Source organism: Anaerobiospirillum sp. NML120449, from assembly GCF_023051105.1.
In the GTDB taxonomy this organism is placed as follows: Bacteria; Pseudomonadota; Gammaproteobacteria; order Enterobacterales; family Succinivibrionaceae; genus Anaerobiospirillum.
Genome location: NZ_JALKIL010000002.1, coordinates 173,014 through 230,684, shown reverse-complemented (window position 1 = coordinate 230,684; position 57,671 = coordinate 173,014). Strand labels below are relative to the sequence as shown.

The 57,671-nt window shown below is 53.3% G+C and carries 31 protein-coding genes and 1 pseudogene (2 of these 32 only partly in view); 25 read left to right on the top strand and 7 right to left on the bottom strand.

Going from position 1 to position 57,671, the window contains the following annotated elements:
• From MXE41_RS01505 to MXE41_RS01490, 4 genes are all read left to right on the top strand, one after another.
• A protein-coding gene (locus MXE41_RS01505) for a hypothetical protein (protein ID WP_247099107.1) crosses the window boundary here: on the top strand, positions 1-666 show its final stretch. It extends 1,455 nt beyond the left edge of the window; the window shows 666 of its 2,121 coding nt (coding positions 1,456-2,121); its start codon lies off the left edge, out of view; its stop codon occupies positions 664-666.
• Between the two features lie 67 nt (positions 667-733).
• Positions 734-3,148, top strand: coding sequence for a hypothetical protein (locus MXE41_RS01500; protein WP_247099106.1), 2,415 nt, complete (start codon positions 734-736; stop codon positions 3,146-3,148).
• A 153-nt stretch (positions 3,149-3,301) separates the two neighbouring features.
• Positions 3,302-5,719, top strand: coding sequence for a hypothetical protein (locus MXE41_RS01495; RefSeq protein ID WP_247099105.1), 2,418 nt, complete (start codon positions 3,302-3,304; stop codon positions 5,717-5,719).
• Between the two features lie 112 nt (positions 5,720-5,831).
• Positions 5,832-6,002: a hypothetical protein gene (locus tag MXE41_RS01490; RefSeq protein ID WP_247099104.1), complete on the top strand. Its 171-nt coding sequence runs from the start codon at positions 5,832-5,834 to the stop codon at positions 6,000-6,002.
• Positions 6,003-6,143: 141 nt separating this feature from the next.
• On the opposite strand, the gene MXE41_RS01485 is transcribed toward MXE41_RS01490, so the two are convergent.
• Positions 6,144-7,412 carry a topoisomerase DNA-binding C4 zinc finger domain-containing protein gene (locus MXE41_RS01485; protein ID WP_247099103.1) on the bottom strand — a complete coding sequence of 423 codons (1,269 nt, stop codon included), beginning with the start codon at positions 7,410-7,412 and terminating at the stop codon, positions 6,144-6,146.
• Between the two features lie 647 nt (positions 7,413-8,059).
• Here MXE41_RS01485 and def point away from each other — a divergent pair.
• The 5 genes from def (at position 8,060) to MXE41_RS01460 (ending at position 14,506) form a co-directional block, all read left to right on the top strand.
• Positions 8,060-8,602 (top strand): peptide deformylase, encoded by a 543-nt coding sequence (gene def / locus MXE41_RS01480; RefSeq protein ID WP_247099102.1) that lies wholly within the window; start codon positions 8,060-8,062, stop codon positions 8,600-8,602.
• Between the two features lie 234 nt (positions 8,603-8,836).
• Positions 8,837-9,805, top strand: coding sequence for a methionyl-tRNA formyltransferase (fmt, locus tag MXE41_RS01475; protein WP_247099101.1), 969 nt, complete (start codon positions 8,837-8,839; stop codon positions 9,803-9,805).
• Positions 9,798-11,147: a 16S rRNA (cytosine(967)-C(5))-methyltransferase RsmB gene (gene rsmB, locus MXE41_RS01470; RefSeq protein WP_247099100.1), complete on the top strand. Its 1,350-nt coding sequence runs from the start codon at positions 9,798-9,800 to the stop codon at positions 11,145-11,147. The genes fmt and rsmB overlap by 8 nt, the downstream gene beginning before the upstream one ends.
• A gap of 347 nt (positions 11,148-11,494) precedes the next feature.
• Positions 11,495-12,883, top strand: coding sequence for a Trk system potassium transporter TrkA (gene trkA, locus MXE41_RS01465; RefSeq protein WP_247099099.1), 1,389 nt, complete (start codon positions 11,495-11,497; stop codon positions 12,881-12,883).
• A gap of 165 nt (positions 12,884-13,048) precedes the next feature.
• The gene (locus MXE41_RS01460) at positions 13,049-14,506 is read left to right on the top strand and encodes a potassium transporter TrkG (protein ID WP_247099098.1); all 1,458 of its coding nucleotides are present in this window, start codon (positions 13,049-13,051) and stop codon (positions 14,504-14,506) included.
• 148 nt (positions 14,507-14,654) lie between these two features.
• Here the strand turns inward: MXE41_RS01460 and MXE41_RS01455 are convergent, their stop codons facing one another.
• Positions 14,655-16,685, bottom strand: a complete 2,031-nt coding sequence (locus MXE41_RS01455; protein ID WP_281503516.1) for an exoribonuclease II — start codon at positions 16,683-16,685, stop codon at positions 14,655-14,657.
• A 623-nt stretch (positions 16,686-17,308) separates the two neighbouring features.
• On the opposite strand from MXE41_RS01455, the gene menA reads away from it, so the two are divergent.
• Positions 17,309-18,247, top strand: a complete 939-nt coding sequence (gene menA / locus MXE41_RS01450; RefSeq protein ID WP_247073700.1) for a 1,4-dihydroxy-2-naphthoate octaprenyltransferase — start codon at positions 17,309-17,311, stop codon at positions 18,245-18,247.
• A 191-nt stretch (positions 18,248-18,438) separates the two neighbouring features.
• Here menA and prlC read toward each other — a convergent pair whose 3' ends face one another.
• A complete protein-coding gene (gene prlC / locus MXE41_RS01445; protein ID WP_247099096.1) occupies positions 18,439-20,508 on the bottom strand; it encodes an oligopeptidase A in 2,070 nt (689 codons plus the stop codon).
• A gap of 1,108 nt (positions 20,509-21,616) precedes the next feature.
• Between prlC and MXE41_RS01440 the strand changes: the two genes are divergently transcribed.
• From MXE41_RS01440 to MXE41_RS01430, 3 genes are all read left to right on the top strand, one after another.
• Positions 21,617-23,545, top strand: a complete 1,929-nt coding sequence (locus tag MXE41_RS01440; protein WP_247099095.1) for an aminopeptidase P family protein — start codon at positions 21,617-21,619, stop codon at positions 23,543-23,545.
• 339 nt (positions 23,546-23,884) lie between these two features.
• Positions 23,885-25,264: a CDP-diacylglycerol--serine O-phosphatidyltransferase gene (gene pssA, locus MXE41_RS01435; RefSeq protein ID WP_247099094.1), complete on the top strand. Its 1,380-nt coding sequence runs from the start codon at positions 23,885-23,887 to the stop codon at positions 25,262-25,264.
• Between the two features lie 910 nt (positions 25,265-26,174).
• Positions 26,175-27,602 carry an MFS transporter gene (locus MXE41_RS01430; protein ID WP_247099093.1) on the top strand — a complete coding sequence of 476 codons (1,428 nt, stop codon included), beginning with the start codon at positions 26,175-26,177 and terminating at the stop codon, positions 27,600-27,602.
• 931 nt (positions 27,603-28,533) lie between these two features.
• Here MXE41_RS01430 and MXE41_RS01425 read toward each other — a convergent pair.
• The gene (locus MXE41_RS01425; protein ID WP_247099092.1) at positions 28,534-29,823 is read right to left on the bottom strand and encodes an alpha/beta hydrolase-fold protein; all 1,290 of its coding nucleotides are present in this window, start codon (positions 29,821-29,823) and stop codon (positions 28,534-28,536) included.
• A gap of 920 nt (positions 29,824-30,743) precedes the next feature.
• On the opposite strand from MXE41_RS01425, the gene MXE41_RS01420 reads away from it, so the two are divergent.
• Both MXE41_RS01420 and MXE41_RS01415 read left to right on the top strand, forming a co-directional pair.
• Positions 30,744-32,918: an ATP-dependent DNA helicase RecG gene (locus MXE41_RS01420; RefSeq protein WP_247099091.1), complete on the top strand. Its 2,175-nt coding sequence runs from the start codon at positions 30,744-30,746 to the stop codon at positions 32,916-32,918.
• 405 nt (positions 32,919-33,323) lie between these two features.
• On the top strand, positions 33,324-37,523 hold the full coding sequence (locus MXE41_RS01415) for a hypothetical protein (RefSeq protein WP_247099090.1): 4,200 nt from the start codon (positions 33,324-33,326) through the stop codon (positions 37,521-37,523).
• 191 nt (positions 37,524-37,714) lie between these two features.
• Here MXE41_RS01415 and MXE41_RS01410 read toward each other — a convergent pair whose 3' ends face one another.
• Positions 37,715-38,665, bottom strand: a complete 951-nt coding sequence (locus MXE41_RS01410) for a YihY family inner membrane protein (protein ID WP_247099089.1) — start codon at positions 38,663-38,665, stop codon at positions 37,715-37,717.
• Positions 38,666-39,838: 1,173 nt separating this feature from the next.
• On the opposite strand from MXE41_RS01410, the gene typA reads away from it, so the two are divergent.
• From typA to gmk, 6 genes and pseudogenes are all read left to right on the top strand, one after another.
• Entirely contained in the window at positions 39,839-41,680 is a 1,842-nt protein-coding gene (gene typA, locus MXE41_RS01405) for a translational GTPase TypA (protein ID WP_246976198.1), read from the top strand.
• A gap of 1,033 nt (positions 41,681-42,713) precedes the next feature.
• The gene (gene glnL, locus MXE41_RS01400) at positions 42,714-43,877 is read left to right on the top strand and encodes a nitrogen regulation protein NR(II) (RefSeq protein ID WP_247099088.1); all 1,164 of its coding nucleotides are present in this window, start codon (positions 42,714-42,716) and stop codon (positions 43,875-43,877) included.
• 318 nt (positions 43,878-44,195) lie between these two features.
• Positions 44,196-45,623: a sigma 54-interacting transcriptional regulator gene (locus MXE41_RS01395; RefSeq protein ID WP_246976204.1), complete on the top strand. Its 1,428-nt coding sequence runs from the start codon at positions 44,196-44,198 to the stop codon at positions 45,621-45,623.
• Positions 45,624-46,809: 1,186 nt separating this feature from the next.
• Positions 46,810-47,427: a DUF3334 family protein gene (locus tag MXE41_RS01390; protein ID WP_246976207.1), complete on the top strand. Its 618-nt coding sequence runs from the start codon at positions 46,810-46,812 to the stop codon at positions 47,425-47,427.
• Between the two features lie 476 nt (positions 47,428-47,903).
• The gene (gene yihA, locus MXE41_RS01385; RefSeq protein WP_246976210.1) at positions 47,904-48,554 is read left to right on the top strand and encodes a ribosome biogenesis GTP-binding protein YihA/YsxC; all 651 of its coding nucleotides are present in this window, start codon (positions 47,904-47,906) and stop codon (positions 48,552-48,554) included.
• A gap of 274 nt (positions 48,555-48,828) precedes the next feature.
• Positions 48,829-49,398 (top strand): annotated as a pseudogene (gene gmk / locus MXE41_RS01380) (guanylate kinase); the annotation flags it as partial.
• Between the two features lie 420 nt (positions 49,399-49,818).
• On the opposite strand, the gene MXE41_RS01375 reads toward gmk, so the two are convergent.
• Positions 49,819-50,208 (bottom strand): hypothetical protein, encoded by a 390-nt coding sequence (locus MXE41_RS01375; RefSeq protein WP_247099087.1) that lies wholly within the window; start codon positions 50,206-50,208, stop codon positions 49,819-49,821.
• 27 nt (positions 50,209-50,235) lie between these two features.
• Here MXE41_RS01375 and rpoZ point away from each other — a divergent pair, with 27 nt between their 5' ends.
• The 4 genes from rpoZ to MXE41_RS01355 all read left to right on the top strand — a co-directional run bounded on the left by rpoZ (position 50,236) and on the right by MXE41_RS01355 (position 56,951).
• Positions 50,236-50,526, top strand: coding sequence for a DNA-directed RNA polymerase subunit omega (gene rpoZ / locus MXE41_RS01370; protein ID WP_246976219.1), 291 nt, complete (start codon positions 50,236-50,238; stop codon positions 50,524-50,526).
• Positions 50,527-51,484: 958 nt separating this feature from the next.
• Positions 51,485-53,593, top strand: a complete 2,109-nt coding sequence (gene spoT, locus MXE41_RS01365; protein ID WP_246976331.1) for a bifunctional GTP diphosphokinase/guanosine-3',5'-bis pyrophosphate 3'-pyrophosphohydrolase — start codon at positions 51,485-51,487, stop codon at positions 53,591-53,593.
• A gap of 387 nt (positions 53,594-53,980) precedes the next feature.
• Complete coding sequence (locus MXE41_RS01360; RefSeq protein ID WP_246976223.1) at positions 53,981-55,012, top strand: alpha/beta fold hydrolase; 1,032 nt, start codon at positions 53,981-53,983, stop codon at positions 55,010-55,012.
• A 736-nt stretch (positions 55,013-55,748) separates the two neighbouring features.
• Positions 55,749-56,951 carry a GTP-binding protein gene (locus tag MXE41_RS01355; protein ID WP_246976226.1) on the top strand — a complete coding sequence of 401 codons (1,203 nt, stop codon included), beginning with the start codon at positions 55,749-55,751 and terminating at the stop codon, positions 56,949-56,951.
• 629 nt (positions 56,952-57,580) lie between these two features.
• Here the strand turns inward: MXE41_RS01355 and MXE41_RS01350 are convergent.
• Positions 57,581-57,671, bottom strand: partial view of a PAS domain-containing protein gene (locus tag MXE41_RS01350; protein WP_247099086.1) — the end only. It continues 590 nt past the right edge of the window; only the last 91 of its 681 coding nucleotides appear in the window; the start codon falls outside the window, past its right edge; the stop codon is at positions 57,581-57,583.

Genomic DNA, 57,671 nt, shown 5'->3' with positions numbered 1-57,671 from the left:
ACGGACATTGAGCAGGTCAATCATGGCGATCCTTATCTCATGAGCATTGAGAACTTCGTTAATGCCCTGCACTACACATTCTTTGAGCCGCTAAGCTACAGCAAGAACTTTCCTTTTGTCCTGCCTTCAAGCAGCGCCGCTCAGTCCTTTGGCGTTGCAATCAGTGTTCATGAGCGCATCAGCATCATGGCCCTGCCTTTTGCCTGGCTGTCCCTTGCTCTCCTGCTGCGTGCTGTCAGAGCCAGGGCTGGAAAAGGTATCAGCCTCATGACTCTGGCCACCCTGGCTGCAGCCGCCCTCTATGCCTGGGGATCTTTCTATCTGTATGGCGTCGGTGCTGCACAGAGCGCCCCGGCCTCGTCCGCTGTAATGCTGGCCAGCGCCCTGACCGTCATGGCTCTGTTCTCCAGGGACAGCAGCACCACAGTTGCCGGGACTGACAGGCCTGCCCATGACAGTAAGACAGGCATATCAGAAACGGCAGACAGCAGCATGAATACTGTTGTTTTTGTGCTGACCATGTTCCTTGCTCTAAAGAGCATTGTCATCGGCATGATGCTGCCTTTTGCATGGGGTCCGGGCAGTATGGCTGGCCAGTTTTTAAGGTCGGCAAATCTTGATGCCATGCTCTACCTTGACCAGCTGTTTAACTCCATAAGCTTCTGACCTGCAGACATGTGCCTGCGTCAGCTTACTGCGGCACCATTAATACGCCCAAACCTGAGATAAGAACATGAACTCTGTAATCAAACTGTTTGAGAAAGGCCCGGCCGGGAATATTGCTGCCTGCTTTCTGCTGTTTGTAATTACTCTGGCAGCAGAGCTGCTGGTCTTTAACCATCACTTCTTCTTTGGCCGGGTCTCAGGCTCTGGATATGAGCAGAGAGCCTTTGAAATACCAGTAAGCAAAGAACATGGCGCCCGGGTTGTGGTCATGAGCTCTGAAAACAATGAACTGACCCTTAACTCGGTAAACAGCCGTCTTGCCAACATCATGCTCACTACTACCCTCAATGATGAAAGAGTCATTACTTTCACTTTTCAGGCCCGTGAGCAGAACGGTCAGTTCATTACTCTGGGCGCCACCAGAGTCAATCCCGGCCGCCAGGACCAGAGAACAGCTCTCATCCATCTCAATCATGCAGACTCTGAAAAGACTTTCTCTGCAGTCAGGATTACTGCATCCAGTCCCAATCCTTTCATCATTGGCATCACGAATATTGACTTTAATGCCCCTGAAAAGCTGCACTTTTCATGGATCAGAGTACTTGTGCTCTTTATGGCTGCCTCTGCCCTGTTCTTCATCAGAAGATACAAGGTATACCTGATTATTTTTGATGAGAGCAGGCGCGCTCACAGAGCCATGAACTATGTGGTCATTGCCTGTGCTGCATGCATATGCACCCTGTTTTTCATGGCAACCAGCCCTTATAACACCAGGGCCTGGGCCTTTGACTTCAATGGTGAGGGGCTTTATCCCTTTAACAATGAAGAGCGCACCATGCTTTATCCTCTGCCTCAGACAGTTGAGGAGAACAATCTTGCAGGCCCATACGAGCAGCTGCTGTCATCTCTGCTCAAAGGAAAAGTCAGCATTAACGTGTTTGTTGATCCCAAACTCGCCACCCTTGAAAACCCATGGGATCCGTCAGCACGCGATGCCGCCGGTACACGCTACACCTGGGATCGGCCTTACTACAATGGCCAGTACTTTGTCTACTTCGGTCCAGCTCCTCTCATCATGGTTTATGCCCCATGCTACGCCCTGACCGGCATGATCCCGTCTCCGGCCCTGTCTGTATATCTGCTTGCCATGATGGCTGTGCTTTCTGTTCTATGGGCATACAGAGTCCTGGTACGTACCCTGGTGCCATACCCCAACCTGCTCATGTATATGCTGGTACAGGCTGCAGCTCTCAGTGGAACACTGCTCTGGCTTATCCAGATTGGTCTTAGCTTCTACTACCTGCCATACCTGGCGGCCATGACCTGGATGTCACTTTATGTGGGCAGTCTGTACTCTCTTTTCAGACCGGTTTTATCCCCGGATGAACACCGCCCGCGCAGTCAGTTACAAACCAGAGCGCTGCTGCTTCTGGCCGGTATCAGCGTCCCCATGCTGGTGTGGTCACGACCTCTGGCCCTTGCAGCTCTTCTGGCACTGAGCATACCTGCCATCATCCTGCTGGTAAGAGAAAACTACAGCTTACGCAAAGACCAGTCAGCAACTGATCTTTCCCAGCCCCGCATCAACTACACAGCCGCGCTCAAAGACGCCATGTTTGCCCTGGTCCCTGTAATGGTCGGCGCCGCTGTGATTATGTACTACAACTATGTACGTTTTGATTCAGTGACAGAGTTTGGTCAGACCTACCAGTTCACAGGAGACGACGTGAAGTCAAAAGGACTTTTCTTCGGATGGGCGCATCTGCGCTCTGCTGTGTACTACTTCCTGTTTGAGCCCCTGGACTATATCAGGGAGTTTCCTTTCGTATTCGCCAATATCGACCACTATTACGATCATGGAAACCTGGTCATGGACTTTGACCGTGTTTCTCTATTCTCAATACCTGTCTTCTGGTCTCTGTTTCTGATGATGCGCTCAAGAAGGGCAATGCTTGAGTGCAGTATCCGTCATATCCGAATCTATAAACACCTCAATGACACACCGGGCTTTGATATTCAGCTCAAAGTCATGGAAAAGCGCATGAGCATGCTCAAAACCACAGCTTTTCTGACTGCATTTGCCATTGTTTTCCTTGTTTATCTGTCCTACTACAACGCAGCTGTGCTCAGTCGCTATCTGTGCGAGATGGCAACTGCAGGATCTTACCTGGCCGTAGTTCTGGTTCTTCTCAACACAGGATTCATGAGTTCTGGCACTGCCACTGTGCCGCATGTTGAGTCATCCTGCAGTAAGTCTGCTGTGGCCGGGTCGTTACCGCAGGCTTTAGCAGGCACCAGCTGGAGCTGCTCACTGATTTACGGTCTGACCGTCTTCCTGCTGCTCAAGTCCCTGCTGATTGGTTTGCTGCTGCCTTTTACCAGCACCTACGAGCTGCTGCTTGATCTGGGCACAGCCTTTAATGAGATGAATCCGGGACTGATGCTTGATATGTACAGGGTATTTACCCCATTTGGCCAGTAGCAGCAGACCTGCCACAGAGAGTTGAACATGTGCCGGCCGACTTGCGCGCTGAGCATGTAAACACCGGAAATGACTGTAACAGCACTCGAAAGACAGAGCTCTAATGCAATGAAATCAATCCATGACAACAGGCCCCTAATTGAGACAGTACCCATGAAAGCCTTTAACAAATTACTCTCAGGTGAACCTGCAGGAAGCCTCATTATCGGCGCACTGATACTGTTTCTGTCCCTTGCTGCCGAGCTGCTGGTATTCAACCATCACTTCTTTTATGGCAAGTCAGGTCATGACTCTTTTGCCCATCGTGCTTTTGAGCTGCCGGTTCATGAACAGTACAAGGTCCGTGCTCTGGTTATGAACGGAGAGGCAAACGAGCTTACTCTCAATGACCTCAGGCAGAAGATTGCCAATGTCCAGCTGACTACCACAGCCAACTACGGTAAAGCCGTCACCATGACACTCCATGTACGCTTTGAAGGTGATGATTTCAGGCTGGTCAGCTCAACCAGAATCAATCCGGCCGACACCGACCAGAACACAGCTCTGCTGCATCTGAACAACAGCGACTCTGACAAAGTTGTTACCGGACTGAAAGTTACTGCTACAGCCAACAGCGCATTCATCTTTGCACTGACCGGCCTTGAGATTAACGTTCCCGAGCCTCTGAACCTGTCATGGGTACGCATGCTGGGCATGATGGCCATTCTGGGAGTTTTCTGCGCCGTTTTGCGCTTCAGACTGTACCGTCTGGTCTTTGATGAAAGCCGTATCGCCCACCGTGTAGCTGACCATGGCGTACTGGCTCTGGCTCTTGGCATCTGCACTTTCTTTTTCTGGGCAACCCATCCTTCCAACTGCCTTCCATGGATATTCGATGTTAATGGTGAGGGCGTATACCCTGTCACCAGCCTTGACCGTACTCTGCTTTACAAACTGCCGGAAAGCATCGAGGAGACCAGCAATGCCGGAGCCTACGATCAGCTGCTGGCCGCCCTGCTCAAAGGCAAGGTAAATATCAATGTCTTTGTGGATCCTGCTCTCAAAGCAATTGATAACCCATGGGATCCATCAGCAAGAATTCTTTCAGGAGCCAGATACACCTTCGATCGCCCTTATTACGAGGGACGTTACTTTGTCTATTTTGGTATTGCTCCCCTGATTATGGTTTTCGCCCCTGTCTATGCCCTGACGGGTATGGTGCCCTCTCCGGCCCTGTCCATGTATCTGATGAGCATTATGGCAGTGATGGCCCTGCTCTGGGCATACCGTACAATGGTCAGGGTATATGCAGCTCGTCCTAACATGCTCATCTACATGTCAGCCCAGGTCGCGGCCATGTGCGGAACCCTGATATGGATGCTCTATGTGGGACTGAGCTTTTACTACCTGCCATACCTCGCTGCCATGACATGGCTGTCTGTATTTCTTGCGTCCCTGTATTCTTTGCTTACTCCGGCTCGTCATTCCGGTAAAGAGCCGACAAACAGTACCCTGCGTACCAGGCTGATGCTCCTTGTTGCAGGCATAAGTGTGCCCATGCTGGTCAGTTCACGTCCTCTGGTGCTGATTTTTATGATTGTTCTAAGCATCCCGGCCATAGCTCTCATCATCAGAGAAAACTACACGGACAGGGATACTCAGCTGCAGCCACAAGTCAGCCACACCAGACGCCTGCTGAGCAGTCTGCAGCTCTCAGCTCTGCTCAAGGACAGCCTGTTTACCGCAGTTCCTGTCCTGATCGGCGCCGTGCTGATTATGTACTACAACTACATAAGATTTGACTCCATAAGCGAGTTTGGTCAGACCTATCAGTTTACGGGTGATGACGTGCGTTCCAAGGGAATAGTGTTTGGCATTGCCCATCTGAAAAACGTGCTCTTCAACTTCTTTGCCGAGCCACTGGTATGGGTCCGTGAGTTCCCTTTCGTTTTTGCCAACAGCACAAGCTATAACGATTACGGAAACATGCTAAGCGACATGGACCGTATCTCCCTGTTTACTCTGCCTGTCTTCTGGTCCCTGTTCCTGGCCTTAAGAAGCCACAGAACACTGTCAGCTCTTGCTGCCGGCCTTCCATCTTCAGGCAATGACCAGGAGATGACGGCTCGTATGACCATGGCTTCAAGGCGCACCTCAGCCCTGCGTTACTCCACTGCTCTGACTGCAGCAGCCATGGTTTTCCTTGCTTACCTCTCCTACTACAACGCAGGTTTGTTCAGCCGATATCTGAACGACATAGCCACCCCTTGCTCATACCTGGCTCTGGTGCTGACTGTACTGAACTTTGGTACTCAAAGAGCAGATACCCATGTGACTGCAACTCCAGTAAGCGCATACAGCAGCACGACGGGCAGCATGGACAAAAGCTGCACGGACAGCTCATATTCATGGTCACACTCAGCCCTCTATGCTCTGGCCATGTTTCTCCTGCTTAAGACTGCAGCCATCGGTCTGCTCATTTCTTTCAGCTACAGCTACAACATCCTTCCACATATGGGAACCATTTTCAATGAAATGAACCCTGAGCTGATGGTGGATATGTACAGGATTTTTACTCCATTTGGACACTGATCGCCCTCAGCAGACCTCTCAGCCATTACTGATGTCGATGCGGTCTTACCAGACTGTGTCTCTGCCTTAAGTGTCCGGTCTGTCTGTGTGCGCTTTGCCAGGAAAAAGGAAAATGGATAAAAACAAAGAAAGCAAAAACAGGATAAACATCAATGACCTGCAGCCTGAGGACCCTGACTTTGTCTCATGGGTGAAGCCATTGAACAATGAGTTTACCCCCGCAGGAATGGCCGCATTACTGTCAGGCAAGGCGTCCAATACTCAAAATTACTGGGGCTCTTAAGATAAGAGCGTTCAGAGCTGACAGGCGTTTGCATGCATGCATTGAGCACTGCAGGCAGCTGCTGACAGCCGGTCACTGACTCTCAAAGGCAGACGGCCGCCCTTATGGGCGGCCGTCTGCATGATGGCGCGATGAGGTGGATCATGAAGCGATAATGTTGTGGCGGCGACGGCGACGGCTGGAGCACAGAGGATTGGCGCACATAAGAGCTGTGCCAGCCTTGACCTTCTTTTTGTAACGTACCGGGAAGCCGCAGTCTGGACACTCGTCTACTACCGGTACTCCCGGCACAATGAAGTCGCACTCAGGCCAGCTGTTGCAGCCATAGAAAGTACGTCCTGAGCGGGCACGACGGCGCTCGAGCTGACCTCCCATGCATGAAGGGCAGCTGATCTCCTCAACTGTATCCTCCTCACGGTAAGTGTAATTGCAGTCAGGATAGCTGGTGCAGCCAATGAAAAGACCGTAACGGCCCTTTTTGACAGCCAGAGGCGAGTTGCAGTCAGGGCACAGGCTCTCAAGGGTCCTCATGACAGTAACGGCGCTCAGATGGCTGGTAAAGTAGCGCATCTTGCAGGCTGGATAGCAGGAACAGCCCAGGAAGCTGATGCGCTCATTTTTGCGCAGCACCAGACGGCCATTGCCACAGGCAGGGCAGTTGTCGCCCTCCTTGAGCATCATTCTGTTATAGCGATCAAGTTCAGCCTGGCTGAGCTCAGGCCCCTCCTCCACATAATGAGGAGTAAAGACCCTGCCGGCATTATCAGCCCCGTCTGCGGCACCTGCATTGCTGTCAGCTGAGGCCGCACCGTCCCCGGCACTGCCCTCGGAGGCGGCTGCAGCACGAGCTGCGCCATCAGCCAGAATGCGGGCCACGGCTGTTCTTTCATCAACAGGCTCATCATCAAGGCCCAGCACTGCACTGGCGACATCCTCCTGACCATCATCACTCAGGCTTACCTCAGTGTCCTTCTGAACATCACTGATAAGACGGGTCAGAATGATACGGGCACTGCCTGCAGCACTCTGGGTATCCACAGCCTCTACCCCATGAGCATAAGCACCAGCATCAGCATCGCTGTTACCGCCATCAGCTGACCGGGCGGCGCCCTCGGTCACTGCGGCTGCATCAGGCACGGCTGAACCCGAGGTGCTGGCTGCGGTACTGGCAGCTGCTGCCCCGGCCTTGAGCTCTGCGTCGGTTGCAGGGTCGGCAGCGGCTGTGATGTCAGCTGCCGGGGCGGCGCCGCCGGCTGTCTTCTCAGGGGCAGAGGTGGTGCATTCAGGCAGCTGGCGTGACGGTTTGCCGTGGCCGCTGTTTTCATCTTCAAGAGACTGAGGCTCAATGCTTACGGCTAATGAGTCTGTCTGCATGGATGAAATGTCCTGATTGTTTTCCTGATTAGACATGGTAGCTACTTACCTGCTGATATTGGCTGTGGGTGTGGATAAACTGCATGGGGCCTTGCTGGCTCTTGCGTGGCCTTAGGGCTATTGCGTGGCCTTGCGGGCTCTTGCGTGCTCTTTCAGGGCCTTGCCGGATGGGGACAGGCTGTTGCTGTGGGTTTTGCCATGGCTGTTAAGCCAGGTGGTCAGCTGTGTCGCCCTCAATTACGGGCGCACATCATACCAGTCTTTTGCAGGGGCGGCACAAAAGCCAGAGCTTAAATTACCTGCAGCTGCGCCCGCCCTTTGATGCATGCGGGCTCAGGGCCGCTACAGTGTTTTGCCTGTGCCGGGCAACATGTATTACAGGCAGGAGAGCGGCTCGCAGCTATGCGAGGTACGCTGACATGGGAGGCATGCTGACAAGGGAGGTGAGTGCTGGCTGGGACTCTTGCGGGGAAAGGGCACACAAAATAGCAGAAACAGAAGGTTTTACGGCAATCGTGGGGCAGACCTGGCGGTGCTTATGGTGAAATGGGCAAATGGTTATGGCCATGATCGGGCATATCATGGCTGTCGGGGTGATAAGAAAAGGCCGGCTTTTTACGCCAGCCCGACAGGCATGGTAAAATTGCTGGATTAATATCAGATTGTTGAGGCATTTGCATAATATGGCAGTTCGTGAAATCGTTATATATCCTGATGACAGACTTAGAAAACATGCTGCTGAAGTTACCGTCTTTGATGACGAGCTCAAGGAGCTGGTTCAGGATATGTTCGACAGCATGTACCACTACGAAGGTATCGGACTTGCTGCCCCTCAGATCGGTGTAAGCCGCCGTGTAGTTACCATCGATATCGTTGATGGTGATGATGAAGTCGAGGAGAACCACAACCGCATCGTTCTTATCAACCCTGAAATCGTCTCCCGTGAAGGCACTACAGTCTACAAAGAGGGCTGTCTGTCCGTTCCTCAGTGCTATGAGGATGTAGAGCGCGCCGAGAAGATTGTACTTAAGGCCAAGGACGCAGAGGGCAATGATCAGGAGTTCCATGCCGACGGCCTGCTGGCTATCTGCATGCAGCATGAGCTCGATCATCTCAATGGCCACGTCTTTGTGGACCACATCAGCACCTTAAAACGCGACCGCATCACCAAGAAGATGGTTGCCCTCAAGAAAGAAAGGGAAGCTGAGGCTCTCAATAAGCAGTAATTCCCATGGCCCGGCACGTACGGGACTTATCAGGGACCTCACCTCACGCCTGCTGTCGGCATCAGCCCGTTGAGCAGGCTGTTTTGTCTTTAAACAGACCTGCCGCAGCCGCTGCAGGCGCTGCATGGCTGGCCCCATGGGCGCTGCAGGCGCAGCGCGGCAGCGGCCGCTGTCGCAGCGGCTGCTGTAGCGGGGTGGGGACCCGGTTTAAGGAAAGAAGGAAAGTAAGTTTTAATGTCAGAAAGAATTATTTTTGCCGGTACTCCTGAGTTTGCAGCCGGGCATCTTAAGGCTCTGCTGGAGGCAAAGTTCAATATTGTGGCTGTCTACACTCAGCCTGACCGCCCGTCAGGACGCGGTCACAAACTCACTCCAAGTCCGGTAAAGGCTCTGGCGCTGGAACACAATATTCCTGTTTTCACTCCCCTGAACTTTAAGGAAGAGGCCGACAGGGCCGAATTTGAAAGCCACAATGCCGACCTTGCCATTGTCGTGGCCTACGGTCTGATTCTTCCAGAGCGCGTGCTCAATGCCCCGCGCCTTGGCTGCATCAATGTACACGGCTCCCTGCTGCCTCAGTGGCGCGGTGCCGCCCCGGTACAGCGTGCCCTGCTGTCAGGTCAGCCTGTAACCGGCGTGACCATCATGCAGATTGTCAAAGAGCTCGACGCCGGTGACATGCTCTTTAAAAAGGAAATGGCCATTGAGCCTGATGACACCTCCGGCAGCCTCTTTGAGCGCATGGAAAAATGCGGCGCTCAGGCTCTGGTCGAATGCCTGCCTGATGTACTGGCCGGCTCAATCAATCCTGTGCCTCAGAATCCTGATGACGTCACCTATGCCCAGAAGCTGTCCAAGGATGAAAGCCCGCTTGATTTTGCCCGCAGCAGCGCAGCTGATCTGTGCCTGAAGGTGCGAGGTCTTAACCCGTGGCCTGTAGCCACCATGACTCTTGATGATGTGGTCTACAAGGTCTTTGGTGCCAGTGAATTAAACGATGAGCAGCGTGCCGCCCTGCCTGACAGCTCCGATCTGCCTGCCGGTGCCATTGTCTGCACCGATGCCACAGGCATTGTGGTCAAATGTGCTCAGGGCATGCTTGCTCTGACCACCATTCAGGCTCCGGGCAAGGGCCGTGTAGCTGCAGCTGATTTTGCCCGCTCCCGAAAAGATGTCTTCTTAAGAGGTAAGTGCTTTGCCTAAATTTCAACGCTCCCGTTCCAGCAGGAATAACCGTCCTCATGTTGAGGCCATAGGCGCCGCTGCCCGTGCTGCAGCTGCCCGTATTGTGGCCGCTGTCGAAGAGGGTCAGTCCCTGAGTGAGGCCTTTCCTGTCTACTGCGCTGAATTTGATGCCCGTGATACCTCCTTTATCAAGGAAATTGTCTACGGCACCTTAAGACACCGCCGTCTGCTCATGGGCACCTTAAGACCCATGTTTGACTACAAGATTACCGAGCGCCACCGCATTGTCATTGCCCTGCTGCTCACCGCTTTCTATCAGATAGTTTTCATGCGCGTGCCTGTGCATGCCGTAGTGGCTGCTACAGTAAGCGCCTGTGGTGATGTTGGCCGCCGCTCCTTTACCTCACTGGTAAATGCCATTTTGCGCCGCTTCCTGCGTGAGGGCGCTCATCTGGTTCACACCACTGAGGCTGCTGTGGAATTTTCCTTCCCTGACTGGCTTTGTGAGAATCTGACTGCCTCCTATGGTGAGGAGATCAGCCGCGACATTCTCAGACAGTCCAATGAAAAGGCCCCGCTGTTCCTGCGTGTGGAAAACTCCAAGATCAGCACTGAAAAGTTCTTAAGCGATCTCAAGGAGCGTAACATTGAAGCTCAGGGCTTTGAAATCTGCCCTGGTGCCGTACTGCTTACCAATGCCACCAATGTCTTTGACATTCCTGGCTTTGCCGAGGGTATTTGTACCGTTCAGGACATTTCCGCCCAGCTGGCCGCCTCACTGTTAAAGCTCAGTGACAGCAGCTCCCTGCGCGTGCTGGACTGCTGCTGTGCCCCAGGCGGCAAGACAGCTCACATTCTTGATCTGTCCCCGGACAGCAAGGTGACAGCCCTTGATGTGGATGCTGCCCGCATTGAGCAGACCCGCTCCACCTTAAGCCGCCTTGGTCGTCTTGATCACGTGGATCTGCGTGAGCTTGATGCCCGGCACCTTGAAAGCCTTGAGGGTACTTTTGACCGTATTCTGGTCGATGCCCCATGCTCAGGCACAGGTGTGATAAGACGCCACCCTGACATCAAGTGGCTGCGCCGCAAGAAGGATATTGCCTCCCTGTGTGAGATTCAGGCCCGTATTCTTGATGCTGCCTGGGACAAACTTGCCTCAGGCGGAGTCCTGCTCTACACCACCTGCTCTATTCTCAAAGAGGAAAATGACGCTCAGGCTCAGGCTTTCCTGAGCCGTCATGCCGACGCCACCCTTGACCCGGTCACCGTAGGCGGTATCACTTCAGATACCCTGCAGCGCCTGCCAGGTCAGGACCAGGGAGACGGCTTCTTCTACGCCCGCTTTATCAAAACCTGATAAGGCTCAATAAGGGCCGGCCCTTGCAGCTGCGGACAGCTGCCCATGGGCTGCAGCCCTGCAGGGCGGCCTGCCACTCAGGCCGTCTTATTAATATGAAAACATCCCCTGACATCAGGATTATTTGTCCTGAAGCGATCGCAGCGACGACGCTGCAGAACAGATGCTTTACCTCCCTCAGGCAAGGACGGCTGCTCCCTGATGCCTGCACCGGCCTGGGGCCTGTGCCGCAGGGCCGGAACAGCCGGCCCTGACAGCCAGCCATGATGGCGTTGCCGGTACGGCGCTCAGAGGCGTGTTTTCACATGCCACAGGTTTATTGAGGCCCACAGGCCAGGATAACATTTATGAGAATCATCATTATCGGTGCCACCACGGTTGGAACAGAGCTTGCCGAGTATCTGGTCCAGGCCGGGCATGCCGTTACTTTGATTGACACTCCTTCTGAGGAGCTCTCACAAATTGCCAACCGTCTTGATCTGAGAGTGGTTCAGGGCGATCCGACCTGGCCATCCGTGCTGCGTGAAGCCGGCGCCCGTAATACCGAGCTGCTGGTAGCCACCTCTCCTCAGGATGAAATCAACATTGCCGTGTGCTCGGTAGCCTCGGCTCTGTTTACCATTCCCCGCAAAATTGCCCGTATCCGTGCTCCCGATCTTTTAAGTGAGCAGGACAAGCTCTTTGGCCCTAATGCCATTCCTATCGATCACATCATCTCTCCTGAGCGCATCATGGCTGATGCCGTGATTGACCTTATGGATCTGCCAGGAGTCAATGCCCTGCATACCTTTGCCCGCGACCGTCTGCTCATTACCAGCGTAACCTGCACCAGAGGCGGCAAGCTGCTGGGCGCTGAGATCATGGATCTTGAAAATTATGACGGCCGCTGCCGTGTGCTGGCTGTCTACCGCAATGGCGAGCTCATTGCCAAAATGGAGAATGAAACCCTGCTTGAGGGTGATGAGGTCTTCTTCTGCTGTGAGCGTACCCGTGCCCTTAACCTTATCGGCGCCCTGGTACCTCTCAAGCCTAATGGCAAGAACGCCGTAATTCAGGGTGGTTCCCATATATCCGATGCCATTGCCCTGCGCATGAGCCAGCGCTATAACGTCAAGCTTATCGAGCCTGATCCACGCCGTGCCCAGCGCCTTACCGAACGCTTCCGTGACAGCAATGTGGAGCTGTACTGTGCCGATGCGGCCAATATGGACTTCATCATGGAAGAAAAGATTTACCAGACTGATACCTTTATTGCCGCTGCGCCTAATGAAGAGAGCAATATCATGTCCGCTCTGATGGTACAGCGTCTTAACAAGGTAAGAACCATTGCCATTATCCGCCAGGCTTCCTTCCAGGATATTGCTCTGGCCGGCAGTGAGATCGACGCCATCATTTCCCCACGTGAGGCTGTTATCTCGGCCCTGCTCTCCAACATTCTTCAGGAGGGTGTGGAGAAAATGCGTATCTTCCGTCAGGGAGATTCCGAGGCCCTTGAACTGCTTGTTCAGGGAAGCCGCCGCTCCAGTTATGTGGTAGGCCGCAAGGTAGAAGATCTCAATCTGCCAGCCGGTGTGCGCTTTGGAATGGCCCTGCGCGACAAGCTGGTGGTCAAGATGGACGAAAACTTCGTCTTTGAAGATGGCGACCGCGTTCTGGTCTTCCTTACCGATCGCATGCAAATGCGTGCCCTGGTCAAACTGTTCAAACCACGCCCGTTCTGGCTGCCACGCTGGTAGCCCTCATGCCCCGTCTGCACCTGATGGCAGAGCCTGCATGGCCTGCCAGCGGGCGCAGATCAGGGGCAGCGCCGCGTGATGTGCGCCGTGTGCCGCGCGCACAGCCGTACGCGCTGCGGCGCCCGGCTGCCCGGGCTGTGAACTCAGCTTCCGTCCTTTACTGCTATGGTTATCAATCTTTTTGCCGTCTGCCGCCTGCTGGGACCTGCTCTCATAGGCATGTCAGTAATAGGCCTTATCCCTACAGTGTATGCTCTGGTGTCCACCACCGAGGGTGCTTTCAGCTTCGTGTTCATGACTGTCATTGCCTTTGTGATTGGCAAGATCATGACAATAATGGGAAGACGCGCCTCGAGCATCAATATCACCATACGTGAGCTCTTTTTATTCACAACTTCGCTGTGGGTGCTCAGTACGGTTATAAGCGCCATTCCTATTTATGTGCTGCTGCCTGATGTCGATTATGCCGGTGCCTTCTTTGAGGCGGCCTCCGGCCTGTCCACCACGGGCGGTACCGCTATTGTCAATCTCGATGACAGACCGGCTGCCATTTTGCTGTGGCGCTCCATGCTGCAGCTGATGGGAGGCATAGGCTTCGTAGTGATAGCCGTAGCCGTGCTGCCTCAGGTAGCCATGGGTGGTATGAATATCTTCAAAACTGAATCCACCTACTTTGAAAACTCCAACAAGTTCACCCCGCATATGAAGACCATGTCTCTTGCCATTATGGGCTGGTACCTGGTCACTCTGGTGCTGTGCACCATTGCCTTCATTATCGGTGGACTTGATTTCTTCATGGCCTTTAATGCCGCCGCATGTACCGTTGCTACCGGCGGCATGATGCCCACTGATGCCTCCATGAACGGCATGTCGCCTTTTGTCCATTACAGCGCCATCCTGTTCATGTTTATCTCAAGCTGCCCTTTTACCGTAATCATCGCCGGTATCAGTGGCAATATGCAAAAGCTGTTCAGCGATCAGCAGGTGCGCTACTACTTTCTCTTTACTCTGGCCATGTCCTTTATCGTGGCCGCCACACTGTATTTCAAAAATGAATACGACCTGGAGCGCGCTTTGCGTGTTGCCATGTTCAATGTGGTATCCGTTCTCTCGTCCTCAGGCTTTGCCCTTGAAGACTTTACTCTGTGGAACCCGATAGCCACCATGATCTTCCTGCTGCTGCTTCCTCTGGGCGGCTGCTCGGGATCAACCTCAGGCGGTATCAAATTCTTCCGTCTTTGTGTGTTCGCCTCCCTGTTCCGCGCCCAGATGATCAAGAGTATTCATCCGCACCGTGTCATATATCCGCGCTTTAACGGTCATCCTATTGATGCGGCCACTATCCACAGCATCATAACCTTCTTTGCCGCCTACATTGTGTGCGCCCTGGTCTCAAGTTTGATAGCTGTAGCCATGGGACTTAATCTTACCGATGCCATTACCGCCTCCATAACCTGCCTGTCCAACATCGGTCCTGCCATGGGTCCTGAGCTGGGCCCAAGCAACAGTTTTGCTAATCTGGATGGTGGCCTGCACATTCTTCTGGGTCTTGACATGATCCTGGGCAGACTGGAAATCATTCCGGTACTGCTGTGCATGACCCGCATCTTCTGGCGTGCCTGATGCCCATGGGGCCCGGCACCGGAGCTGCACTCCGGCCGGGCTGCCCCTGGCATCAGCGATAAAAAAAGCCGCACATCTCATGACGTGCGGCTTTTTTCATGCCCGCTCCTGCAGGCACTGCAGGCCCGGACAACCTGCAGCCTGCGCCTTAGCGGCGCTGATTCTGCTTTTCGCGGCGGTTTTCCATAACCTTGTCGGCATCAGGAACAGGCATGCCCAGAGGCAGCTCAGCAGGAGCACCCACGATGGAGCGGGTAATCTTCTCGATGCTGACAATGCGTACCTTGATTGGGTCACCAAGACGGAAGGCCACTTCGCCCATATAGGTAACCTGACCGTTGACGGTGTCGAAGTCCACGACATCACGCTTTGAGATGATGAAGCTGCCAGGTACGAAGATAAAGGCACCATTGGCCATGAGGATAACGCGCAGACCGCCACGGACCACATCAAAGACCTCGGCATCGAAAACAGTCCTGTTTTCCATATCAGGATAGAGGTAGTCAGCGTACAGCCAGTCACGTACGGAGCGCTCGGCCATACGGTTGGTACGTCTGGCCTGGTTCATGACCATCAGAGTGTCTTCATCAGGCATTCTTGGATGCTCGTTTTCGCAAATTACTGACTTGATGAGACGGTGATTGATCATGTCACCATACTTACGGATAGGTGAAGTCCAGGTGGCGTAGTTCTGAACACCCAGAGCATAGTGAGGACCAGGATTGATCATCATCTGGGAGTATTCCTGATGCTTGCGCATCATATTGTCCAGATAGGTCTTCTCCAGGGAGTTGGCGTAACGGCGGGCAGCACTGAAGCCAGGAATATCTCTTAAGGCCTCTTCAGTGGTGTTAAAGCCGTTGGCGGCCAGAAGCTCAACCACATCAGCAAGCTCTTCTTCGACAAAGCCGGTATGGGTATTGAAGATACCGGTGTTGAGATGCTGGGCAAGGAAGTTGCCGCAGGCCACGTTGGCGGCGATCATGCACTCTTCAACAATCTGGTTGGCAATACGGCGGAAGTTGATCTCAATGCGATCCAGAGCGCCCTCTTCAGTAAGGATAAACTCGTAATCAGGACGGGTTCTGAAGGCAGCCAGCTCATTGGTACGGTAGTTATCACGTACATGGGTAAGCTCCACCAGATCGCTCAGTACCTTTTTGATGGTCTCATCAGGATTGAAATTGCTGGTGTCGCCATTTTCAATGTAGTCAGATACATAGTTATAAACAAGCTTGCCGTGAGACTTGATCATGGCCAGCTTGAACTGGGTATCGTCGGTGGCAATGGTGCCGTCTGAGAGCACGTGGATAATGCCTACCAGAGCCGGGCGCTGTTCGCCCTCACGCAATGAGCACAGATTGTCAGCCAGTTCACGAGGCAGCATTGGGATATTGCGGCCTGGCAGATAGATGGAGAAAGCACGACGGGAGGCTTCCTTGTCCATCTCGGAGTTCTCATCTATGTAGCCGGTAGGATCAGCAATGGCTACATAGAGCTTAAAGCCATCATCAGTCTTTTCGATATACAGAGCATCGTCCATATCTTCAGTCTTTTCGCTGTCGATAGTGACGAAAGGAATATCGGTAAGATTTTCACGTGGCAGATCCTGCTCGTGGAACTTGAACTCTTCGGTAGATACAGGGGAGGCGTCTGGAAGATCAAGGGACTTGAGGCTTACTACCCATGGAGTGGTAGGGTCATCCTTGCTGGTGATGATTTCAGTAATGGCAGCACGGAAGAACTTGTCATTAAGGGCATGCTTCTTAAGAGTGCCCATAACCCAGTCACCTTCAGTGAGCTTGACGCTCTTGTCCTGACGCTGGTCGTCGGCAATAAAGCTCTGCTTGATGCTTGGCACATCAGGAATGATGTTGAGCTTGTTATTGACGAAAGTTACGCGGCCAACAAAGTGATCCTTGAGGGCGCACTCAATGAGAGTCTCAGGCTCAGCCTGGCTCTTGCCGCGCTCTTCATCGGTGGTAATGATGGCATTAACACGGTCACCGTTGATGACGTTCTTCATGAACTGAGGAGCAATGAAGTAGGATTCCTTTTCACCAGGTACTTCAAGAAAGCCAAAGCCACGGTCAGTGCCTTTGACAATACCCTCTTTCTTAACTTTTTCAGCGTTAAAACCCTGTTTTAAAGCCATTAACGCCGGATCATCAAATAACATACTCGCCCCTAAACTGCACCGCCGTCAAAGACCTCAGCCGATGGATCTGTCCACCAGGACCTGGAAATTGCAAACTGCGCAAAAACATGAGTTCAGCTGCCAGCAGCACCTTATTTGCAGCTGTTGCAGCCTTTAATTTACTGAGCCCGAATTATACAAGAAATAGGCGGTTTATATGCCATTTCTTGACCTTAATCACAGATAAATTGCCAAAAACAGCACATAAATCGCCCCTGTTGTGCTATCAGCACTTTGTCACCGCCCGTTCAGGCCATCTTACGATGGTGCAGGCAGGGCTGTGCCGCAGGCTCCGCATGAATGCCCGCCTGCACAGCAGGCACGCCTGCAGTGCTGTGCAGGCGGGCGGGCCGTGTACGCTGCTGCTCGTCCTGCAGCACTGCGGCCGACACGGCCGCTGCCGTGCATTCTTGCACAGCTGTGCGCCTGCCGGGCGGGCCGGGTCTGCAGACATGACTGAAAACACCGTAAATCCGGGCATTTCGTGCCTCAGGCGCACTGAAAATGAGCTGCAGTTGACAGCGCTTTTGTCCTGAAAATTAATGATAGAATAGTGGGATTTTTGCAGGCCACAGGTCCTGTACAAGGAAAGGAAAAACTTCAAAATGATCAAAGACTGGATCAAAGAGGCCCGTCCCCAGACCCTCCTGCTGGGAGCAACCAACTGCGCCGTTGGCTGCGGCCTTGGCTTTTACTATGGCGCTGTAAATGCCTATAACATTGCAGCTGCCTTCCTGATTATCGTCACCGGCATGCTGTTACAGATTCTGTCTAATCTGGCCAATGATTATGGTGATGCATTCAAGGGAGCTGACGGTGCCAACCGTCTGGGCCCTATCCGTGGTGTCATGACCGGCGCCATCAGCCTCAAGGCTCTCAAGCGCTTTATGGCCATTGTCACCATCATGCTCTCGGTTACCGGCATTACCGCCGTTTACATGACCCTGGGCAATGACTCCCATGCCTTTGCCTGGTTCGTTTTCCTGGGCGTAATCTCCATTCTGGCCGCTATCTTATACACCCTTGGTGTGTCCTACGGCTACCGTGGCCTTGGCGACGTCAGCGTTTTCCTCTTCTTTGGCGTGCTGGCCGTAATTGGCCCGCAGCTGATGATCACCAATGCCTCAGGCAGCGGTTTTGAAATCTATCCTGACACCATTATGCTCTGTCTGAGCGTAGGTGCAGGATCAGTTATGGTGCTGCACACAGCCAACATGCGCGACATTGCCGAAGATACCTTAAACGGCAAGCGAACCCTGGCCGTGCGTCTTGGCTACCGCCTGGCATCCATCTACCACGCCTTCCTTTTTGCCTGCGTACTGGTGTTCTCATTCCTTGCCTGCTTTGTTTCCCACAAAGGCTGGGAAATCAGCATTCTGGCTCTGGCCTTAATCCCTCTGGCCTCATCAACATGGCGCACTATCCGCAATGCTCATGACGGCAGCAAGGTGGCCCCTGAGCTCAAGTACACCCTCATTGGCTGCTCCATCCATCACTTTGCCTGGATGATTGTGCTGCTCGTAGACTTCTGGGTCTACTACTGACCCGCCCCACAGCCCTGCACCCAGCAAAGCGACAGCGCCGCCCTGCCGCTGCAGGCTGTGCGGCCGTCTGCCGTCTGGCGGCCACAAAAAAGGCAGATCCTGTAATCAGGATCTGCCTTTTTTCATGGTCTCAGGTCAGGGCCAGCGCAGCCCTGGGCAGAGGCTGCCCTGCCCTGGCATCTGGCCCTTTATTACTTCTGCACCGGAGTAGAGATACCGCTCTGTCGCAGCAGGGCGTCGACCTCAGGCTTGCGGCCACGGAAAGCAATAAAGCCCTGCATAGGGTCCTCAGCACCACCACAGGCAAGGATGTAGTCCTTGAAATCCTCACCGGCCCTGGCGTTGAAGATACCTTCCTCTTCAAAGCGGCCAAAGGCATCGGCAGCGAGCACCTCAGCCCACTTGTAGCTGTAGTATCCGGCTGAATAGCCGCCGGCGAAAATGTGGGTGAAGCTGTCAGGGAAGCGGGCATCGGCAAACTGTGGCACCACGGCTACCAGATCCTTGACCTCCTTTAAGATTTCGTAGACACGGGTACCCTTGTTCTGGTCGTACTCAAGGTGCAGTCTGAAATCAAAAAGACCAAACTCCAGCTGTCTTAACATGGCCATGGCTGACTCGAAATTACGGGCCTTTATCAGAGCATCGAGCTTTTCCTTTGGCAGCGGCTCGCCTGTCTTTTCGTGAGCAGACAGGAACTTGAGCACCTCTTCCTGCCAGGCATAGTTTTCAAAGAACTGGCTTGGCAGCTCAACTGCATCCCATGGAACACCGTTGATGCCGGAAACATCAGCAATGTCGATACGGGTCAGCAGCTGATTGAGGCCGTGACCAAACTCATGGAAGAGGGTTACCACTTCATCATGGGTAAGCTGGCTTTCCTTGTCACCTACAGGAGGGGTGAAGTTGCACACCAGATAGGCTACCGGCAGCTGCAGGGAACCGTCTGAGCGGTAGCGGCGGCTCATGGCCTCATCCATCCAGGCACCGCCCCTCTTACCCTCACGGGCAAAGAGATCCATGTAGAAAGTGCCGATACGCGAACCGAAACGATCGTAAATATCGTAGCAGTTAACATCCTTATGCCAGACATCCACGCCAAAGTGAGGGCGGAATGAGACATTGTAAAGGCGTTCGGTACACTCAAACAGGCCGTTGATAACCCTGGAGACACCAAAGTAAGGACGCAGCTCCTGAGGATCATAGGAATACTGCTCCTGGCAAAGCTTCTGGGAGTAAAAAGCCACATCCCATGGCTCCAGATCACCCTCAAAACCGTTTCTGTGGGCAAAGTCGCTCAGCTCCTCTACTTCCTTGAGACCCTGGGCATGGGAGCGTACGGCCAGATCCTTGAGGAAATCAATTACAGCCTCAGGAGTGTCGGCCATCTTGGTAGCAAGAGAAAGGTGAGCATAGCTTTCATAACCAAGCAGCTGAGCCTCTTCATGGCGCAGGCGCATGATTTTGTCGATATTCTCCTGATTATCCCACTTGCCGGCATCAGGGCCCTTGTCGGAGGCGCGGGTATTGTAGGCAACATACAGCTCACGACGCAGCTCACGGTTCTCCACGTAGGTCATGAATGGCAGATAGGAAGGGATATCAAGAGTAAAGGCCATGCCCTGCAGACCGCGCTTTTCAGCTTCGGCACGGGCCTGCTTTATCTGGGCAGCAGGCAGTCCCTTAACCTCATTTTCGTCGGTTACATTGAGGACATAGGCCTTGGTGGCATCCAGAACATTATTGGCAAAGTCTGACTGCAGCTGGGAGAGCTCAGCGGCGATTTGAGCAAAGCGCTTCTGCTTGTCATCAGGCAGGTCGATACCGCTTAACTTGAAGTCGCGCAGGGAATTTTCAATGGACTTGCGCTGGGCCCTGGTCAAAAGAGAGAAAGAGTCGGAGCGGCGAATCTTCTTGAGTACCTCGCAAAGTGGACGGTACTGACCAATAAAGGTGGAGTATTCGGCCATTAAAGGCAGGCAGCTGTCATGGGCCTCACGCAGCTCTTCAGTATTGCAGACGCTGTTGAGATGGGAGACCACTGACCAGATGCGGGACAGGCGGTCATCAGCCTCTTCAACAGGGGCAATTACATTGTCCCAGGTAGGATCGTTCTCATGAGTTTTGACTACAGACTTTACAGTTGCAATGCTGTTATCGATAGCTGTTTTGACAGCTTCTAAAACATGCTCAGGCTTGACGCTGGAAAAGTTTGGCAGTCCCTGTAAAGACAGCAGTGGGTTGGTTAAATGCTCGCTCATCTATAGTCCTCATGATTGGAAAAACCGGTCCTCAAAGCCACAGACAGACTGCCTTAAGACAGGCCGCCGGGCTGGCTGTAATCATATTAAAGCAAAAGCCGCGTACCTGCACAGGCTGTATCGATAAAGATCAGCGCCCGGCCCCCTGCTCACAGCAGTTACCCCCGCCAGCGCCCCACTTAGCGTGGCCCAGGACCAGCCCAGGGCAGGGCACCCCCATGACCAGCCCAGTGGCACCCGTCCTGGCCGCACGGCCCATACTGGTCGGCCAGCTGCCGGCCAGGGCGTACGGCCACTGTCCGGTGCGGCTGCATGGGACAGGCGGATGGGGCTGCTCAAAAGGGCAGCAGCTGTCTCAAATTTGCCTTATTCATGGTTCAGGCGAATGTTCATAGATACATTACAGCCTGATTTGCGCCATCTGGTTATTAGGTATAATATGTGTTCCCTCAAAGTTTATTATGCTTATTTGCATGCCGATTAACCGGCATGCAGTAGATGCGGTCAATCTAAGGAACTTACCAGTACGACTGGGGTCTTAACAGTTAATGCAGCCTGCGCTGCTGAAAATATTGCCCAGCAGCTGTTTCAGGATGTCAGGACCGTGCATCTGAGCGCCCGCCCCTGCTGTGCAGGGCCTTACGGGCATGGCCTTACCGCCACGGCCTGACCATCAGTCAGGCCTTGATAATATATGGGGTATTGTGCGGACTGACGCCGCAGGCAAAGCTCCCCGTCACCAGAGCGCACTGAGCTGCGCCCTGCCGCAGGCATACCTGCAGGTAACGCCCGGCAGTCTTACACCCGTCTGAGGACAGACGCTGCAGGATGCAGCGTGGGATTTATCACTGCCCCGGCACCAACCTGCCCGGACAGCATCAAAACAGGTCATGGCGCCTGCCAGCTGGCAGGCGCCAGAGAGCAGACAGGACTGCCAGGCTGCTGCCAGGGCTGAGCCCTGTCAGGCCGCCTGTGGTCATGACGGGACATTGTCCCGATGTAACCATATCCTGATGGGACATTGTCCTTATGTGACCATGTCCTGATGGGTCATTGTCCCGATGTGACCATGTCCTGATGGGGATGGATAGAAAAGGATTTCTTACTTATGACAGACAATATTCAAGACGAATCACTCGACCTGCTGGAATCCCTCAAGGAACAGCTCAGAGAGCACGAGCTTGATGCCATGCTGATCCCTCATGATGACGAATACCTCTCAGGTGATCTGACTCCTGACTGCGAGCGCATTGCTACCCTGACCGGCTTTACCGGTTCAGCAGGCTATGTCTGTGTCAGCATAAGCCAGAAAGAAGAATTCCCTGTTGAGATCAGCAGCCGCAAGGATGAGCACGAGATGCTTACCATTGACCGTGCACAGGCCGTATTTGTTGACGGTCGCTACAAGGTGCAGGTCAAGGAGCAGGTAGACGGATCTGTCTACAACAGCTTCAACTTTGCCGAGGTCAAACCTGCCGACTGGCTGGTAGCCGTGCTGCCAAAGAAGGCCCGTGTCGGCGTTGATCTGCGCTGCATCAGCTTCCAGTACTACAAACAGCTCAAAAAGGATCTGGAATTGTCCGGTATCGAGCTGGTAGCTCTTGAGGAAAACCTCCTTGATCTGGTGTGGAAGGACCGACCAGGCGCCGTATGCTCACCAGTTGAGATCTTCCCTGATGAATTCAACGGCTGCCCAAGTCTGCAAAAGCGTAAGAACCTTGCCAGGTCCCTGCGCGACCGTGGCCTTGATGCCACCATCATTTCCCGTCCGGAAACAGTCTGCTGGCTGCTCAACATCCGTGGCCGTGACCGTGAATGCCTGCCTGTTATCAACTGCCGTCTGGTGGCCTATGCCAATGAGGCTGTTGAGTGGTACCTCAATCTTGATCATTTAAGCGATGAGGTTCAGGCCAGCCTTGAAGATCACGTAGGTCATATCGATATCTTCCCTGAGGCCGGTTTTGATGACGTGCTCGACCGTCTGTCCAACGCCAGCTGCAAGGTTTATGTCGACTCCCGCAGCACCAATGCTCACATCTTCCAGGCCCTTGAGAGCAAGGGTGCCCAGGTGGTTGAAGGCATGGGTCTGTGCGAGCTGCCAATGGCTACCAAGAACCCTACCGAGCTTGCAGGTGAACACAAGGCCCATCTTAAGGATGGCGTAGCCATGTGCCGCTTCCTTGCCTGGCTTGATGATGTTACCAGACCTGAAAACATCACTGATGTTGAGGCCTATCTGCGCCGTGTTGAGGATCTTGATGAGGCCGTTCTGGCTGAAAAGGCTGAGAAGTTCCGCAAGATTGAGGGCGATTACATTGAGCCTTCCTTTGCCACCATTTCTGCCCTCGGCCCTAATGCCGCCATGTGCCACTACAATCATGCCGAAGTAGCCGCACCACGCAAAATGGGTCACGATCCTCTTTATCTTATTGACTCTGGCAGTCAGTTCATGGAAGGTACCACTGACATTACCCGTACCGTACTGGTAGGTCCTGGTGTTACCGAGCAGATGCAGCTTATGTATACCCTGGTACTCAAGGGACATATTGCTCTGGCTTCAACCGTATTTCCACGCGGCACCTGCGGTCTGCAGCTTGATGCCATCGCCCGCCGTCCGCTGTGGTCTGAGGGCTTTGACTACGAACACGGTACCGGTCATGGTGTAGGCCATGTTCTGGGCGTACACGAAGGTCCGCACAATATCTCTACCCGCAGCTCAACCGTGCCTCTTGAAGTGGGCATGGTTACCTCTATTGAGCCTGGCTACTATGAGGACAATGAGTACGGTATCCGTCTTGAGAACCTCTATGAAGTCTGCCAGTGCAGCCAGCCGGGCTGTCAGCACATGCTGTGCTTTGAGCCTCTGACTCTGGTTCCTTTTGACACCCGACTTATCATTCGTGAGATGCTCACTCCGGCTGAGCGCAGCTGGCTTAACAGCTATCATCAGAATGTTCATACCATTATCAAAAATGCCGCAACCACCATGTCCGATATGGAAGTAAGCTATCTTGCCGAGGCTACAGCACCAGTATAAGGACATACTCTGACCTCACAGTCCCGGACTTACGACCGGGAGGCAGTATGCATATAATGGGAGTGCTGCTGATATTATTTTCAGTAACGGAACCGGGCCATCACCATGGCTCATGCCCAGGCCGCCACCATGCCAAGGCGCGGCCAGGGCCTGCAAGGGCCATCTCATGCCCCCGCCGCCTGCAGCGCAACGCCAGCGCCGGAGCAGGCGCCACTTATGGCCGATCCCCTGAGGTTCTGTAAGCACAAATACATCACACTGCCTGCTGTGTGTGCTGTCTGTACCATGCCAGTGAGTCAGGGTCTGGCATTATCAAAGCTTCGTTTTAGTTTAAAGTTCATGTTTTGGTTTAAAAACAGTTTACCTAACGCTCTTTACAGTCAGACCAGACTGCAGCAGCTGCCGCAGATTCCAGTAAAGGCCAGTGACTACACTGTTCTGGAGCGCCCTACCAGCTTTCATCAGCGTATTCTCGAGCTTATCTCACAGGCTCGCGAGCGCATTATGATGACCATGCTCTATCTGCAGGACGATGAGGCCGGCAATGAGATCATGCAGGCGCTGTACGAGGCTCAAAAGCGTAATCCCCAGCTGTATATCAGAGTATATGTAGACTTCCACCGTGCTCAGCGCGGTCTTATTGGTGGAAAGGGCGAACAGCGCACCAATGCGCAGATGTATGCCTCCTATGCTGCTGATGTTGACCATCCGCCTGCCGTTTACGGTGTACCGGTCAAAAGACGTGAGCTCTTTGGCGTCATGCACCTCAAGGGCTTTGTTTTTGATGACACTGTGCTGTACTCAGGTGCCAGCATCAACAAGGTTTACCTCAACTACAACAAAGAAAAGTACCGCCTTGACCGCTATCACGAGATTCACTCCCGTGAGCTTGCTGACACCATGTGTCACTACACCAACGAAGCATTTCACCAGAATTTTGCTGTTCAGGACTTTTCTCAGGGCAATATCAGACCTGCCCGTGATATCAGAGGCGAGATCAAGGCTCTGCAGCGCAGTCTGGCCCGCAGCCAGTATTCCTTCAAGAGCTCAAGACGCATAAAGGATGATGAGGTAGGCATTACTCCTCTTGCAGGCCTTGGCAAGCGCAACAATCAGCTCAACCGCTCCATTCTCTGGGCCCTTGATTCGGCACGTAAGCAGATTTTCATCTGCACCCCTTATTTCAACCCGCCACGCATACTTCAGGAGCATCTGGAGATGGCGCTGGATCGCGATGTTGAGGTGACCATTGTGGTAGGCGACAAGGTGGCCAATGACTTCTATATTCCACCTGAGCAGAGCTTCTCCACCATTGGTGCCATTCCTTATGTCTATGAGCAGAATCTGCGTGATCTGCTGACCAGACAGCACAGACACATTGAATCAGGCAAACTCAATGTCTACCTGTGGCGTGACGGCATCAATACCTACCATCTCAAGGGTATTTTCATCGATCGTCATCTGGCCGTAATTACGGGCAACAATCTTAATCCGCGCGCCTGGGGTCTGGATCTTGAGAACGGTCTTTTTGTCCATGATCCCAACCACCTGCTCCAGGAAAAGTTCATGCATGAAAAGCAGTACATACTGCGTCATACCACCCGCATGAACTCAGTCAATGATCTGGAGAAATTCGAGGATTACCCTGAGCAGGTTCAGAAGATTCTCAAGAAGGTACGCCGCCTGCGCGCCTCCTTCATCCTCAAGAAGCTGCTCTGACCCGCCACGTGAGCGCCATACGGCGCCCACGCGGCAGCAATGCGGCGCCATACAGCAGCAATGCGGCAGCAATACGGCGCCATGCTGAAGCGCAGCTGCCGCCCCGGGCAGCTGCCTTGCCCGCCTGGCAGCCCGCCGGGCCACTGCGCAGCTTCTGACTCATTTCTTTACAAAAGGCTGTACTGATGCACCTTGAAGTGACAAGTACAGCAAGGCCCCTCGATCCAGGTCACAAAAGCCCGGAAACAGGGGCTTTTTTATCAACGCTCCCAGGGCCGCAATTATTCTTTCGTATGATTTGGCTGTGTGTATTGAAGTCTGCTCTGACCTGCGTCATGGACTGTACTGAGCATGGCAGCCCTTAAGGCTGCCTTATTTTCACCGTGCCTGTGATACTGAAATTCTGGCAGTTCACAGCTGCAGATCAGGCTTTCATCCGGCTTTTGCCTGTTGCCGGCGGCAGCTGACAGCGCAAAGCCCAGACCTGCACGCACAGCGCAAATGCCGCCCGGCACTGATGCTGCGCCCGCGCATGAGACCGGCATTACCTTACTGCAGTCAGAGGCAGCTTCTTACCACCATAGCCGCGACCATTTCCGGCCATGCAGTCATTTTCCCTTTTCCTGATTATTTGAGCATCAGTCAACAGCATATAATCTGCACTCCTTCACACGCCACCAGCTCTGAGGATCAGCCCTCACAGCCCTGGTGATATTGCCCGCCAGATTTTCCCTGTAAAACAACCAGATAATCACGGCCCCTACCATACCGGTCTCCATACAGTACGCCTGCAGAACCACTCCGGGCAGTTATGACTGCCCGTTAACAGCCATAAGACCTCCTTTGTGTGCTGCGCTGCTGCATGCCAGATGACCGGCAACAGTCATTTCCCTGTTTTTTTGCACTCTCTATGTCCTGGTCAGTCAAATTATCGATTTTTGCCACCTGCATCTTCTTCACCTCCTCAAGCTATACCATGTGCGTACCTTTCCTGCCGGTATATCTGCTTGAACTTGGCGCACCCAAAGAAGATATTGAGATGTGGTCGGCCCTCGTTTTCTCCTCATGCTTTCTTATTGCCGGCATAATGGCTCCTGTATGGGGCAAGATTTCTGATGTCAAAGGCAAAAAATCCATGGCCCTGCGCGCCTCCTTTCTGCTGTGCCTGTGCTACACGGCCGGTGGTCTGGTAACAGCTCCTGTGCAACTGCTCTTTATCAGAATACTGCAGGGCTTTGCCAACGGTTATCTGCCGGTGGTACTCTCCATGGTGGCCCAGCAAAGTCCCCGTGAGCGTCTTGGCACCTCCATGAGCATCATTCACTCCTCCCAGCTTGCAGGTACCGTAAGTGGCCCCCTGATTGGCGGTCTGCTTGCCGATATCTACGGCTATCGCTCATCATTTCTCATTGCCGGTGTCTATCTTGCTATTGTGGTCATCATCACCTGGCTTACTCCAGAGGATAAAACAAGTACTCAGTCAGCCCGCAACAACACCAGCATTATCCAGGACCTCAAATTCTGTCTTACTACCCCTTCCATAAGCCAGATTCTGCTGCTGTTCTTCACCTTTCAGATGGCCATGCTCGCCACCGGCCCTCTTATGGCACTGTATGTAGCCGAGATGATGGGAGGCTACGAAAATGCAGGCCTGTACGCAGGCATTGCCACCTCCCTGCCACCACTGATTGGCGCCCTGATAGCGCCGCTGTGGGGTATGTTTGGTCAGCGCCGGGGCTTTTTCCCTGCCCTTGTGATTACCCTGAGCTGCTCGGGCATATTTGTAGCCCTGCAGGGCGTGGCGACCACCTACAGCACCCTGCTGATTTTCTCAGGCTTCCTTGGCATGTTCATTGTGGGCGTACTGCCATCACTGAACTCGGCTCTGTCTGTGGCCACCACCAGTGATTTCAAGGGACGCGCCTTTGGTGCCATGACCATGGCAGGTCAGTTTGGAAGCATGATGGGCCCTATTATGGCCGGTGTAGTGTCCTCATACATGACTATAAGTCATCAGTTCTATGTATCAGGCTGCATCCTTATGCTCATGGCTTTCATGGCTGGCGCCATGGGATTAAGGCAGCGCCGTGAGCAGACAGCCTCAGCTCAGGCCCACGCAGCTGAGCGCGCCGTTCAGGCTCAGCGCGAACGTGAGAGTGCCGCCATGGACGGCAGCAACACAGCCGCGCAGCCCAGCCCGGCAGTGGCAGCGGCCACTGCGGCCACTGCTGCGGCTGCAGGCCCTGCCTGCAGCATTGCCCCGCAGAGTGCACACATCGCCATGTCAGCGCCCGCCGCTGACAGCCATCCCCCATCTGAGGAGCGGGCATACCAGTAACGGACTGTCAGCGGACGCCCCTGACAGCCACCCCCCATCTGAGACTCAGGCAGACCAGTGATGCAGCAGAGCCTTGCTGAGCCAGTCCAGAGGGGCTGCCCCAGGGCTCATAACAAACCTTAAATAACAGCATGACGGTCAGGTACCAGGTATGTGACACACTTTAAATATCATCCCTGCAGCCATGATGACGCTGTCCTGTCAAGGAGCGCATCCTGTCATAAAGTGCTTAAATATCTGCATTTGCGGCACTTGCTGGCTACTTATGACAAACTTTAAAGAGCATAAATGACAGTCTTTAAGTTAAATGACAAACTTTCAGTATCTTTAGACAAACTTTAAATGAGAGGTCATTTATGCGCGCTCCGCCCCTCAGCCACCTGCACTGCCCCTGCTACCTCAACTGCAGGCGCAGATGCAGGCTGACAGGCGCGGCATGCGCCTGTCAGGCATGAAAAAGCCCATAATCAGAAAATCATGGGCTTTTTCATGGGCCTGGTCCTGCAAATGTGGTCGCAAGTATGGCTACAGTTCAATATGGCGGAGTCAGGTCTTTGCACCTGCTGTTACCCCCCCCACAAGAATGGAAAGAAAAACAGCCTCAAAGGCCGTACGCATGCAGGCTGGCGCAAAATGCTGGTGCTAAACGCAGGTGAAAAAAGCCCATGATCAGAAAATCATGGGCTTTTTCATGGGCCAGGTCCTGCAAATATGGTCACAAAGGATGGCTACAGTTCAATATGGCGGAGTCAGGTCTTTGCACCTGCTGTTACACCCCCCCACAAGAATGGAAAGAAAAACAGCGTCAAAGGCCGTACGCATGCAGGCTGGCGCAAAATGCTGGTGCTAAACGCATGTGAAAAAAGCCCATGATCAGAAAATCATGGGCTTTTTCATGGGCCAGGTCCTGCAAATGTGGTCGCAAGGATGGCTACAGTTCAATATGGTTGTCTGAAAAGTGCTTGAGAGCAGATTCTAAGGCAAAAGGAATGGAAGAACCATGGCTTTGCTTGGCAAAGATGATGAACGATATCTGCTCAGGATGCTCGCTGTGAGCCTTGATTACGGAAACCAGAGTCTTGATATTCATAATCTGGTCTTCGCTATTGATTGAGGCCTTACGCTTTTCAAGAGCATCATCGGAGGCCACAGTCAACTCTGAGGTTTTGACCAGAGCCTCGGCAGTACTGGCTCCGGCAGGCATATTGCGATTTTGCTTTGCAGTATCAGCAAGCGGACGGTGCGAGCTCTGGCCGGCACCGCTGCGCCCGTCCACGCCAATCTGGACTTTTGGCCATGGAATACCTGTGGAGCGCACTACAGCCTCATTGTTGTAATGGGCCGTATCATTGCGGTCAAAGGTATTGCGTGCCTTGAGAGCCTGCAGTACATGCTCTGGTGACTCGCTGCTGCCACGGCTTACAGTCAGGTGGTGAGTGAACTTTTTGTCATGGTAAAGATGCGCTACTTTCTTGCGCAGATCCTGACTGTACCCCCACCATACTGAAGGTGAGGCTGCGAAGTAGCAGGTAAAGCTGTCCTGCTTTTGCAAAAAGAGATTAAGCACCAGCAGTCCGGCAAAGGAATGACCAAAAATCATGTCCTCTTTGATGTCAGGGTAGCGCTTTTTGACCAGATTTTTGATGTCATTGACCAGAAAATCAATGAACTCCTCATCGCCACCGCCACCGGGAAACTCCCGGGCCAGATCATCAGAGAGCTTTGGAGTAAAGTCCCAGGTACGACGCTCAGTGACAAAAGGAATATGGTCAGAGTGGGACACACCGATAATTACCGGTACCCTGATAGGATTTTTGCTGTCGGCTGCAGCCTCAGACAGATCATCACCACCCATGCCATAAACAGGGCCGGATTCATACTCATGATGGACCAGAACATGGGCCAGGATATTAACTATCCTGGGAGTAAAGGCATAACCGTCCAGGGTATAGAAAGCACGGGTACGGTCACAGTGATCACGGGCTTCAGCAAAGTAGATGTAATAAGGGTCCCCGGCTTTGTTTTTGAGCTCAACCACCTCGATGTCAAACAGAGCCTTTGCCTCTCTGGTATACGGCTCTACCCCGGGAGCCGGAGCTGCATGAGCTGGCAGCACGAAAAAAGCGGCAGCAAGACCGGCAGCGGTCAGAGCATGACAGATTAAGTTCCTCAGGCCTGTGAGTTTGAACAGGTCCGGAGAAATGAATTTGCTCCACTGCATAAAAGGGGGTTCCAGGCTGATGACGCTACGGCACGGACGCAGACCGCAGGTCAGGTTAAGAGGATATACGCTTGCTGTTACTGCATGTCAGCAGCGCAGATAGCATGTGACTTTCAGAAAGTACCTGAGCCATGACGGGGCTTCAGGATGAGTACAAAGACTTGAAGGACGGATAAAGGCGCATCTGCAAACAGCTGCTTTGCATATGGCACTGGCTTAACTCTAAAAACACACAGTCCTGCCGGCATAGCCATACATGACTTAAGTCCTGTGCCATGAAATGACCATACACCGCGAATAAACGGCCAGCAGACATGTCCTTATTATACTCCCGGGGTAATGCTTTTTATCCTTTAATTTATGCCCTGCAGGCAAAACAGGGTGCTGAAAAAACCGCCTGCATTCCGCAGGTCACTTAAATTTCCCCCGGCATCCAGCCCCGGCACCATGCTGGCGCCTGGCAAGGTGCCATGTCTGGTGCCGGGGCCAGGCATAAGCCAGCTCACGGCCCACCATGTTCTCCCCAGGTCAGGGCTGCAGCGCAGGACCAGTGCAGGCTGGGGCTGCAGTTACCTGCAGCCACTGCAGGCACTCTGTCAGACAGCTTTATAAGGGCTTTGCAGCTGACCTTGAGCATTGTCTTTAGATGATATAATCACTTCATTAATCCCCTGTAATAACTGCATTACAAAAGGCATCAGACTATGCTGCCTGCGCCCGCGCTGAGTCCGCACCCGGGCCTGAGATCGGGTTCGGCCCATGGCCCCAGGCCCGCGCCCTGGCCGTCAGACCAGCAGGCACCTGCAGTTGACAGGTCAGCGTCTGCACTTGCTCAGTTGCGCCATGTGACCATATCTCAAGGTCTGGCCGGCTGGAGTCGATTAGTCTAAGGCCCTCATTCACCCCATTAAGGAGCTGCCATGCCGGGACAGGATGCACAATTTATCGCTACTCCTCTGTCGAGCATCAAGGGTGTTGCTGAACAGACCATCAAAAAGCTGGCACGACTTAATCTTCACAATATCTACGATCTCCTCTTAAACCTGCCTTTTCGCTACGAAGACCGTACCTACATTGGCTCAGCTAACAGCACTCCTGAGGAAAACGTACCCTGCTATCTGCTGCTGACCATCACCGAGCCTCCCCGCATCAAACAGAAGGTGACGGAGATCTATGCTCAGGACCATGAAAATACCCGCGTAAAGATAGTCTTCTTCCGCGCATCCCCCTTTGTCCTGAAAATGCTGAGCCCCGGCACTACCATCATGACCTGGGGACATCTGCGTTTTGATACCTTTACCGGCTACCCAAAGCCTGTTCTTACCCATCCTGAGTTCAAGGTAATTGAGGGCTCGGAAATTGAGCTTCCGGTGTGCCTCTCCCCTGTTTACCATCTGACCGCCGGTCTGTCTCAGGATCGCATGAGGGAAATCACCAATGTTGCCCTGATGCTGCTGGCCCGTCATCCGCTTGATGAGTACCTGCCCCGCACTCTTAACCGCTACAGCATGGACCTTACTGAGGCCCTTATCGATACCCACAATCCAGTGCCGCGTGAAGACCATGGTCTGGTGATGCTTGAGGCTCTGCCAGGCTATCAGCGTATCTGCTATGAGGAGCTGGTTGCCTACAAGCTGTCCATTCTTGAGCTCAAGGCCCGTCAGTACAGCCGCAATGCCCCTGTCATTACCATGAATGAGCAAAGTCACAGGCATCTGCTGAGCACTCTGCCTTTTGAGCCTACTGAGGCCCAGAGCCGTGTGTTCAGGGAAATCATGGCAGACTGCACCTCTGACAAGGCCATGAGCCGTCTGGTTCACGGTGACGTAGGTTCTGGCAAGACTCTGGTTGCAGCCATGGTCATGGAGCAGTTTGCAGCCAATGGCCTGCAGTGCGCCATGCTCGCGCCAACTGAGCTGCTGGCCCGCCAGCATCAGCGCAAGATCAGCGAGTTCTTTGAGCCTCTTGGCTATGAGGTGGCGCTGGTTACCGGCACTCTGAAGAAAAAGGAAAGAGACGAAATCTTCAAAAAGGCTCTGAGCGGAGAGGTCAAAATCTTTGTGGGCACTCATGCCCTCTTCCAGAAAGGCATGGAATATCAGCACCTTGCTCTGGCCATTGTCGATGAGCAGCACCGCTTTGGTGTTGATCAGCGAGAGTCCCTGCTCAACAAGGCCCCTTCCGGTCTTGCTGCCCATGAGCTGCTGATGACAGCAACCCCTATTCCTCGCTCCTTACAGCAGGCTCTGTACTCTGATACTGATGTTTCCACCATCGACACTCTGCCTAAGGGTCGCAGCCCTGTTACCACAGCGGTGATCTCCCAGGAGCGCATCGAGCAGGTGGTAGAACGTCTGCGCGCTCACTGCTCTGAGGGCAATCAGGCCTACTGGGTATGCCCTCTGGTTGATGAAAATGAGTTGCTGGACTCGACCTCGGCCAAAAAGCGCTTTGCCGAGCTGGAAAAGCAGCTGCCGGAGATGAAAATAGGCCTGCTGCATGCCCAGATGAAAGACAAAGAAAAGACCACCACCATGGAGGGCTTTTTAAGTGGCGAGATCAATATTCTGGTTGCTACCACCATTGTTGAGGTGGGTGTGGACGTGCCTAATGCCACAGTCATTGTCATTGAAAGCGCCGACAAACTGGGCCTTGCTCAGCTCCACCAGCTGCGCGGACGTGTAGGACGTGGCACCAAGCCCTCTTTCTGCCTGCTCATTCACCAGAACTTCCCGCCTGCCCAGAATGCCCAGGAAGAAGAGCGCCACCAGAGAGCTCTCAAGCGCCTTGAGATTATGCGCAGCACTACCAACGGCTTTGAAATTGCCAATCAGGATCTGCTCATGCGCGGCCCGGGCGAGTTCTTTGGCACCAGTCAGGCCGGTAAGGAAAACTTCCGCTTTGCCGATCTCAATCGTGATTACGATCTGGTAGGTGATGCCCAGCATGCGGCCCATGAGATCTACCGCAACGACATGAACAGTGCTTTCAATCTGATAATGCGCTGGTTCCCAGATGTCCTTGATCCATCCAACGGTGAGCCATCAGCTGCCATGGCTGCAGTGATGCACTCAGGCTCCCAGGGCCAGCAATAAGGCCAGCCACAGCCTGCGACCGCTGCCGCCTGGGCAGAGCCGTCCCGGCAGAGCCATCCCGCCCTGCGTACGCTGCCGCCGTCCCGGCAGCGCCAGGCATGGCCATGCTGGCACCTGCAAGGTGCGCAGCTTCAGCTGCAACTCTACAATGGCGTACAATCTCCGGCCAGCCGCGCGGGGCAACCGCGCGGGGCCCCGGCACCGGTCCGGACAGAGATTTTCTGCGATAACAGCGCTGCCTGCATTGGCACTTAAAAAGCATGTTGATGCAGCAGTAACACCACAATGATATTTATTAGAGTCAATTTTTCCCGATTGACAGTACCTGTAACCCTGCATGCTGTTATGCTGTACAGACATTGCCGTGAGATCACGGCCGTACAGGGTGAAATTTCGGATTAAATTATGGTCGGTCTTTACCATAAACGAAGAGCTGAGCGCTCAACATCAAGCATTGTTATGCGCATTCTGATGCGCCTTGGCTTTACGGCGGGCGTATTTATTGTCATTGGCTTTGCGCTGACTGCTCTTTTCTTTAACGGCTCGCAGGTCAAGGGCCCCCTTTCTGTATATCTGAGCTCCCGCTCAGGTATGGATGTCACCATTCGTGATGCCGAGTTCTCGCCCGTATACCCTGATGTCATCAAGCTCTATGATGTCTCCTTTGGCAATTCCAGCATAGGAGAGCTCTATATCGAGTATGACCTGAGATCGGCTATTTCCGGTGAAGATCTCATCATCAACGATCTGTACCTCAACAAGATCAGCATGGACCAGGAAGACCTGGTCAACATAGCCCATTCCCGCTTTGGCTTTAACTCGGTCAGAGCACAGACCGTCCGTTTCCACGGCACTCCCCTGCGCACTGAATTTCTCAGTGCTGCCGATGCCACCATCCGTTTAAATCAGGTTTTATACAGCTCCGAGGATGGCCTTACCTTCCGTTCCGGTGCCCTGAGCACCAGCAATGCCCGCCTTTTTGAAGATGAAGTAAAGAGCTTCAGCATTGATTTCACCCACAGTGCCGAAGGCATTGCCATCAACAGCTTCAGCGCCGCCATCTTTGGCGGTACCGTCACTGGCCGAGGCCTGTACAGCCTCACCCATCCTGACCATGAACCGATAACTGCTGCAGGCAATACCCCGGCTGCCTCTGGCGCTGGCGCCGCCATTGCTGCGGCCACTGCCGGCGCTGCATCCGGCAAGACTGCCGACGTTGCAGGCAGCAAGACTGCCGACACTGCAGCCGGTAAGACTGCCGACACTGCAGACAGCAAGCCTGCTGAGTCAGCCGACAGCAAGACAGCACAGGCAGACACCAAAACTGGCGCTGACACAGCTGTTGCTGCTGCCACTGCCACTGCCGGCGCTGCAAGTGACTCTGCCAAGGCTGCCAGAACTTCCGAAGCTCCAGAGAGCCAGAAGACTGATGCTGTTGCAGTTACCTCCCCTCAGAAGCCAGCCGATGGCTGCCCACCTGCCGATGCCTACATCATTCTTGATGAGCTCAACCTCTCCAAGATTATTGTCAATGACAGCATTACTGCCCCTAAGGGCATTGTTCTGACCTCAAAGAACACTTTCCTCAAGGATGTCATTCTGACCAACAGCCCTGTTCATGTACCGGCTCCTTCACGCAAGAACGGTACTGATGCTGACAAGGGCAAAAAGGTCTTCACAGGACGAGATGCTCAGAGCTCAGCCATGACTGCCAGCGCTCAGAGCACCAGCAGCCGCCTCAAGGGCCGTGATGGCGATGATCCTCAAAGCTATATCATGCAGGGCATCAGCGGATCCATGCAGGGTCTTATGATCCATGATAAGGCTGTTACCGGCGCCTTTAAGGGTGAGGTTGATGAGATCTCATTTCCTAATCTGCAGACCACTTTTGAGCACAACACAGTTACTGCTGACTTTGGCGACGGTTCACTGAACTTTGCTCTGAGAGGTCAGGTTTATGAGGGTCTGATTCAGACTGAGGGAAATATCGATTTTGACAAACGTCTGATTGAACTTGATGACCTCAAGCTGGCCAAAAACAAGATGGCCATTAATCCGCCACGTCTTGAGTGGATTAAGGACAGCCTTACTGACAGCAGCCTGTTCATTCATCAGGCCCAGTTTAAGGACATGGAGTTCCTCTCCTACATCAACGCTCTGCCACTTTCCATTCAGGCCATCTCAGGCAGTGCAGAAAATCTGTATCTGCATCCTGACATGAAGCTCATCAGCGCCGCTCCGGCCGCAGATCAGGCAGCCGCCGCTGCACAGAGCAAATCTTCAGGCACAGCCACCGACAAAGCTGCATCAGGCAGCACTGCGCTGGTTGCCCCTGAGCTTGATGTGCTGCTGGGTGCCCTTGGCTACATGGTCCCTCAGAGCACTGAGACTGTCATCACGACAGCTGCCAGCTCCGACAGCACCGGCACCAGTACCGCCGGCACCAGCGCATCCGCCACCGACAACTCCGGCGCCAAAGCCACCGGCAGTAGCGCATCTGATACCCAGGATAAAGACGACGCTGAGATGTTCAGCCGTCCATCTGTGGTTGAGCTGCAGCTTAAGAACATGCTCTACAGCGATTTGCTGATGAGTCAGACAAAGGCCACCCTTAAGCTCAATCAGGACAGCCTGACCATCAGTGTCCCTCAGATGCGCTTTAAGGAGTCCTCCATCAGTGCCCATGCCCAGCTGGGACTTAAGCCTGATGAGACCAGCACCATGCAGATTAAGGCCCCTGACTTTGAAAGTGCTGACCTCAACTCCAATCTCATTGGTCATATGCTCACCGGTAAGACCAGCTTCAACATTGAGCTTACTGGCAGGTATGCTGACAACACAGTCAGCGGCCTTTCTCTGCTCAAAGGCACCTATGGTCACTTCACCCTGACCTCTGACAATATGCTGGCTGCCGACTTTGGTCTTGATCTTATCAATGGCGGCAAGAAAGAGGATTACCACCTGACCGGCACTGAGCTGATGACCGCCATTCAGGGCAGTGTAGCGGGCATGGCCAAACTCAATACCAGAGGCGATCTGCGCAATGGCCGTCTTGTCTACTCAACCGCTACCTCACTGGTAACATCAGATCTCAGGCTTCAGGGACAGGCCGATCTGATCAGCAACACAGTCAGTGGCACCGGAAAAATGGAAAGCCTGGCCCGTGACAGCGCCACCGCTATTTCCATATCAGGCAAGGTAAACGCCCCGATCTTTGATATTAATGCTATCAAGCGTGGCGAAAAGCGCCCAGGTCTGTACCTGCCTCAGTATGAAGCCAGCGCCCAGGCCAAGGAGCAGACTGACGCCGCCTCCGAGCTCAAAAAGCAAAAGCTCAAGGCTGCCCAGGCAAATCCTGCAGAAGCAAAGCCTGCAGAAGCAAAGCCTGATGAGCAGACTGCACCGGCAACTAAGACCGATGACACCGACAGCAAAGGTGACGGGCAGGATGAGGCCGCCTCGGCCAGCTTATCTGACAGGCCTGCAGATCCAGCCGCTCAGGCCGCCTCAAGCGCCTCAGATGAAAAGGCGCATAAGGCAACCGATACCATGTCTGCTGAGCCAGCTGGTCAAGATGCACCAGCAACTAAGGCCAAAGCAGCCGACAACAGCTCTGCTGAGCCTGCCACACCGGCAGCCCCGGCCGATGCTGCGCAAAACAAAGACGAGTCAAAGCCAGCTGACAGCAAGTCTGCACAGCCGTCTGAGTTTGCCCCGGGCGGTACCACTGACAAAGCTGCAGATCAGGCCGCTCCAGCAGCTCCAGCAGCTCCAGCTGAGACTGCACAAAAGGCTGCAAAAGCACAGCCAGATGATGGCGAAGTTCACAGCTCAGGATCAGATAAGCCTGCTGCTCCCCAGCCAGCAGAAAAGACTGAAACCTCAGCTCCAGCTGAAAGTGCTGACAAGCCAGCTCAAACAAAGCCTGCAGAGGCTGCAGCCCCGGAGCATCAGCCTGAGAGCAAAGATAAGGCCGCTAAGTCCCAGACAGCTGTCAGCACTGCTGTAGATAAGAATGAAACCACTCCAGCTAACGCCCCTGACAAGGCCATTGAGCCCAAGCCAGATGCTGCAAGTCCAGAGGCCGCAAAGCCAGCTGAAAGTGCTGAGCCGGCAACCGGAACTGAGACTGCTGAGACTTCAGAAAAGTATGACGCTCAGGAAGCTCAGACAAAGCCAGCTGAACAGCCTTCTGCGCAGGCACCTCCAGCCGCTCCTGACATTGCTGATAATGCAAGTGTTGCAGACACCTCAAAGGCCGCTGATGCCAATCCTGCCGAGACTGCCAGTGCTGATGCCACTGATGCTGCCAGGACAGCTGAGGTAAAGGACGGTAAAAAGTCTGAACCTGCAGCCCTTGCTCAGGGCGATGACAGGCAGCACAACAATCCTGATGGACAGGGTGCTGCACCAGCAACGGCTGCAACGGCTCACAAACCAGCCACTTCAGGAGCTGAAGCAGAGGCTGACCGTAAAGACAGGATGATGCATGAGCAAGCCGACATTACTGAAAAGGAACTGCTTAAAAATGCCATTATTGACAGCATCATTGCCAATGGCACTGAAGAATATGATGATGAATCTGAAGAAGAGCTGATTTTCTGATGATCTTTAGAATACTGGACACAAAAACAAAGCCCTCAGGCCACGCAAGGTCTGAGGGCTTTGTTTTTGCTCCGGTCATGACCGGCTTATGTGAACAGTCCTGCTGGCCGGCAGACGCCTGTCAGCGCGTCTGTCGGGGCGGCGCGGCCCATGACGTCAGCACGTCTGCAGATGCAACGATGCTGCTGGCGTCAGCGCGATCTTGTGAAGTTACTGACCGAGATGTTTACTGTACTGTTGCGGTGGGCCTGAGCGCGTACTGTTGAGGCGCTGAGTATGCCCTCTGGCGGGGTAACCTGGCCTGTCAGCTTTACCAGAGAGTAAATGAGGCGAGGTACGTCCTCCTTCCTGCCTGAGCGGGCAACACCAAGTACGGCAGTAAACTCTGCTCCAATGAGCACCAGCCACCAGTTGAAGTAAATCCACATCATCAGCACCGGCAGGGCTGCAAGTGCGCCGTAAATGGCCTCATAATCAGAAAAGTTAAGAATAAAGGCCGAGAAGAGACGCTTGAGTCCCTCAAAGGACAGCGCCACCACGAAGGCTCCGGTAAGGGCATCACGTACCGCTACACGACATACGGGCATAACGGCGTAAATAACAAAGACCATGCTCATTTCAATGAAAAAGGGCATGACGTAGAACAGAAGCTGAACAGCCACTCCTGCCTGGGTGTCTGTAAAGAATTTCAGCGCCACAATCCTGGTGGTAATCCACACAATAATGCCCATGGCCAGAGGGCCTACGGTCAGCATGGTCCAGTAAATGGCAAAGGTCATGGGAATGCTGCGGCTTGCCCCTCTCCAGATGCGGTTGATGGAGTGGTCTACCGAGCGGATCAGCATCAGGCTTACCACAATGAGCATGAGCGAGCCGGTCAGGGTCATGGATGCGGCATGAGAAACAAAGGTAGTGATGGAATTGCTGATGGCATCAGTAAAGACAGGCAGGAAGTTTGCTGACGCAAATCTCATCATCTCTTCTTTGATGGGGGTAAAGGACGGGACCATGGCAAAGATGGACAGCACAATGGTCATGGCCGGAACCAGAGCAAGGATTGAGGTATAGGCCAGTGAGCCTGCTTCAATGGCAATTTCATCGCGCTGTATGCGCCTTATAAAGTAAGCTATGAGCTCTTTCATCAGGCTCCCCCTGCTAAATCAACGGCACTTGCCAGTCCGTAATACTGCTAAATCTACGGCACTTGCCAGTCCGTAATACTGCTAAATCTACGGCACTTGCCAGTCCGTAATACTGCTAAATCTACGGCACTTGCCAGTCCGTAATACTGCTAAATCTACGGCATTTGTCAGTTTGTAATACTACCAGAGCGCCCTGTTCGATTCATCAGGCAAAAGCTTTTCCCGCCTTATGACCAGTGATGGTAAGGACAGAGTACCGCTGCCATGCACCGTCTTATGAGCCTGGTGCAGGCCCTGATCATAAGCCTGGTTCAGGCCATGGGTGTGGGACAGGAGCATGAACCGGGAATGAGACTCGCGCAGGCACCGTATACAGACAAGGCGCGGGGAGCAGGGACAGGCATGGTGCAGTGTACTGGCCTTTTTTGAGATGGGATCTGAGGCCATTTAATGGCTGTTTGCCGCCTGATTAAGCTTTTTTGTCCACAACGTCAATATCATCTTTTTTTGCTGTAAAATAGCGACAAAATTTTTGCAAGCAGCTTTAACTCAAAGCGCGAAAGGGATCCCACTTTTTGTGATCAGCCTTTACGGACTGACTCCGTAAATTATGGCTGTCTCAGCCTGCCAGTGTTGCAGGTCCACCTTCCACCTTTGCAGGACAGCCACTGTCATTACTGACAGTGCCATTTTCAGGCGGCACAGCCCCTGTCTCATCCCGGTCCTGCCTGTCAGAGACTGAAGATATAAGGCGCCAGCCGGCACAATCACTGATGTCCGCTCAGTACGCCTCATCAGTCCACTTCATTGAAAGCTGCATATCTGCCTGTTACAGACATTACCGGAGTTAACTGTCACCTGCTCACAGCTGACGGTACTTCATCAGGCGTGTCTGACAGCCATAAAGAATTATTTCAGGACATTAAGCTGCGACAACGGTCATCAGCAGTCATCGGCCCCTTGTGCGGGGCATAAGCATGCAGACCTGCTCAGATCTGATCCGGTACGCCTGATTCAGTACGCCTGAGCCGGTACGTCTGAACTGGTACGTCTGAGCCGGTACGTCTGATTCAGAACGCCTTATCTGTACTGCCATGCATCTGCATGATCTGACAGTCGCAAGCCTGGTCACTCAGCCCGTAGGAATCGGGATTAACCATAGGTACTCTTACAATGGATGTTCAAAAGATCCGTAATATTGCCATCATCGCTCACGTTGATCATGGCAAGACTACTTTAGTAGACAAGTTATTACGCCAGTCCGGCACTCTTGATCGCAATGAGCTCGGTCAGGAGCGCGTCATGGACTCCAACGCCATTGAAAAAGAGCGTGGTATTACCATTCTGTCCAAGAACACTGCCATCAACTGGCAGGACTACCGTATCAACATCGTTGATACTCCAGGACACGCTGACTTCGGTGGTGAAGTAGAGCGCGTTATGTCCATGGTAGATTCCGTTCTGCTGCTCGTTGATGCCGTAGACGGCCCAATGCCACAGACCCGTTTCGTTACTCAGAAGGCCTTTGCCCGTGGTCTGCGTCCAATCGTGGTTATCAACAAGTGCGACCGTCCTGGTGCCCGTCCTGACTGGGTAATCGACCAGGTGTTCGACCTCTTTGACAACCTTGGCGCTACTGACGAGCAGCTGGACTTCCCTGTTATCTACGCCTCTGCCCTGTCCGGCTGGGCCAGTGATGATCCTGATAACCATGGCGACACCATGGAGCCTTTATTCAATACCATTATTGAAAAGGTAAGCCCTCCACAGGCTGACCACGATGGTCCTTTCCAGATGCAGATCTCCTCTCTGGACTTTACCTCCTACGTAGGCGTTATCGGTGTAGGCCGCGTTACACGTGGTACCGCCAAACCAAACCAGCAAGTTACCATAGCATGTGCTGACGGCACTACCCGTCAGGGCCGTATTGGTCAGGTTCTGGGCTATCTGGGTCTGCGCCGCAGCGAGGTTGAAGAGGCCAGCGCCGGCGACATTATCGCCGTTACCGGTCTGGGCGAGCTCAAGATTTCTGATACTGTCTGCTCCCCTCAGGCCGTTGAGCCGCTGCCAGCCCTGAGCGTAGATGAGCCTACCGTTTCCATGACCTTCTGCGTCAACACCTCCCCATTTGCCGGCAAGGAAGGCAAATTCGTTACCTCCCGTAACATTGAGGAGCGTCTGCGTACCGAGCTGGTTCACAACGTAGCCTTACGTGTTGAGAACACAGCCGATGCCGACAAGTTCCGTGTTTCCGGCCGTGGTGAGCTGCACCTGTCAGTTCTTATCGAGCAGATGCGCCGTGAGGGCTATGAGCTGGGCGTCTCCCGTCCAGAGGTAATTCTGCACAAGGATGAAAACGGCAAGGTTACCGAGCCATATGAGGTTCTGACCCTCGATCTCGACGAGAACAACCAGGGCGCCGTAATGGAAGAGCTGGGCCGTCGCAAGGGTGAGCTCAAGAACATGAATCCTGATGGCAAGGGCCGTGTACGTCTTGATTACCGTATTCCAGCCCGTGGTCTTATCGGCTTCCAGAGCCTGTACATGACCCTGACCTCAGGTACCGGTCTTATGTACCACACCTTTGATACCTACGATGAGTTCGTAGGCGGCTCTATCGGTGAGCGTGCCAATGGCGTTCTGATCTCAAACGACACCGGCAAGTCCGTTCCTTATGCCTTATGGTTCCTCCAGGAGCGTGGCCGTCTGTTCGTTGATGCCGGTGAAGAGGTCTATGAGGGCCAGATCATCGGTCTGCACAACCGCTCCAACGACCTGACCGTAAACTGCCTCAAGACCAAGAAGCTGACCAACGTACGTGCTGCCGGCTCTGATGACAATATCATCCTGACCCCAGCCGTTCATATGTCACTTGAGCAGGCCCTTGAGTTCATCAACGAAGACGAGCTCGTTGAGGTAACTCCAAAGTCTATCCGTATCCGCAAGAAGTTCTTATCCGAGCTTGAGCGTGTCCGTGCTTTCCGCGCCAGCGGCGGCAAGAAGGATGACAAGTAATAAGGCCATGGTACAGCCATAGTCCAGCCCCGGCGCATGATGCGCCCGGCCTGAACTGCTGCAGCCGGTAAGACACCGGCGCAGCTGTGGCCACACCGGCGGCGCAGCTGCAGCGCTGCCCGGTAACTGAAAAGCCCCTGTTTCACTCTTGTGAGACAGGGGCTTTTTTGTTGCCCTCAATAAGAGCAGCATGCTGTGTAAACAGGGGAATTCTTTGTAAACAGGCGCGGCATCAGAGCGTTTTTGCCCCTCAATGGCCCCTGAAATTAAAACTTGCGTTCACATATACATGCCCTGAGGCGCAGCTTGCAGGGCGCTGAGCGGTCCATAACAGAGCTGTCAAAGGGAGGCGTATGCGGCTCATTGCCGCTGGGAGACGCAAAAACACATTTAATTTGGTGCACACGCTCTCATTTTATTCATTTTTGCGCACTATAATAATGCAATGATTCTTGATTAAAACAGCCAGTTAATCGTTTACTGGCTATATAAATACGTACTTTCTAAGCAGAATGGGCCCTGGAGAATTATTTTTTCCAGCCCTGTTATTGAGCTTAAACTTTACATTACCGCACTTTAACAGTGCGATAATTTTAATTCGCTGCAAATTTGACGTACACGCTCTAAAATGGATCACAGATCCGAATACAGATCACAATTTTGCGCTTATATGCTGTTTGTTTGATCAACAGACGCACTGAATTGTACTGAACAGGTCACCTTATATGCCCCTCGCGTCCATGTGAGAGCACGAATATGGCAGGCTGACCTGATTAAAAGAGCTGTGACAGCACCTGTACAGGGCATAACACCTTTGACAGCAGGCTGCGCATCAGCAGTGCGAAACGACCAGTCAGAACTCATAAGGCCATGCTGTCATGGAGCAATTCTGCCAGACCTGCTTGCTTTATGGCCCTGCCATAGACTCGACTGCAGCGGCATGCAATACGACATCAGGAGTCATCACACCTTACTGCAGGTCTGTCCGGTTCTGTCCGGATTTTCTCTGCAGGACGCGCAACATCCTTAGCAATTGAGAGTTAGTTATATGCAGTGCGACGCAAAAACTATTATTGAGAGTATTTCAACTGCTACTCTGGTAACAGATTCGCAGCTCAAGATTGCCTATGCCAATACTGCAGCCGAGCAGCTGTTCTCGATGTCCAGATCCAAAATTCAGGGCATCAAGATCACCGAGCTTATCGACAGTCAGGAAAAAAGCCTGATTGAAAGCCTGCAGAACTCCAATAATCCTGCTTTTCAGGGCTTTACCGCAACTGACATAGCTTTCAGTACCGAGCACAATCAGCATTTCCATGCTGATATGTATATTTCTCTGTACACGGGCCGCGCCCGTGGTCTGGTAGTGGAAATCCACCGCCTCGATTATCAGCAGAAACTCAATGATGATCTGCAGCGCCGCAATCAGAACATTGCCGCCCGCGATCTCATCAGAAATCTGGCTCATGAAATCAAAAACCCTCTGGGAGGTATCAGAGGAGCCGCTCAGCTTCTGGAGATGACCTATGCTTCAGATACTGAACTTAAGGAGTACACCCGCATAATCATTGAGCAGTCTGACCGCCTCAAGGCTCTGGTCGACCGCCTCCTGGGCCCTCAGCGCGCCAGTCTGCGCTCCATGGCCAATATCCATTACATCATTGAAAAAGTACTTTCCCTTGAAACCATGGCTACCCAGGGCAGCTGCCGTTTTGAGAAGGACTACGATCCTTCGCTGCCAGAGCTCATGCTCGATGTCGACGCCATGCAGCAGGTACTTATCAACATTATTTCCAACGCCATTCAGGCCCTTACTGAGTCCGGCACAGCCTATCCGACCATCAGGATCCGTACCCGCGCTCTGATGGGCGCGCTGGTCAATGGCGTCAAATACCCTATGTCCCTTGAAATTTCCGTGATTGACAATGGCCCGGGCATCCCTCCTCAGATAAAGGACATGCTCTTCTACCCAATGATCACTTCACGCGCCGGTGGCCATGGTCTGGGCCTGTCGATTTCCCAGAACATTGTTGAACACCACAAGGGCACTATCGAATGCGAAAGCGAGCCAGGTTCAACCGTATTCAAGATTATTCTGCCGCTGCTCAGCCATGAAAACAGCAACAGCAGCAGTGATACCGGCAAAGGCGGTTTTGGCTCAGGCATGGGCACCTACATGATGAACCGCCGCTTCTAAAGCACGGTCTCTGGCCGCCGACCAGTCAGGGACGTCCCGACGGGACGCCCCGACCTGGGGCCGGCGCCTGACCATGGTGGCGCAGCCACCATTGGGTGCCCAAGGATACCTGGGGTGGCCACGTAAGTTTTCAGGCAGCTGCTGCCTGTAAAAATGCAGCTCAAGATTTACAGTTTTCATACGGGGATGGCTTTTATATGGGGATATACAGTCATCATAAGCACCGTATGACAACAGCACTCAGAAGGTAATTTGTGCAGAGTCTTACTGACTGTGCAGCACTGATCCTGATGATTTACAACGCAGATTGAGGTAATTATGGATCCGCTTATTTGGGTTATTGACGATGACGACAGCATCCGCTTCGTCCTGGACCGCGCTCTTGATTTGAACCACATCAACCACAAACTGTTCAGCAATGGTGATGATGCTCTTGAAGCCCTCAAGACACAGCTTCCTGACGTGATTGTTTCTGACATCAACATGCCTGGTATCGACGGTCTGTCTCTTATCAAGAAAGTACATGAAGTCGACCCGAATATCGCTTTTATCATCATTACTGCTCACTCTGATCTCTCTGCAGCCATTGAGTCTTATGAGCACGGCACTTTCGAATACCTGCCAAAGCCTTTTGAGGTTCATGACGCCATCAAGTTAATCCGCCGCGCTGCCGTGCACCGCGTCAATCAGTCGCTCAAGAAGGATGAGACTGCTGCCGCCGCTGCCGAAGAGACCGGCGATGATGTTGAGATTATCGGCAAGAGCCCTGCCATGCAGGAAGTATTCAAGCTCATCGGCCGTGTCTCCAAGACTGAATTCCCTGTCTTTATCTACGGCGAGAACGGCACCGGTCGTGAACTGGTAGCCCTGGCCCTGCACAACCACTCCTATCGTCGTGACACCGGCTGCTTTGTGTCCGTAAACGTATCCTCTCTGCCTAAGGAAAGCATTGAGCATGAGCTTTTCTACAACGGCGATGGCATCTCCTGCGCCATCGAGCGTGCTCAGGGCGGTACTCTGTTCATCAATGAAATCTGCGACATGCCTGTTGATGCTCAGACCCGTCTGTTAACCGTGCTGCAGAGCAATGAATACCTGCCACTGGGTCAGAATGTTTCACGCAAATCTGATGTCCGTGTTATCGCCTCCAGCTCCCAGAACCTGGATGAGATGACCAAGCAGGGTACCTTCATTAAGGATCTGTACTTCCGTCTCAATGTTGTTCATATCAATATGCCTCCACTGAGAGACCGTAACAACGACATCCCGATGCTGGCAAAGCACTTCCTTACCCAGTGTGCCCGTGAGAACAATCAGGAACCTAAGAAGCTTACCTCTGAGGTTCTGGTATTCCTGTGCCGTCAGCAGTGGCCAGGCAATGTACGCCAGCTCAAGAACCTGTGTAAGTTCCTGACCATAATGGTAACCGGCCGCGACATTCAGATGTCCGACCTGCCAGCTGAGTTCATGGAAGCCCGCAACCAGCAGGCCCGCGTCACCACTTCAATTGCCGGCACCTCCAAGGAGCCTACCTCCTGGCAGGAGCAGCTGCGTAACTGGGTTGACGGCCGTCTGCGTGCCGGTGAGCACGACATCCTCTCCGAGGCAACTCCGGAATTTGAGCGTGTCATGCTTGAGGCTGCACTTGCCTATACCAGCAATCATAAGCAGGAATCTGCCAAGCTGCTGGGCTGGGGCCGTAACACCCTGACCCGCAAGCTCAAGGAGCTCAACATCAACAGCTGATGATGATGCTGTCAGCAGACAGCCTTAAAGCCCGCTGACATCAGAGCAGGGGCTGTCTGTCTGTGAGTGCTCTGTTTTCCCCGGCTGCGTCCGAAACCCTCAGCACCTCCTGAGGTTTCGGACGTTGCTTTTTCAGCCCCTGCCCTTAAGGGCACCCCAGCCCCACCTGCCCCAACCTGCCCCCTGCCACATGGAGCCTGCCCCTGTCCCCTGCCACTGCCACCTGGAACCGTCCATCCTCCCGGCCTGCGCTGCTTTCTCATATCATCCATACCCGTATACCCAAATCACGTCCACGCCGTCTCATCCATACTGGGATTGCCTGCAAGGTAATGCTCAAACAGCTCTGCCTGCCTGAATCTGCCTGGTTATTCAGGACTATGCCTGGTCTGAGGCCGCAGCCTTCTGCGAAAGCTCCTTTGGCCTGTATATCGCTTAGTGAGATATGAAAATATTCACATACTTTGTGTATGTAAGTCTTTTGATAAAATAAACTATGTCAATTTGTGTAAAATATAGTGGTTTACGCTTGAGTTAATTGCAGTTACCGCTAAAATATCACCTTTGAAGTGTTATCTAGATACGGTTTTTTCTCTTCCAGCTATCAGCTTCCCGTGGGTTAAGAGCACTTGCCGTGCTCTGTCAACAAGGCTATCAGCGTGACCCGATAACATAACGTGCCTGCGCCTGAGCAGGTATGAAGAGCTTCCGAAGTAAGACGGAATGTAAGAACAATATATTGATCGGCAATCAGGAAACAGCTGCCATGACAGTGAGTCTGCTCTGAGCAGCGGCCGACATGCTCCACTGAGGATTAAATACCTACGGACTTCATGTCCTGTCTGCATCAGCCATAAGTACTCAGATCAACAGACATTGCTCTGACCGGCCAGCAGCCTCAGTAATATGCATGAGCAGGCGGCACCTGACAAAGCCGCAGTCAGTCTGTATTAATTTGCCGGAATAGAGAATTAATTACTTAAGGGTCGATACAGCACATCCAAGCTCATTTTCTGTGCCTGCCTGCCTGATATTTCAGGATCCAGGCAAAGTGGTGTGGTCTGCCTGAATAACACGGTCACTGCTCTCACCTCGCGCGCCCCGCGCAACAGTTTCAAAGTCAGGTCACTTCCGGCGACTTCAGGTGAGGCTCAAAGATTTTTTTGATGTTTTAGAGGCTTGTTTAATGTTAATTTCCAAGCACCAGGTCATTACCTGTGATGATATCCTGCTTTCTCTTTGCGACAGCGTTTGTGACGTTTTAACCGCAGCCACCAACGATAAAGTCTCTTTTACCCCGATGATCCAGAAGATCAACAACACCACCCTGCGCCCTGATATCGGTACCTTTGTACTGTTCACCGGCACTTTCTCAGGAATGGTGGTGCTGAACTTCCCTAAGGAAACCGCCATGGAGCTTTACAGCAATTACATGAAGCTCATGGGCCTTTCTGACAACGACCTGGCCACCAACTACACCTCTGAGGAAGTTTCCAACACCCTGGGTGAGTTAATGAACCAGATGGTAGGTAACTTCACTGCCAAGATGAGTACCACCTTAAACGGCCGTATTCACCAGTCTCAGCCAAAGATGCTGTCCCTGCCTCACCAGGTTGAGATCAACATCAACATGACCCTGGATCACCCTGAAGTTTCCCGTATCACCTTCTTTACCGCCTTTGGCAACGCTTTCTACCTCGAGCTGGCCATGGATCACACCGAGTTCAAGCTCGCCCGTGACCTTGAGCCTGCCGATCAGCCATTAACCCCTGAGGAAATCATGGCTCAGGCCGGTATCGTTTAATTTACGCTACCTGGCGCCCGTCCCGGGTCTCACCGCCTGTTATCAGCCCCGCCAAGGGCTCACAGCATGGTGTCTGCTCCGCCCAGGGCTCACAGCCTGGTACGAGCCCCGGCCCGGAATCATGCCATGGATGGCTGAGGTCATAACCTGCCTGCCCTGATGGCTTTAAAAGGCAGCTGCACGCTACAGCGTCAGCTGCCTTAAATTTTGGTGCCTGCCAGGGCGCGCAATAACCTGCCTTGCCGCACCACGCGGCCCGGTCAGTACTGCAAGGCAGTCCTTCCCTGAAGATGGCATGCCTGTCTTGCGCCGGATATGACCCTGTCACTATGCCTCCTGGCCTTGCCAGGCAGCGCCTGTGACCGGGCGGCCGGGGAGGCTATGTTCACGGCGGAGCATTGATGCCCGGCACTTGGTCAGCCGGGATAAAACGTCGTATACTTACGAAAATTTTTGACCCTAATCGAGGTATAGAGATGAGCACACCAGGCATTGATTTTCGCCAGACCCGCTTTATTACCAGTGCCCCGGATCTTCATCGTCTGCCTGACGATCTGGGAGCTGAAATTGCCTTTGCCGGACGTTCCAACTCAGGAAAGTCCTCATCGTTAAATGCAATCTGCGATCAGAACCATCTTGCCAAGACTTCACGTACCCCTGGCAGAACCCGTCTTATCAACCTTTTTGAGGTTAAAAAGGGCTGCTCCCTGGTAGATTTGCCAGGTTATGGCTACGCTGCCGTACCTGAAAGCATGAAGCGCCAGTGGCAGAAGTCCATGTCTGAATACCTGCAAAAGCGCAAGGCGCTGCGCGGCATCGTAGTAACCATGGATATCCGCCATCCGCTTAAGGACCACGACCGTCTTATCATAGACTGGTCCCTGGCAGCCAATCTTCCAGCTCTGATTTTGCTTACCAAGGCTGACAAGCTCGGCGTCAACAAGCGCCGTGAAGCCGTAAAGGAAGTAAAGGACATGCTCTCTGAATTTGGCGGCAATTTCACTGTTATCGCCTTTTCAGCATGGAACAAAATCGGCCTCGATGAAGTTCGCTCCATCCTTTCAGGCTGGTTCACCACTTTCCACGGCGTTGAAGCCGACGATTACGATCCTGCAGACGGAGAGTAAGACTCCCACGTCTCCCTGACCTGTCCGTCATGCGGCGGGGGCTGGCGCCGCCACTTGACAGTGTCCACGCCCAGGGGTGGCCAGGTGCAGCCAGGATCATCAGGCTGCAGGCCCGTGGCGCCAGCAAGGTGCTCAACCTGGCAGCGCCCGTCATAACAGTATTTATCGGGGCCAGACTGTCATCCTGGCCATACCAGGCTGCCTGTGCGGCAGGACATCAGGTTAAGACCTGCTGTCAGGAACTCCTGGACACAGAACTCTGGAGAAATCATTCATGTCTCAAGGCACCCTCTACATCGTTTCCGCCCCCAGCGGAGCTGGCAAGTCATCCCTGATCAATGCTCTGCTGAACAAGTTCAACCTCGATGACAGCCTGCGTCTGTCCATATCTCATACCACCCGTGATCCTCGTCCAGGTGAGGTTGACCATGAGAGCTACCACTTCGTAAGCACCGAAGAGTTTGAAAAGCTGATTGAGCGTAATGCTTTCTTTGAGTATGCCCGCGTCTTCTCCAACTACTACGGAACCTCACGTGAGATAGTCATGGACTGGATTAATCAGGGCAAGGACGTGCTTTTTGACATTGACTGGCAGGGTGCCCGCATTATCAAGGAGCAGGTACCTGAGGCCGTGAAGATCTTCATCCTGCCTCCATCTCTGAATACCTTAAGACAGCGCCTTATCAAGCGTGGTCAGGACGATGTCGATGTCATCAACAAGCGTATGGCTCAGGCCATGTCCGAAATCTCCCATTACGATGAATACGACTATGTCATCGTTAATGACGACTTTGATGAAAGCCTGATTACTCTGCGCAGCATCATCCTGTCTCACCGCGCCCGCCTTGACAGCCTGCGCAGCAATAACCAGCAGCTGCTTGATGACATGAAGCAGCAGGCCCGTGATTACGAGGCCGCATGGCTGCCTTGCGCCAGCGCCCTGCAGGCTGCCTTTGCAGCTGCAAGCGGCAGTGGCACCGACAGCGAAGAAAAATAATCTGAGCCTTACCACCGGCAGGCCCCTGGTATCAGGCCATCAGAGCCTGAGACCAGGGGCGCAGGCAGCGCCCGCCCAGGGCATAAGCATGCTAAGAATATGGTCCAGGCGCTGCTGCGCCACAGTATGCAGTCTGGCCGGGCTGTAAAGCCCGGCTGCATCATGTTATCCGGGCGGGAAAAATTTGTCCTTTATCGGACCGTTACCGATCTGGACCGTGTTTTTCTGTTAAAATGAATGGCTTTTAGCAGTAAATTATGAACGGGCTCAGGATATTAGGTCCATACCGGCGCGCTGCGCCCATGAGACAATGCCCGTTGCTGACAGCATACCGTTTCTTATCTGCAGATAATGCATAAGACAGCCTTGCAGACAGCAGATACGGTACCCTCCAGGATTCAGGGAGAACACATACTCCCGGCCCTGCCTGTATACGGCCGGCGCCACCTGACAGAACAGGCCCATGCGCCCACCGGCCATGCAGTGCATCATATAATCGGAACCCTGCTTTCCTCTCCGGTTTTTCCCTGTGATCAAAAACAGCCCGTTCCTTTCAGGAATGACGGCTTTTTGCTGTTTGACGCAGCAAAGATCAGCCTGTTGAGTCACACCACTGATTTTTAATTGTTCTGGTAGCCCGTGAAGAGAGCTTTTCATGAGGCAACTAACTTGAGGTAATACATCATGGCTAGAGTTACAGTTGAAGATGCTGTGGCTAAAGTAGGCAACCGCTTTGACCTGGTTCTCATCGCTGCCCGTCGTGCCCGTCAAATCTCAATGAACGGCAGCAAGCCTTTAGTTGATGAAGAGAATGACAAGCCAACCGTAATCGCCCTGCGCGAAATCGAAGCCGGTCTCATCTCTGAAGACTTCCTCGACAAGCAGGACCGCAAGGATTTAATGCGCGGCGACAATGCCAAGCTCCCAGCAGACAATGAGTTTGCTCCTATCGATGGCGTTGAGATGTTCAACTGATAACATCGCGCCAGAGATTTCAGTCCTGACGGACCTCAACAGACCCCTGTCGGCCTCTGCCGACAGGGGTCTGCACATTTTTTGTGCACTGATTCCTTTATGGTGAAAACGTTTTTTGTCCTGATTTGCCCCTGTTAAGTTAAACTGACAAAACCCGTATTTATGATGGATGCAGAGCATTTTCCCGGGAGATAAAACCCATGAGAGCACACCTGTAGCAGGTCAGCAAATGGAAAATGTTCTTATTATTGAGAGCTGACCGTGTTATTGCCGCTTATAAGCACAAAGACAGGCCCGCGCTCAGGTATACTTAGATGAGCTGTCCTTAATTTGAGCCGGCCCTTGAGGCCTGTCAAAACAGCATCCCAATGAACGATTTACTGTGAGCGCCAGGCAGTGACCTGGCAAGGCAGACGCGGCACGGCGTGCTGTGCAGGCCCGGTGCTGCGCACTGCAGCTACAAACGGCAAAGCGCCGGCGAGCGCTCACATGACACATGCTTTGATCTGGCCTTGCAGAGCATGCTGTCACACTATGGAAAAGGCACGGGGCCGCTGCTGCAGGGTTTACTGGAAGAACTTTCCTGTCTTTTGCAGCCTGGCGGCATGGTACTGCGGCGTCACACTCGCGGCAGAGTTTTGGTGGTTGGAAATTACTTATGGTTTCTCAAAGCAATATCATTACTTCAGGTCCTAGCAGTGTGGGCAGTGCAGCAGTTGCCCCCGGTGAACACTATGGCACCGCCTGCCTTGGAACCACCGCAGCCGCCCTTTCTGCCATAGCCACAGGCTCTGCCCGTGATCCTGTGGATCATGTCCCCTTCCTCGACTCCACCAATGTTAATGCCCGTGATAATGGCGGCTTTTCTGAAAGCCTGGAGCTCAGCGCCCAGATTGCTCATGACCGCGCTCAGGGTACCCAGCAGGAGCATGTCATAGCTGACCCAATTCCTGAGGCTATGGAGTCTGAAAACTTCCATTACTATCTGCCGCTGCACAACCTGGCCTCCTCATATCTGTCAGCTGACAACATGAGGGACATTGACCGCGCCTTTGTGCTTGCAGACAAGGCTCACGCTCCACAAAAGCGTGCCTCCGGCGAACCTTACATCATCCATCCTATTGCTGTTGCCACCATCATTGCCCAGATGCACCTGGACAAGGAATCCATTATCGCCGCCCTGCTTCACGATACCGTTGAGGATACCGTCGTCACTCCTGAAGACATAAGCAGGGAATTTGGCAGCACCGTACAGGACCTGGTAAACGGCGTAACCAAGCTTGATAAACTGCGTTTCCATGACTACCGTGAAGCCCAGGTAGAGAACTTCCGCAAGATGATCCTGGCCATGACCAGAGACATTCGTGTCATTCTCATCAAGCTTGCTGACCGTACCCACAATATGAGAACCCTTGGTTCTCTGCGTCCTGACAAGCGTAAGCGTATCGCCCGCGAAACCCTGGAGATTTTTGCCCCTATTGCCAACCGTCTGGGCATTTCCGATATCAAGATTGAGCTCGAAGAGCTGGGCATTGCCGCTCTGTATCCCATGCGTTACCGCGTGCTCAAGGCTGCAGTTACCCGCGCCCGTAACAACCGCAAGGAAGTTATCAACAATATTCTTGATGCCATTAACCGCCGCCTCAAAGAGGTCAATATCGAATGCCGCGTCCTGGGCCGTGAAAAGCGTATCTACTCCATCTACAAGAAGATGGTCAAAAAGGAACTGCAGTTCCGTGAAATCATGGACGTTTACGCCTTCCGTATCATCCTTGATGATGTAGACACCTGCTACCGCGTCCTGGGTCAGATGCACAACCTTTACAAGCCACGTCCATCGGGCTTTAAGGACTATATTGCCATTCCCAAGATCAATGGCTACCAGTCCCTGCACACCTCCCTTATCGGACCTCACGGTATCCCTATCGAGATTCAGATCCGTACCGAGTTTATGGATCAGATGGCTGCCCGAGGCGTAGCTGCTCACTGGTCTTACAAGGAAAACGGCTGTGAGCCTACCTCAACTACTGCTCAGAAGAATGCTCAGCAGTGGATTAAGAACATCATTGATCTTCAGCAGAGCGCTTCAAGCTCCATGGAGTTCATTGAGGCCGTTAAGACCGACCTCTTCCCTGACTCTATCTTCGTCTTTACCCCAGATGGCAAGATCTTCGATCTGCCAGCCGGATCCACCCCTGTGGACTTTGCCTATGCTCTGCATACCGACATCGGTCAGCACTGTATCGGCGCCCGCGTCAATCACCGCATGTTCCCACTGGGACGTCCTCTGCAGTCAGGCCAGAGCGTAGAGATTATTACCTCGCCAAGCGCTGAACCAAATGCTATGTGGCTCTCCTCAGTGGTAACACCGCGCGCCCGCTCCAAGATCAGACAGTACCTCAAGGGCCTCAAGAGCCAGGAATGCGTACTCATTGGACGCCGTCTGCTGCAGAATGTGCTTAAGGACGTACGTATTGAGGAGATTCCTGAGGAGAAGATGAGTGCTGTACTCAAGGAGTTCAAGCAGCCTGATCTCAACAGCATGCTCATTGATATTGCCCTTGGTAATATCCTTGCCGTGGTAGTGGCCAGGAAGTTCAGAGACGATCTCTTTGCCAGCGACGAGGGCAAGCCAATTACCGGTACCGGCGGTCTGCCATATACCTTTGCTCAGTGCTGTATGCCTATTCCTGGCGATGAGATCATGGGTCACATCACCTCCAAGGGACTGGTAATTCACAACGCCAACTGCTCCAACATCCGTGACGTATCACGAGATCCGGAGAAGTACATGAGTGTGGAATGGGATACCACGGTAACTGCCAGCCTCGACTTCCAGACCGGCTTACGTATTGAGCTGGAAAACCGCCAGGGCATACTGAGCGAAATCTCCAATGCCGTAGACATTGGCGGATCGCAGATCGATGCCATCAACTCCGAGGTCAAGGATGACGGCACCTACCTTATCAATCTGACCATTACCGTCAGGGACCGCCTGCATCTGGCCGGCATTATCCGCCGCATCAAGGCCGTTCCTAACATCATCAGAATCTTCCGCCGCCGCTGACCGGCAGTCGCATGCAGCTGCTGGCGCAGCACAGTCTGCGCAGCAGCCAGGACCGCTGCCACAGGCAACGTCCGGCATAACACGGGGCCATGACAGACAGATGTCAGGGCCCCTTTGTTTTGTGCGCCGCAGGCCCTGTGCATCACGGGATAATTTTTGTGCCGCATTTGGCGCCCGGCCCACAGCTGTGGGCTGTTATGCTATGATTTAGTCATACTGACAGGAAACCAATTAAGGACCATACCTGGATCAGTAGCAGGTAACCTCAGGGAACTGATCCCTGCCTGACAATTACTGTTCAGGACGCATGCTCAAATCTGCCCAGTCAATAATAAAAAAGCATAATCTCAGGCTCTGACAGAATTGCAGCAGTTGCGTGATGTAAGTATGGTCATAAAGAGAGTTATGGTTATGATTGATCTGCAGAATATTGGAACCGAAGAGTCCTTTGCCGAGCTCTACCCTCAAATTGATGCCTTCTTTGAAAACGATCTCAAGCATCACCGCATTCATGTATCTGATAACCTCTTTTTAAGTGCTGTTGAGCTCAAAGCACCTCAGGGCGCTCCGGGAGTCTCCCTTGAGGACTCCAGCAATACCCTGGTAATCATCGCCGGCCGCGCCGAGACCGAGCACAAGTACGCTGAGCTGCTGTGGCATCTGCGTGATAAGGGCCTGCGCGTACTGGTCTGCTTCGTCCGTGGTCAGGGTCAGTCCTCCATGGTGCTTTATGACTCCAACAAATGCCATATTGAGCGCTTCCTGCACTACCGTGTTGACCTTGAAAACATGCTTTCCTACCTTGATGTAGGTCCTGGCTACAAGATGCTGGGCTTCTCTCTTGGTGGTCTGATTGCCCTTGAGTTCTGCTTCAACACCCGCTTCCCTTACAAGCCAAAGGCCCTGGCTCTTATCTGCCCTTTCCTTGGCATTCCAAACATGCTGGCCCCAAAGGTGGTCTACCCTATTCTCAAGCTGCTGTGCAATATCCGCTCATTTGCCCTGTCATACACAGCTCACGGCCGAGAGTACGTAAGACTGCCATTTGAAGAGAACATCCATTCTCACAGCCCGGTACGCTATGACGCCTACCATGACTACTACGTATCTCATCCGCAGCTTGCTCTGGCCGGCCCTACATACAAGTTTGTAAAGTGCTGTATGCAGGCTCAGCAGCGCCTTGACAAGATCAAATGCAACTTTGACTTCCCTATGCTTTGTCTGTCCGCCGGTGCTGACATGGTAGTATCCACTGAGGCTGCCCGTGAGTTCTGTAAGCGCCACGCCAATGACACCGTGCCTCCAAAATTCGAGCTCATCCCTCACGCCTACCATGATATTCTCAATGAGGATGACAGCTATCGTAATCCAGCCATGCTCAAGGCCCTGAACTTCCTGCTCAACGGCGAAGGTCAGTAACAGTCCTGTCATATGGCACTTACTGCCTGCTGCAGACTTTCTGCAGCCACCCCATCAGGTTCCTGCAGCCCGGCTCCAATGCGCCCCGCCTCCTGTACACTGCAGTGCAGGAGCGGGGCGCTGCTGTTTTACAGGCTCATGGATCAGCAACTGAAAGCTACAGAAGTGGTAACTGAAAGCTACTATCAGGACGCTCTTTATATCCAAAAGGATTTTGGTAGTACAATAAGCTGCAGGCAACTGAACGGCCGCCCCATATTTAAGGGATTTTGCCTCATGCATCAGTGAGTTTGCCCCGAAAATCTCAGGGATTTGACTCATTAAGCAGGGCGCTGCTTCAGTGCACTTTATTTTCCCCGTCATCTTTGACCGGCCAGGAGCAACTCCCCCGCGCCCATGCGCCCGCTCCTGCAGCCCGCCTCTTGCGCTCCAGGCGCTTGCTGACAGCCATACGGCGATGCAGGTACTGCGCCCTCATATGCGGCGCAGGCATATACGACGCACCATGTGCGTCGCTGGCATATACGGGCCCCATGTGCGGCGCTGGCATATACGACGCACCATGTGTGGCTCTGGCATATGCGGCGCACCATGTGTAGCGCAGGCATATGCGGCGCAGCCGCCATCAGGCAGGAACGCTGCGACCGCTGGAAGTTATGCCCTCATGCACTGGGCACGTACTCAATCTCAGCGTCCCTGGCAAAGAAGACAGTCTTATTTTTCGGAAGTAATACCCATGTCAGATATGCAGGAAGTAGTGGATACTCGTATCCCGGTTAATATCATCACTGGCTTCTTAGGCAGTGGCAAAACCACTTTGTTGAACCATTGGGTAAACACTCCGGAATTTAAAGATACCCTGGTTCTCATCAACGAATTTGGTGATGTAGGCCTCGATCACGAGCTGGTACAGTCAGTTGACGATACCGTTGTGTTGCTGGGCTCAGGCTGCATCTGCTGCACCCTGCAGGGTGAGCTTATCCAGTCTCTGGCTGCCAACTACATCAAGGCCTCAGAAGGTCAGATTCCAAAGTTCAACCGTGTTCTGATTGAGACTACTGGTCTTGCTGATCCGGCCGGCGTTATTTCAACTCTCAACAACGATGACTTCTGCGTTGAGACCTTCCGCTATGACGGTACTGTTACCGTGCTCGACGGCCAGTTCGTACGCGAGCAGCTGCAAAAGCAGTATGAGGCCGTAAAGCAGATTGCTCTTGCTGACATCATTCTGATTTCCAAAACCGATCTTATCGACGCTGAGGAAATCGATGCCATAGGTGAGGTTGCCCGCAGCATCAACCCTTCAGCAAAGCTCCATCCTGTAGTCAAGGGTCAGATCACTCCAAAGATCATTCATGAAATCGGTCCTTACAAGGAGTTCAGCCGCCAGAACAATGCTCAGGTCAAAGACTGGCTGGATATCAAGGTACCGGGCAAGGATGCAGGCGGTATCAGCCTTGCCTCTCCGCTGCGCCCTGCTGAAGCCAGATTTGATGCTGCTGTAGCAAAGCCTAAGATCATTGCTCACACCAATATCGAAAGCTTTGCCATCATGCGCGCTGAGCCAATCAACTCTCTGGCTCTTCTTGCTGCCATCAACCTGGTTCAGCAGCAGTATGGTGATTCCATCCTGCGCCTCAAGGGCATTATCGATATCGAAGGCCGTGAGCAGCCTGTCATCATTCACGGTGTTCAGGGGCAGCTCTATCCTGTAGGCGAGCTTGATGAGTGGCCAAATGGCGAGCGTGTCTCCAAGATTGTCTTCATAGTTCGCGCCACCGTACTTGAGCAGATCAGACATATCTTCACCCAGGCTCTGGACAACCCTGACAACGCCACCATCGACTACTACCGCCAGGTTATCAGCGCTGCTGAACGTGCCGGTGACGATGAAGACGGTGTTGAGGAAATCGTCCTGACCGATGCCTACGACAAATAAGGAGTATGGCATCTCACGGAGCTGAGCTGTCGCCCGGCTCCTCAGGCGCCCGCGCCGCACTCAATAAAAAACGCTCTGCAGCCTTATGGCTCAGAGCGTTTTTTTGATCCTGCATGACAATCAGCCCCGAAGGCGCCCGGGCAGCTGTGCTGGCGACCTGAGCGGCTGAGCACAGCCGCCTGGGGCCTCCTCAAGGTCACAAGACTCAGGCATCAGGCATGGGCATCAGGCATTGGCCAGGCATGGGCATCAGGCATTGGCATCAGGCATGGTCATAGGGCAGATGCTTCATGGCATTTGATATGGCCCGACTTATCGGGCAGTTACGGCATGGGCACAGGCCACCGGGCCACATTTTCTTTCTCACTGGCAGCTGGATGGCAGACTGATAACTGGTCACTTTTGTTATCAGTCCTGCAGTTAAAGCATGTGAATATACGCTACAGCGCATGTTAAGCAGCGCCACAGCCGCATGTAAGCGGCTCTGCATGCGCATTTGAACGTGCGCAATGGAGCATGTGAGCAGCGCAATGGCGCTTACACGACGACTCAGAGGTCTGTGTACCTTCGACCATCTGGCCTAAACACTGCTCTGGAGCTGTGGCTGAGCTCCGGAGCTGGGGATAAGCTCAGTCCTTGTCCTCATCTCCGGCTTCGTTGTTCTTGATGGCACGCAGGTGCAGATAAATGGAAGCCTTGGAGAGGTTGAGAATTTCGGAA

Bases quoted from the DNA above. Each gene is read 5' to 3' on its own strand.
- MXE41_RS01500 (WP_247099106.1), top strand. From the start codon at position 734: ATGAACTCTGTAATCAAACTGTTTGAGAAAGGCCCGGCCGGGAATATT.
- MXE41_RS01495 (WP_247099105.1), top strand. From the start codon at position 3,302: ATGAAAGCCTTTAACAAATTACTCTCAGGTGAACCTGCAGGAAGCCTC.
- MXE41_RS01490 (WP_247099104.1), top strand. From the start codon at position 5,832: ATGGATAAAAACAAAGAAAGCAAAAACAGGATAAACATCAATGACCTG.
- MXE41_RS01485 (WP_247099103.1), bottom strand. From the start codon at position 7,412: ATGTCTAATCAGGAAAACAATCAGGACATTTCATCCATGCAGACAGAC.
- def (WP_247099102.1), top strand. From the start codon at position 8,060: ATGGCAGTTCGTGAAATCGTTATATATCCTGATGACAGACTTAGAAAA.
- fmt (WP_247099101.1), top strand. From the start codon at position 8,837: ATGTCAGAAAGAATTATTTTTGCCGGTACTCCTGAGTTTGCAGCCGGG.
- trkA (WP_247099099.1), top strand. From the start codon at position 11,495: ATGAGAATCATCATTATCGGTGCCACCACGGTTGGAACAGAGCTTGCC.
- MXE41_RS01460 (WP_247099098.1), top strand. From the start codon at position 13,049: ATGGTTATCAATCTTTTTGCCGTCTGCCGCCTGCTGGGACCTGCTCTC.
- MXE41_RS01455 (WP_281503516.1), bottom strand. From the start codon at position 16,685: ATGTTATTTGATGATCCGGCGTTAATGGCTTTAAAACAGGGTTTTAAC.
- menA (WP_247073700.1), top strand. From the start codon at position 17,309: ATGATCAAAGACTGGATCAAAGAGGCCCGTCCCCAGACCCTCCTGCTG.
- prlC (WP_247099096.1), bottom strand. From the start codon at position 20,508: ATGAGCGAGCATTTAACCAACCCACTGCTGTCTTTACAGGGACTGCCA.
- MXE41_RS01440 (WP_247099095.1), top strand. From the start codon at position 21,617: ATGACAGACAATATTCAAGACGAATCACTCGACCTGCTGGAATCCCTC.
- pssA (WP_247099094.1), top strand. From the start codon at position 23,885: ATGTTTTGGTTTAAAAACAGTTTACCTAACGCTCTTTACAGTCAGACC.
- MXE41_RS01430 (WP_247099093.1), top strand. From the start codon at position 26,175: ATGTCCTGGTCAGTCAAATTATCGATTTTTGCCACCTGCATCTTCTTC.
- MXE41_RS01425 (WP_247099092.1), bottom strand. From the start codon at position 29,823: ATGCAGTGGAGCAAATTCATTTCTCCGGACCTGTTCAAACTCACAGGC.
- MXE41_RS01420 (WP_247099091.1), top strand. From the start codon at position 30,744: ATGCCGGGACAGGATGCACAATTTATCGCTACTCCTCTGTCGAGCATC.
- MXE41_RS01415 (WP_247099090.1), top strand. From the start codon at position 33,324: ATGGTCGGTCTTTACCATAAACGAAGAGCTGAGCGCTCAACATCAAGC.
- MXE41_RS01410 (WP_247099089.1), bottom strand. From the start codon at position 38,665: ATGAAAGAGCTCATAGCTTACTTTATAAGGCGCATACAGCGCGATGAA.
- typA (WP_246976198.1), top strand. From the start codon at position 39,839: ATGGATGTTCAAAAGATCCGTAATATTGCCATCATCGCTCACGTTGAT.
- MXE41_RS01395 (WP_246976204.1), top strand. From the start codon at position 44,196: ATGGATCCGCTTATTTGGGTTATTGACGATGACGACAGCATCCGCTTC.
- MXE41_RS01390 (WP_246976207.1), top strand. From the start codon at position 46,810: ATGTTAATTTCCAAGCACCAGGTCATTACCTGTGATGATATCCTGCTT.
- yihA (WP_246976210.1), top strand. From the start codon at position 47,904: ATGAGCACACCAGGCATTGATTTTCGCCAGACCCGCTTTATTACCAGT.
- MXE41_RS01375 (WP_247099087.1), bottom strand. From the start codon at position 50,208: ATGAAAAGCTCTCTTCACGGGCTACCAGAACAATTAAAAATCAGTGGT.
- rpoZ (WP_246976219.1), top strand. From the start codon at position 50,236: ATGGCTAGAGTTACAGTTGAAGATGCTGTGGCTAAAGTAGGCAACCGC.
- spoT (WP_246976331.1), top strand. From the start codon at position 51,485: ATGGAGTCTGAAAACTTCCATTACTATCTGCCGCTGCACAACCTGGCC.
- MXE41_RS01360 (WP_246976223.1), top strand. From the start codon at position 53,981: ATGGTCATAAAGAGAGTTATGGTTATGATTGATCTGCAGAATATTGGA.
- MXE41_RS01355 (WP_246976226.1), top strand. From the start codon at position 55,749: ATGTCAGATATGCAGGAAGTAGTGGATACTCGTATCCCGGTTAATATC.